Annotated in this window: 46 protein-coding genes and 4 pseudogenes (2 of these 50 running past the window's edge); 15 read left to right on the forward strand and 35 right to left on the reverse strand. The window is 72.4% G+C overall.

Annotated elements, in window-relative coordinates; translation table 11 throughout:
* The 3 genes from ACWD3O_RS27615 to ACWD3O_RS27625 all read right to left on the reverse strand — a co-directional run.
* Window positions 1-960 carry the 5' portion of a beta-ketoacyl-[acyl-carrier-protein] synthase family protein gene (locus ACWD3O_RS27615; protein ID WP_451417741.1) on the reverse strand. 306 nt of this gene lie to the left of the window's left edge, so only the first 960 of its 1,266 coding nucleotides appear in the window; it begins with the start codon at window positions 958-960; the stop codon falls past the left edge of the window.
* Window positions 961-979: 19 nt separating this feature from the next.
* Entirely contained in the window at window positions 980-1,828 is an 849-nt protein-coding gene (locus tag ACWD3O_RS27620; protein ID WP_451417742.1) for a thioesterase II family protein, read from the reverse strand.
* Between the two features lie 98 nt (window positions 1,829-1,926).
* Window positions 1,927-2,748 (reverse strand): AfsR/SARP family transcriptional regulator, encoded by an 822-nt coding sequence (locus ACWD3O_RS27625; RefSeq protein WP_451413774.1) that lies wholly within the window; start codon window positions 2,746-2,748, stop codon window positions 1,927-1,929.
* Between the two features lie 344 nt (window positions 2,749-3,092).
* Between ACWD3O_RS27625 and ACWD3O_RS27630 the strand changes: the two genes are divergently transcribed.
* On the forward strand, window positions 3,093-4,058 hold the full coding sequence (locus ACWD3O_RS27630) for an AfsR/SARP family transcriptional regulator (RefSeq protein ID WP_451417743.1): 966 nt from the start codon (window positions 3,093-3,095) through the stop codon (window positions 4,056-4,058).
* Window positions 4,059-4,131: 73 nt separating this feature from the next.
* On the opposite strand, the gene ACWD3O_RS27635 is transcribed toward ACWD3O_RS27630, so the two are convergent.
* Together ACWD3O_RS27635 and ACWD3O_RS27640 are read right to left on the reverse strand one after the other, a co-directional pair.
* Window positions 4,132-5,142, reverse strand: a complete 1,011-nt coding sequence (locus tag ACWD3O_RS27635) for a 3-oxoacyl-ACP synthase III family protein (RefSeq protein WP_451417744.1) — start codon at window positions 5,140-5,142, stop codon at window positions 4,132-4,134.
* The gene (locus ACWD3O_RS27640) at window positions 5,139-5,900 is read right to left on the reverse strand and encodes a thioesterase II family protein (RefSeq protein WP_451413771.1); all 762 of its coding nucleotides are present in this window, start codon (window positions 5,898-5,900) and stop codon (window positions 5,139-5,141) included. Before ACWD3O_RS27640 ends, ACWD3O_RS27635 begins: the two co-directional genes overlap by 4 nt.
* Before the next feature lie 274 nt (window positions 5,901-6,174).
* Between ACWD3O_RS27640 and ccrA the strand changes: the two genes are divergently transcribed.
* Window positions 6,175-7,527, forward strand: a complete 1,353-nt coding sequence (gene ccrA / locus ACWD3O_RS27645) for a crotonyl-CoA carboxylase/reductase (RefSeq protein WP_451413770.1) — start codon at window positions 6,175-6,177, stop codon at window positions 7,525-7,527.
* Window positions 7,524-9,290, forward strand: a complete 1,767-nt coding sequence (locus ACWD3O_RS27650; protein ID WP_451417745.1) for a 3-hydroxyacyl-CoA dehydrogenase family protein — start codon at window positions 7,524-7,526, stop codon at window positions 9,288-9,290. Before ccrA ends, ACWD3O_RS27650 begins: the two co-directional genes overlap by 4 nt.
* 189 nt (window positions 9,291-9,479) lie before the next feature.
* Here the strand turns inward: ACWD3O_RS27650 and ACWD3O_RS27655 are convergent.
* From ACWD3O_RS27655 to ACWD3O_RS27665, 3 genes and pseudogenes are all read right to left on the reverse strand, one after another.
* A pseudogene (locus ACWD3O_RS27655) lies at window positions 9,480-10,715 on the reverse strand (IS701 family transposase).
* 463 nt (window positions 10,716-11,178) lie between these two features.
* A complete protein-coding gene (locus ACWD3O_RS27660) occupies window positions 11,179-12,171 on the reverse strand; it encodes a CPBP family intramembrane glutamic endopeptidase (protein ID WP_451417746.1) in 993 nt (330 codons plus the stop codon).
* Between the two features lie 21 nt (window positions 12,172-12,192).
* Window positions 12,193-12,804: a hypothetical protein gene (locus tag ACWD3O_RS27665; RefSeq protein ID WP_451417747.1), complete on the reverse strand. Its 612-nt coding sequence runs from the start codon at window positions 12,802-12,804 to the stop codon at window positions 12,193-12,195.
* Window positions 12,805-12,953: 149 nt separating this feature from the next.
* On the opposite strand from ACWD3O_RS27665, the gene ACWD3O_RS27670 reads away from it, so the two are divergent.
* Complete coding sequence (locus tag ACWD3O_RS27670) at window positions 12,954-13,550, forward strand: TetR/AcrR family transcriptional regulator (protein WP_451417748.1); 597 nt, start codon at window positions 12,954-12,956, stop codon at window positions 13,548-13,550.
* Between the two features lie 105 nt (window positions 13,551-13,655).
* On the opposite strand, the pseudogene ACWD3O_RS27675 reads toward ACWD3O_RS27670, so the two are convergent.
* Window positions 13,656-14,427: pseudogene (locus ACWD3O_RS27675) on the reverse strand (IS5 family transposase).
* Between the two features lie 647 nt (window positions 14,428-15,074).
* Between ACWD3O_RS27675 and ACWD3O_RS27680 the strand changes: the two are divergent.
* On the forward strand, window positions 15,075-15,959 hold the full coding sequence (locus ACWD3O_RS27680; protein ID WP_451417749.1) for a universal stress protein: 885 nt from the start codon (window positions 15,075-15,077) through the stop codon (window positions 15,957-15,959).
* A gap of 64 nt (window positions 15,960-16,023) precedes the next feature.
* Here the strand turns inward: ACWD3O_RS27680 and ACWD3O_RS27685 are convergent, their stop codons facing one another.
* The 7 genes from ACWD3O_RS27685 to ACWD3O_RS27715 all read right to left on the reverse strand — a co-directional run bounded on the left by ACWD3O_RS27685 (window position 16,024) and on the right by ACWD3O_RS27715 (window position 24,742).
* Entirely contained in the window at window positions 16,024-16,284 is a 261-nt protein-coding gene (locus ACWD3O_RS27685) for a hypothetical protein (protein WP_451417750.1), read from the reverse strand.
* A 289-nt stretch (window positions 16,285-16,573) separates the two neighbouring features.
* A complete protein-coding gene (locus tag ACWD3O_RS27690) occupies window positions 16,574-17,116 on the reverse strand; it encodes a flavodoxin domain-containing protein (protein WP_451417751.1) in 543 nt (180 codons plus the stop codon).
* A gap of 23 nt (window positions 17,117-17,139) precedes the next feature.
* The gene (gene fdhF / locus ACWD3O_RS27695; RefSeq protein WP_451417752.1) at window positions 17,140-19,830 is read right to left on the reverse strand and encodes a formate dehydrogenase subunit alpha; all 2,691 of its coding nucleotides are present in this window, start codon (window positions 19,828-19,830) and stop codon (window positions 17,140-17,142) included.
* Window positions 19,827-21,515, reverse strand: a complete 1,689-nt coding sequence (locus ACWD3O_RS27700) for an NAD(P)H-dependent oxidoreductase subunit E (RefSeq protein WP_451417753.1) — start codon at window positions 21,513-21,515, stop codon at window positions 19,827-19,829. The genes fdhF and ACWD3O_RS27700 overlap by 4 nt, the downstream gene beginning before the upstream one ends.
* A 126-nt stretch (window positions 21,516-21,641) precedes the next feature.
* Window positions 21,642-22,244, reverse strand: a complete 603-nt coding sequence (locus ACWD3O_RS27705) for a CBS domain-containing protein (protein WP_451417754.1) — start codon at window positions 22,242-22,244, stop codon at window positions 21,642-21,644.
* Between the two features lie 80 nt (window positions 22,245-22,324).
* Entirely contained in the window at window positions 22,325-23,308 is a 984-nt protein-coding gene (locus ACWD3O_RS27710) for an Acg family FMN-binding oxidoreductase (protein WP_451417755.1), read from the reverse strand.
* A 24-nt stretch (window positions 23,309-23,332) separates the two neighbouring features.
* Window positions 23,333-24,742 (reverse strand): nicotinate phosphoribosyltransferase, encoded by a 1,410-nt coding sequence (locus ACWD3O_RS27715; protein WP_451417756.1) that lies wholly within the window; start codon window positions 24,740-24,742, stop codon window positions 23,333-23,335.
* A 337-nt stretch (window positions 24,743-25,079) separates the two neighbouring features.
* On the opposite strand from ACWD3O_RS27715, the gene ACWD3O_RS27720 reads away from it, so the two are divergent.
* Window positions 25,080-25,937, forward strand: coding sequence for a universal stress protein (locus ACWD3O_RS27720; protein ID WP_451417757.1), 858 nt, complete (start codon window positions 25,080-25,082; stop codon window positions 25,935-25,937).
* Between the two features lie 269 nt (window positions 25,938-26,206).
* Entirely contained in the window at window positions 26,207-26,881 is a 675-nt protein-coding gene (locus ACWD3O_RS27725; RefSeq protein WP_451417758.1) for a CBS domain-containing protein, read from the forward strand.
* Between the two features lie 333 nt (window positions 26,882-27,214).
* Here the strand turns inward: ACWD3O_RS27725 and ACWD3O_RS27730 are convergent, their stop codons facing one another.
* From ACWD3O_RS27730 to ACWD3O_RS27750, 5 genes are all read right to left on the reverse strand, one after another.
* The gene (locus tag ACWD3O_RS27730; protein ID WP_451417759.1) at window positions 27,215-27,658 is read right to left on the reverse strand and encodes an ATP-binding protein; all 444 of its coding nucleotides are present in this window, start codon (window positions 27,656-27,658) and stop codon (window positions 27,215-27,217) included.
* Between the two features lie 302 nt (window positions 27,659-27,960).
* Window positions 27,961-28,287, reverse strand: a complete 327-nt coding sequence (locus ACWD3O_RS27735; protein ID WP_451417760.1) for a hypothetical protein — start codon at window positions 28,285-28,287, stop codon at window positions 27,961-27,963.
* A 254-nt stretch (window positions 28,288-28,541) separates the two neighbouring features.
* Window positions 28,542-29,570 carry an alcohol dehydrogenase catalytic domain-containing protein gene (locus ACWD3O_RS27740; protein ID WP_451417761.1) on the reverse strand — a complete coding sequence of 343 codons (1,029 nt, stop codon included), beginning with the start codon at window positions 29,568-29,570 and terminating at the stop codon, window positions 28,542-28,544.
* A 223-nt stretch (window positions 29,571-29,793) separates the two neighbouring features.
* Window positions 29,794-31,347, reverse strand: a complete 1,554-nt coding sequence (locus ACWD3O_RS27745; RefSeq protein ID WP_451417762.1) for a bifunctional aminoglycoside phosphotransferase/ATP-binding protein — start codon at window positions 31,345-31,347, stop codon at window positions 29,794-29,796.
* Window positions 31,340-32,215 (reverse strand): universal stress protein, encoded by an 876-nt coding sequence (locus ACWD3O_RS27750; protein ID WP_451417763.1) that lies wholly within the window; start codon window positions 32,213-32,215, stop codon window positions 31,340-31,342. Before ACWD3O_RS27750 ends, ACWD3O_RS27745 begins: the two co-directional genes overlap by 8 nt.
* Before the next feature lie 271 nt (window positions 32,216-32,486).
* Here ACWD3O_RS27750 and ACWD3O_RS27755 point away from each other — a divergent pair, with 271 nt between their 5' ends.
* Window positions 32,487-33,293 carry a universal stress protein gene (locus ACWD3O_RS27755; protein WP_451417764.1) on the forward strand — a complete coding sequence of 269 codons (807 nt, stop codon included), beginning with the start codon at window positions 32,487-32,489 and terminating at the stop codon, window positions 33,291-33,293.
* A 221-nt stretch (window positions 33,294-33,514) separates the two neighbouring features.
* Window positions 33,515-34,447 (forward strand): DUF1918 domain-containing protein, encoded by a 933-nt coding sequence (locus ACWD3O_RS27760; RefSeq protein WP_451417785.1) that lies wholly within the window; start codon window positions 33,515-33,517, stop codon window positions 34,445-34,447.
* 216 nt (window positions 34,448-34,663) lie between these two features.
* On the opposite strand, the pseudogene ACWD3O_RS27765 reads toward ACWD3O_RS27760, so the two are convergent.
* Together ACWD3O_RS27765 and ACWD3O_RS27770 are read right to left on the reverse strand one after the other, a co-directional pair.
* A pseudogene (locus ACWD3O_RS27765) lies at window positions 34,664-34,954 on the reverse strand (transposase); the annotation flags it as partial.
* 33 nt (window positions 34,955-34,987) lie between these two features.
* A complete protein-coding gene (locus ACWD3O_RS27770; RefSeq protein ID WP_451417765.1) occupies window positions 34,988-35,665 on the reverse strand; it encodes a CBS domain-containing protein in 678 nt (225 codons plus the stop codon).
* A 166-nt stretch (window positions 35,666-35,831) separates the two neighbouring features.
* Here ACWD3O_RS27770 and ACWD3O_RS27775 point away from each other — a divergent pair, with 166 nt between their 5' ends.
* The 3 genes and pseudogenes from ACWD3O_RS27775 to ACWD3O_RS27785 form a co-directional block, all read left to right on the forward strand.
* Window positions 35,832-36,716, forward strand: coding sequence for a universal stress protein (locus ACWD3O_RS27775; RefSeq protein WP_451417766.1), 885 nt, complete (start codon window positions 35,832-35,834; stop codon window positions 36,714-36,716).
* A gap of 60 nt (window positions 36,717-36,776) precedes the next feature.
* Window positions 36,777-39,185: a glycoside hydrolase family 65 protein gene (locus ACWD3O_RS27780; protein ID WP_451417767.1), complete on the forward strand. Its 2,409-nt coding sequence runs from the start codon at window positions 36,777-36,779 to the stop codon at window positions 39,183-39,185.
* A gap of 122 nt (window positions 39,186-39,307) precedes the next feature.
* A pseudogene (locus ACWD3O_RS27785) lies at window positions 39,308-39,685 on the forward strand (IS701 family transposase); the annotation flags it as partial.
* 168 nt (window positions 39,686-39,853) lie between these two features.
* Here the strand turns inward: ACWD3O_RS27785 and ACWD3O_RS27790 are convergent.
* From ACWD3O_RS27790 to ACWD3O_RS27825, 8 genes are all read right to left on the reverse strand, one after another.
* Complete coding sequence (locus tag ACWD3O_RS27790) at window positions 39,854-42,208, reverse strand: AAA family ATPase (protein ID WP_451417768.1); 2,355 nt, start codon at window positions 42,206-42,208, stop codon at window positions 39,854-39,856.
* A complete protein-coding gene (locus ACWD3O_RS27795; protein ID WP_451417769.1) occupies window positions 42,183-42,848 on the reverse strand; it encodes a flavin reductase family protein in 666 nt (221 codons plus the stop codon). The genes ACWD3O_RS27790 and ACWD3O_RS27795 overlap by 26 nt, the downstream gene beginning before the upstream one ends.
* 115 nt (window positions 42,849-42,963) lie before the next feature.
* Window positions 42,964-43,779: a 4'-phosphopantetheinyl transferase family protein gene (locus tag ACWD3O_RS27800; protein WP_451417770.1), complete on the reverse strand. Its 816-nt coding sequence runs from the start codon at window positions 43,777-43,779 to the stop codon at window positions 42,964-42,966.
* Entirely contained in the window at window positions 43,776-45,716 is a 1,941-nt protein-coding gene (locus tag ACWD3O_RS27805; protein WP_451417771.1) for a beta-ketoacyl [acyl carrier protein] synthase domain-containing protein, read from the reverse strand. Before ACWD3O_RS27805 ends, ACWD3O_RS27800 begins: the two co-directional genes overlap by 4 nt.
* Window positions 45,717-45,738: 22 nt before the next feature.
* Window positions 45,739-46,452 carry an acyl carrier protein gene (locus ACWD3O_RS27810; protein WP_451413764.1) on the reverse strand — a complete coding sequence of 238 codons (714 nt, stop codon included), beginning with the start codon at window positions 46,450-46,452 and terminating at the stop codon, window positions 45,739-45,741.
* A gap of 160 nt (window positions 46,453-46,612) precedes the next feature.
* Entirely contained in the window at window positions 46,613-47,443 is an 831-nt protein-coding gene (locus ACWD3O_RS27815) for an AfsR/SARP family transcriptional regulator (protein WP_451417772.1), read from the reverse strand.
* 144 nt (window positions 47,444-47,587) lie between these two features.
* A complete protein-coding gene (locus tag ACWD3O_RS27820; protein WP_451417773.1) occupies window positions 47,588-48,196 on the reverse strand; it encodes a ScbR family autoregulator-binding transcription factor in 609 nt (202 codons plus the stop codon).
* A gap of 265 nt (window positions 48,197-48,461) precedes the next feature.
* Window positions 48,462-48,674 (reverse strand): acyl-CoA carboxylase epsilon subunit, encoded by a 213-nt coding sequence (locus ACWD3O_RS27825; RefSeq protein WP_451417774.1) that lies wholly within the window; start codon window positions 48,672-48,674, stop codon window positions 48,462-48,464.
* A 204-nt stretch (window positions 48,675-48,878) separates the two neighbouring features.
* Here ACWD3O_RS27825 and ACWD3O_RS27830 point away from each other — a divergent pair, with 204 nt between their 5' ends.
* Window positions 48,879-49,841, forward strand: a complete 963-nt coding sequence (locus ACWD3O_RS27830) for a ScbA/BarX family gamma-butyrolactone biosynthesis protein (protein ID WP_451417775.1) — start codon at window positions 48,879-48,881, stop codon at window positions 49,839-49,841.
* Between the two features lie 351 nt (window positions 49,842-50,192).
* Window positions 50,193-50,861: a ScbR family autoregulator-binding transcription factor gene (locus ACWD3O_RS27835; RefSeq protein ID WP_451417776.1), complete on the forward strand. Its 669-nt coding sequence runs from the start codon at window positions 50,193-50,195 to the stop codon at window positions 50,859-50,861.
* 85 nt (window positions 50,862-50,946) lie between these two features.
* Here the strand turns inward: ACWD3O_RS27835 and ACWD3O_RS27840 are convergent, their stop codons facing one another.
* From ACWD3O_RS27840 to ACWD3O_RS27855, 4 genes are all read right to left on the reverse strand, one after another.
* Entirely contained in the window at window positions 50,947-52,200 is a 1,254-nt protein-coding gene (locus ACWD3O_RS27840) for a ParB/RepB/Spo0J family partition protein (protein ID WP_451417777.1), read from the reverse strand.
* The gene (locus tag ACWD3O_RS27845) at window positions 52,197-53,471 is read right to left on the reverse strand and encodes an AAA family ATPase (protein ID WP_451413757.1); all 1,275 of its coding nucleotides are present in this window, start codon (window positions 53,469-53,471) and stop codon (window positions 52,197-52,199) included. The genes ACWD3O_RS27840 and ACWD3O_RS27845 overlap by 4 nt, the downstream gene beginning before the upstream one ends.
* A gap of 204 nt (window positions 53,472-53,675) precedes the next feature.
* Window positions 53,676-54,104, reverse strand: coding sequence for a hypothetical protein (locus tag ACWD3O_RS27850; protein WP_451417778.1), 429 nt, complete (start codon window positions 54,102-54,104; stop codon window positions 53,676-53,678).
* Between the two features lie 733 nt (window positions 54,105-54,837).
* The gene (locus ACWD3O_RS27855) at window positions 54,838-55,944 is read right to left on the reverse strand and encodes a bifunctional DNA primase/polymerase (RefSeq protein WP_451413751.1); all 1,107 of its coding nucleotides are present in this window, start codon (window positions 55,942-55,944) and stop codon (window positions 54,838-54,840) included.
* A 644-nt stretch (window positions 55,945-56,588) separates the two neighbouring features.
* Between ACWD3O_RS27855 and ACWD3O_RS27860 the strand changes: the two genes are divergently transcribed.
* Window positions 56,589-57,120 carry the 5' end (the start) of a DNA primase family protein gene (locus ACWD3O_RS27860; RefSeq protein ID WP_451413750.1) on the forward strand. The gene runs 989 nt beyond the window's last position, so 532 of the gene's 1,521 nt are visible here — the first part of the coding sequence; its start codon is at window positions 56,589-56,591; the stop codon falls past the right edge of the window.

The following is a 57,120-nucleotide window of genomic DNA, read 5'->3' on the forward strand; positions in this document are numbered from 1 at the left end:
GGCCGTCTCGTGCTTGTCGTTCTGCTTGGTGCCCGAGCCGTGGGCGTTGACGTAGTCGACGTCCCCGGCGTTCAGGCGTGCCTCGTCCAGCGCGACCCGGATGGCCTCGGCCATCTCCTCCCCGTCCAGGCGCAGCCCCGTCATGTGGTACGCGTTGGAGCGGCTGGCGAACCCGGCGATCTGCGCGTAGACGTGGGCGCCGCGGCGCAGCGCGTGCTCGTACTCCTCGAGGACGAACACCGCGCAGCCCTCGCCGAGGACGAAGCCGTTGCGGGTGCGGTCGAAGGGCCGGGACGCGGTGGCGGGGTCGTCGTTGCGCGCGGACGTGGCGCGGATCGCGTCGAAGGAGGCCAGGGTGATGGGGGTGACCGGCGCCTCCGAGGCCCCGGCGATCATCACGTCGGCGCTGCCCTCGCGGATCAGCTCCACGGCGTGCCCGAGGGCGTCCAGACCGGAGGTGCAGCCGGTGGAGATGACGGCCACCGGGCCCTGCGCGCCGGCGTCGCGGGCGACCTCGGCGGCCAGCGAGCTCGGAGCGAGGTAGTCGCCGAGGCGTTCCTCGGCGCGGGAGGCGTCCAGCAGCCAGTGGCTTCCGTGGTCGCTGACGTGCGCGTACGTCTCGTCGAGGCCGCTGCTGCAGCCGACGGCGGTACCGAGGGCCACCCCGGTGTGCTCGGGGGCGGCGTCCAGGTCGAGGCCGCTGTCGGCCACCGCCTCCCGGGCCGCGGTGAGGGCGAACTGGGCGGCCCGGTCCAGGCGGCGGACGTCGGCCGGGGCGAAACCGTGCAGGTGGGGGTCGAAGTCGACCTCGGCGGCGATCCGCGACCGGAACGCGGAGGCGTCGAAGAGGGTGATGGGGCGGGTGGCGGTGCGTCCCGCGGTCAGCAGGGACCAGTACGCCTTGGTGCCCACTCCCCCGGGGGCGACCACCCCGATCCCGGTGATGGCGACGCGTCTCATCGGCTGTCCTCCCTCGAGGTCATGGGCGGGCTCCCGCGGCCGACACGGCGAGTGCGGCCGGAGCGGCCTGGGCTGCCGACACGGCGAGTGCGGCCGGGGCGGCGGGGGCGGCGGGGGCGGCGGCGGGGACGGTGCCGGTGCGCCGCAGGACGCGGCAGGCCCGGCCGAGCAGCCGGGGCAGCGCGGGACCCCGGACGAAGAAGTGGTCGCCGGGCACCGTGCGGGTGACGACCGGTCCGGTCGTCCACCGCGTCCAGCCGGCCATCGCCGCGGGGGCGGCCAGCGGGTCGTCGGCGCCCGCGACGGCGAGCACCGGAACGGCGGGGAGCCCGGCCGGCGACGGCGTCAGGGCGGCGGCGCGCAGGTCGTCGGCGAGGAGCAGGTCGTCCCGCAGGACGGGCAGCACCATGCGGTGCCACAGGCCGCCGGGGCGCGCGTCGGGCGGCACGGCGCCGAAGGCCTCCAGGGCCCGTACCAGCTGCTCGTCGTCGTGGCGGGCGCCGTGGAGTTCGGCGGACAGCGCGGACAGGACGTCGGGCGGCGGGCAGGCGCCCACGGCCAGCAGCGCCGGGCCGGGCAGCCCGGCCTCGTGCAGCGCGCGGGTGAGGGTGAGGGCGACGAGCGCGCCCAGGCTGTGCCCGTACAGGACGTACGGGCCGGCCGGTGCCCGGAAGCCGTCCATCAGCTCGTCGAGGAGCGCTCGACGGTCGGTCAGGCGGGGCTCACGGCGCCGTCGGTCGCGCCCGGGCAGCAGGTGCGGCACGACCCGGACGCCGGGGCCCAGGTGCGCGGGCCAGGGGTGGAAGGACGAGGCACCGGCGCCCGCGTGGGCGAAGCAGTGCAGTGCCGGCGGCTGTTCCTCGGGCATGGCGAGGCCCTTCCTCCTGGGGGTCCCGGGCACTGCCAGGGTCGGTGGCCGGCCTCGACTCCCGCTCGGGCGCGGACCGCGCCGCCGACCGCACGCCCCTAGGCGGCGTACAGGTTGAAGGTGGAGGCGCGCCGGGGGCCGTTGTGCACGTCGAGCGCCGGGTCGACGGTGAGCATCGCCTGGTGCAGCCGCTGCAGCTGCGGGGAGGGCTCCACGCCCAGTTCCTCGATGAGCCGCGCGCGCAGTCTGCGGTAGATGTCCAGGGCGGTTGCCTGGCGGCCCGAGCGGTACAGCGCGACCATCGCCTGGGAGTGCAGCCCCTCGTGCTGGGGGTGCCGGGCGACCAGGTCGGTGAGCTCGGCGATGAGTTCGGTGTGGCGGCCCAGCCGCAGGTCGGCGTCGATGCGCCGCTCGACGGTGACCAGGCGGCTCTCCTCCAGCCGCATGACCTCGATCTCCAGGATCGGACCGACCCGGACGTCGACGAGCGCGGACCCCTGCCAGAGGGCGAGCGCGTCACGGAACAGGTCGGCGGCCCGCGCGTCGCAGCCCTCCTCGAAGGCCGCGCGGCCCGCCGTCACCAGCTCCTCGTAGCGGTGCACGTCGACGCCGGCGGGCGGCACCTGCAGCACGTAGCCGCCGTGCCGGGTCGCCAGCACCTCCTTGGCCGTGCCGGGCGCGTCCGGTCCCATCGCGGTGCCCAGGCGGCGGCGGAGCTGGAGGATGTACGTCTGGAGGGTGGTCATCGCGCTCTGCGGCATGTCGGTGCCCCAGATCTCCTCCATCAGCGTGGGCACCGGCATCACCCGGCCGGGATAGAAGGCGAGCAGGGCGAGGATCTGCCTCGGCTTGCCGGCGGTCGGAACGATCGAGATGCCGTTGACGTGGGCGCTCAACGGGCCCAGAACCTGTATCTCCACGCTGTCTCTCCCTGTTCCGGTCGGGTTGCCTCGTGGTCGCACGAACGTCGGGCACGCTAGCCCTCTCCGAGCCGGACCCTTCGTTTCTCCGCCGGTGCTCCAGCGACTTTCCATCGGCGGCCGTGCCGGCGCGAGGCCGCCTCGAGGACGGTTGCACGACCGCCGCAGCCCGGCTCGGGAAACGCCCCGCGGAACGGGACCGTTGTTACCGTCCGCAGCGGGGCGGGGCATGCCGCCCTCCAGGCAGGACCGACCGTCGAGGGAGCCGCCGTGCAGCCGTGCCCGTCCGTGTTCCACCGGACGTCCGTGGCGCCCGGCCCGCACGCGGCCGCGCCGGGACCGCGGTGACCGCCTCCGGCGCCGCGGGCGCCGAGGTCCGGCTGCTGGGACCGGTGGAGGTCGGCGACCGCGCGGGCCGGACCGCCGTCTCGCCGCCGGGGCCCAAGCAGCGCTCCCTGCTGTCCGCATTGGTGCTGCGCCACGGGCGGCCGCTGGGCGTGGACCAGCTCGTCGAGGAACTGTGGGGCGACCGCCCCCCGGTGAACGCCGCGAACGCCCTGCAGGCCCACGTGGCGCGGCTGCGGCGGGTACTGCCCCGCGCCCCGGGGACGCCGGCCGGCCGCGAGCTGATCACCACCGGACCGGGCGGCTACCTCCTGGTCCCCGACGGGGTCGGCACCGACGTGCAGCGGTTCCGGCGACTGTCCGCCGAGGGCCGGGCCGCCGTCGCGGGCGACCCCGAGGACGCCGTGCGGGTGCTGCGCGGCGCGTTGTCGCTCTGGCGGGGGCACGCCCTGCAGGACAGCCTGCGCGGTCCGGTCTGCGCGGGCGGCGCGGACCGGCTGGAGGAGGAGCGGCTGACGGCGCTGGAGTCGCTGTACGAGGCGAGTCTGCGGTGCGCCCGGCACGCCGAGATCACCGGCGAGCTGGAGAAACTGACGGCCGACCACCCGCTGCGCGAACGGTTCTACGACCTGCTGATGGTCGCCCTCCACCGCTGCGGCCGGCAGGGCGAGGCCCTCGGCGTGTACGAACGCGCCCGTCGGCGTCTGGTGCGGACGCTGGGCGTGGAGCCCGGACCGGCCCTGCGGGGACGGCTCGAGGCGATCCTGCGGCACGCCCCGCCGGGCCGGGGCCCCGCGGGACCGTGCGGGCCGTGCGACCCGTGCGGATCCGCGGTGCCCGACGCGCTCGCGGAGCTGCGGGCCGAGACGGCCCGCCTACGCCGGCGCGTCGACGAACTGACCCGCCACCAGCAACTCCTGACCCACCGGGCCGACACGGCGACCGCGTTCCCGGCGACCCGGTGACCAGCGGGCCCCGATGCAGGCCGGTGGCCGGTGGCGGGCGGGTTCGGCGTGGTCGCGGCGGGCGGGGGGCGGGTCAGCGGCCCCAGCGCAGCAGGGTCGTCGCGCAGCTCATGCCGCCGCCGAACCCGGCGAGCAGGACCAGCTGGTCGTCGTCGAGGGCACCGGCCCGGCGCGCCTCGTCCAGGGCCAGGGGGACGGACCCGGCGCCGGTGTTGCCGTGGCGCCGCACCGGCAGGTGGACGCGGGCCCGGGGCAGCCCGAGCCGGGCGGTCACGGCCTCCAGCATCTGCGCGTTCGCCTGGTGCGGCACGAAGTGGTCGACGTCCCGCGGGTCGACGCCGAACGCGTCGAGGGTGCCCGCGACGGCCTCCGGCAGCCGGTCCTCGACGTACTGCCGGACCTCGCGGCCCCGCATCCGGAACCAGTGCTCGCCGCCGGCCACGGTCTCCGGCGAAGCGGGCCGCCTGCTGCCGCCGGCGTGCACACCGATCAGGTCGTGGAGGTGCCCGTCCGAGCGCAGGGAGGCGCCGAGGAAACCGCGGCCCTCGCCCACCGGGCCGATCACCACCGCTCCCGCGCCGTCGCCGAACAGCGGTGCCGTCCTGCGGTCGCCCAGGTCGAGGATGCGGGAGTACACGTCGGCTCCCACGACCAGCGCCGGCCGGTGCTCGTCGGGGTGGGCCAGCAGCCGGGCACCGGTGTGCAGGGCGGTGACGAATCCGGCGCAGACCGCGTTCACGTCGAAGGCCGCGGCGTGGTGGGCGCCGAGGCGGTGCTGCAGGATCGCGGCGGTGGCCGGCTGGGGATGGTCGGGCGTCGAGGTCGCGACGACGATCCAGGCGAGCTCGCCGGCGTCCACCCCGGCGTCGGCCAGGGCCCGTCGCGCGGCGTGGACGGCCAGGTCGGAGGTCGCCTCGTGGTCGGCGGCGTAACGCCGCTCCAGGATGCCGGTCTTCTGCTGGATCCACTCGGCGCTCACCCCGGCCCGCGCCCCGGCCACCTCGTTGCCGACGACGTGTTCGGGCAGGTAGGAGCCGGTGCCGAGGACGCCCAGCCGTCCCAGGGGCGGCGCGTGGACGGTCATGCCGCGCCCGCCGGGGCGAGGAGCCGTTCCTCGATCGCGGCGACGACGTCCTCCTGCCGGTCGACGAGGAAGAAGTGGCCGCCCGGCAGGACGTTCATCCGGAACCCGCCGAGCGTGTGCTCCCGCCACAGGTCGACGTCGGCGACCTCCGCCTTGGGGTCCCGGTCGCCGGTGAAGGCGGTGACCGGGCACCGCAGCGCGGGACCCGGGCGGTAGCGGTAGCGCCGCACCGCCCCGTAGTCGGCGCGCAGCGCCGGGAGGATCATGCGCAGGGTCTCCTCGTCGTCGAGGAGCGAGGAGCCGGTGCCGTCGAGCGCGCGGATCTCCGCGACGACCTCCGCGTCGGTGCGGGGCCGCAGGTCGTCGGCGCGATCCAGGGAAGGGGCGCGCCGGCCGGAGACGAACAGCTCCGCCGGGGCCCGCCCCACGGCCTGCAGACGGCGGGCCGTCTCGAAGCCGACGATCGCCCCCATGCTGTGCCCGAACAGGGCGAGGGGGCGGTCGGTCCACGGCCCGAGGGCGTCGGTGATCCGGTCCGCGAGCGTCTCCAGGTCGGTGGCGGCCGGTTCGTGGTGCCGGTCCTGCCGGCCCGGGTACTGGACGGCGAGCACGTCCACCCGCCCCGCCAGGGCGCGGGCCAACGGGTAGTAGAAGCTGGCCGATCCACCGGCGTGCGGGAAGCAGACCAGGCGCAGGGCGGCGTCGGGGGCGGGCAGGAAGTTCCTCAGCCAGGGGGTCGCGCCGGGGTGTCCCGTCATGGGGTCTCTCCTTGGGTGTGGGCCGTACCGTCGCCGGGGCGAAGGCAGCGCGGCGTGGTCGGGCGGGGCCGCGGCGGGCGGGTGCGGTGGAGGCCCGGCGGGCCGCGGGCGCGCCTGTCCCCCAGGATGCTGCCGCCCCGCCGCGGGGCCTTCCCCTGAGATCCCCCTGGGTGCCCGGGAGCCCCGACCCAGGGGGTGGTCAGGGGTGAACGGGGGCCGGTGCGGTGGGCGACGCTCGTCGCACGTGCCGTCTTGAGACAACCGGGGAACTCACGTGGACGAGATCATCAGCGCTGTCGAGTCCGAGGACGCGTCGGCCCGGGACTTCGCGGCGCTGCCGCTGCCGGAGTCGTACCGGGGCGCCGTGGTACTGCGCGAGGACGTGGGGGCGTTCGAGGGAATGACCTCCGCGGAGAAGGATCCGCGCAAGACGCTGCACGTGCGGGACGTCGCGGTGCCGCTGCCGGCGGCGGGCGAGGCACTGGTGGCGGTGATGGCGTCGTCGGTGAACTACAACACCGTCTGGTCGTCGATCTTCGAGCCGCTGCCCACCTTCGGGTTCCTGGAGCGGTACGGGCGGCTGTCGCCGGACACCGCGCGCCACGACCTGCCGTACCACGTGCTCGGCTCGGACCTGGCCGGAGTGGTGCTCCGCACGGGGCCCGGCGTGAACCGCTGGCGCCCGGGCGACCGCGTGGTGGCGCACTGCCTCAGCGTCGAGCTGGAGTCCGCGGACGGCCACGGCGACACCATGCTCGATCCCGAACAGCGGATCTGGGGCTTCGAGACCAACTTCGGCGGCCTGGCGCAGCTCGCCCTCGTCAAGGCGAACCAGCTGATGCCCAAGGCCGAGCACCTGACGTGGGAGGAGGCCGCCTCCCCCGGGCTGGTGAACTCCACCGCCTACCGGCAACTGGTCTCCCGCAACGGCGCCGGCATGAAGCAGGGCGACAACGTGCTCGTCTGGGGCGCCAGCGGCGGCCTCGGCTCCTACGCCACCCAGCTGGCGCTGGCCGGCGGGGCGACGCCGATCTGCGTCGTCTCCAGCGAGCAGAAGGCCGACCTCTGCCGCGCGATGGGAGCGGAGGCGGTGATCGACCGGGCCGCCGAGGACTACCGCTTCTGGCGGGACGAGCGGACGCAGGACCCCCGGGAGTGGAAGCGGTTCGGCGCGCGCATCCGTGAACTGACCGGCGGCGAGGACGTCGACATCGTCTTCGAGCATCCCGGACGGGAGACCTTCGGGGCGTCGGTGTTCGTCACCCGCAAGGGCGGCACGATCGTCACCTGCGCCTCGACCTCCGGTTTCCGCCACGAGTACGACAACCGCTACCTGTGGATGTCGCTGAAGCGCATCGTCGGGTCGCACTTCGCCAACTACCGCGAGGCGTGGGAGGCCAACCGCCTCGTGGTGAAGGGCCGGATCCATCCCACCCTGTCCAGGGTCTACCCGCTGGAGGAGACCGGGCAGGCCGCCTACGACGTCCACCGCAACCTCCACCAGGGCAAGGTCGGTGTGCTGTGCCTGGCCCCGGGCGAGGGGCTGGGCGTGCGCGACCACGAACTGCGCGCCCGTCACCTGAGCGCCATCAACCGCTTCCGCGTCGGACAGGAGTCCTCGTCATGACCGCATCGCACCCGGACACCCGCGTGCCAGTGACCGGCGTCGTCGGTCTCGGCTCGGTCGGCGAGGGACTCCTGCGCCTGCTGGCCGCCCGTGGGCACCGGGTGGTGGCCGTCGACACCGACCCGGACGTCCTGGCCCGGGTCGAGCGGCGGCTGAAGGCCCTGCTCGCCGACGTGGAACAGCAGCCCGACGTGGTCCTCACCACCGACCACGCGCGGCTGGACACGGCCGACGTGGTCGTGGAGGCCGTGCCGGACACGGCCGGGGCCAAGGAGGACGCGCTGCGGCGGATCGCCGCCGTCCGCCCGCCGGGCACCCCCCTGGTCACCACCACGGCGTCGCTGTCCGTGGCGGGCCTCGCCGTCGGCACCGGGCGTCCCGCCGACGTGGCGGGAATCAGGCTGTTCGGCCCGCCGGAGCCCGGGGCCCCGGCGGAACCGGTGGTCACCGCCTTCACGTCCCCGGAGACGGCCGCGGCGCTGACGGCGCTGGTGAAGGCGTCCGGCCTGGCCCCCGTCGAGGTGGGGGCCGGTCCCGCCGCCGACGCCACCGCCCTGCTGCTCGGTCTGCTGAACCGCTCGGTGGCCATGCTGTCCGAGGGGCACGTCACGCACACCGACATCGACACGGCGATGCGGCTGGGCTGCGGGCTGCCGGCCGGTCCGCTGGAGACCCTGGACCGGTGGGGCCTGGACACGGCCCACGCCGCGCTGACCCGGCTGCACCGGCTCACCGGCGACCGCGGCTTCGCGCCGGCGCCACTGCTGGGCCGCATGGTCGCGGCCGGCGACGTCGGCCGCAAGGCGGGGCGGGGCTTCTACACCTGGGACGAGTCGGGCGTGCAGGTCACCGACGCAACCGACGCAACCGACAGGAGCGAACACGGACCGGCCGGTCCCGTCCGGCCCGTGGGCCGCGTCGGGGTGGTGGGGTCCGGCGCGATGGCGCGCGGCATCGCCGAGGTGACGGCCGCGGCCGGCCACCCGACCGTGCTGGTCGCCCGCGGCCCGGAGAAGGCCCGTGCGGCCGTGGAGGCCGTCGCCGGCTCGCTCACCCGCGGGGTGCGCCGGGGCAGGATCACCCCGGCGACGAGGGCGGAGACGCTCGAACGGCTGAGCGGCGCCCACGACGTCGCCGCACTGGCCGACTGCGACCTGGTGATCGAGGCGGTCGCCGAGGAACCCGGCGTGAAGCGGGCGGTGTTCGCCCGGCTGGGCGAGGTGTGCGCCGAGGGCACGGTGCTGGCGACCACGACGTCCAGTCTGTCGGTCGCCGCGTGCGCCGAGGCCTCCGGCAGGCCCGCGGACACGGTCGGTCTGCACTTCTTCAACCCGGCCCCGCTCATGCGGCTGGTGGAACTCGTCGTCACCGAGGAGGCCGACCCGGCGGTGGTGGCCAGGGCGCGCGCCTTCACCCGCGACCTGGGCAAGACGCCAGTGGAGTGCCCCGACCGCACCGGGTTCATCGTCAACACCCTGCTGTTCCCCTACCTCGGCGCGGCGCTCGCCCTGCTGGAGCGGGCCGGCGACGACGACGTCGTGGCACGCACCGACGCGGCCGTGCAGCGCGGCTTCGGTTTCCCGATGGGACCGTTCGCCCTGCTGGACACCATCGGTCTGGACGTCTCGCTGGCCATTCAGCGCCGCCTGGCGGAGTGCTTCGCCACGGAGGAGTTCGAGCCGTCCGGCGTGCTCGCCGGACTGGTGGACGCGGGCTTCCTCGGCCGCAAGAACGGACGCGGTCTCTGCACGACGGGCGGCTGACGGCGGACGGCTGACGGGCGGACGGCTGATGGGCGGACGGGCTGACGGGCTGACGGCTGGTGGTGCTTCGTTAGGTTCTGTGCTGTCTGCGGCGGCTTTGAGGGTTGGAGAGGGGGCGTCCGCAGGTGGTGCAGGCACCGGTCCAGCACCTCAGCAGGTCCTGAAGGGCGTCGAGGACCTGGTAGAGGGTCAGGCCGGTGTACGGACTTTTGGGTCGTGCCGCCTGAGTGTGAGGGATGCCTGGTCGGCGGTGACGAGGGTGACATGGTGGTGCCAGCCGCGTCAGGTGCGGCCCTCGAAGTGGTCCAGGCCCAGTCCGTGCTTGAGTTCGCGGTAGTCGTGCTCGATCCGCCAGCGCATCTTCGCCCATCGCACCAGGTCGGCGACCGGGGTCGAAGCGGGAAGGTTCGATATCCAGTAGTCCGTGGGGGCGTCCTGCCCGTCCGGCCACTCGGCCAGGAGGGTCTGGGTGGGCAGGACGCCGTCCCAGCGGTTGCGGCCACCGCCCGCTTCCTGGGCCGCGGCCAGGGACTGCTTGCCCGCCGGCCGCACCGTCAGGACCGCGAACCGGGAGGTCATCGCCCCTTTGCTGCCCTGCCGCCAGGTCACCTCGGCGAACCGGTCCGCGCCGGTCTCGGCCGCGAGGACGGACACGGCTCGCGGCGGGGTGCGGTAGCGGGGCAGTGTGGGCGGACCGAACCCGCCGTAGGCAGGCTGGTGCGGCGTGACGTTCGCCGGGTGGGCGACTTCCTTGCCGGTCAGCGCGAGGACATAGGACAGCCCTCGCTCCTTAGGCCGAGCCGGAACGGGGTGCTGACCCCGTAGCCGGCATCGGCGACCACCACCGGCGCCTTCATCTGCCAGTCCACGAGCGTGTCGAGCAGGCCGAGCGCGAGCCGCCACTTCTCCTGGTGGACGACGCCGTCGGGGACTCCGGCCCGGCGGCAGCGGTCCGGTTCGTCCGTCCACTCCCGCGGCAGATACAACTCCCAGTTCAGCGGGCAGGACGCGGTGTCCGTCGCCGCGTGGACGCTGACCGCGACCTGGCAGTTCGCCCGCTTGTCGACCGCCCCGCAGTACTGCCGGGCCACCCCGACCGACGCCCTGCCGCACTTGGGGAACGACACGTCGTCGACCACCCACACCTCAGGCGTGATCACCTCGGACAGCCGCTCGGCGATCCGCCGCCGCACCGGCAGCGGATCCCACGGCGACTGGTTCACGAACTGCTGCAAGGCCTGCATGTTCCCGTCCGGCAGACGCTCGGGCCATCGGCTGGACCGACTTCCGCCGACCGTCGAGCATCAGACCCCGCAGATAACACTCGCCCCACCGCCGCTGATCCCGCCGCGGCAACGACCCCAACACATCGGCAACGAACTCCGCCAACTCACCCCGGAGCCGTTCCACTTCCCCCAGCTTCACCCTGGGAGGCTGCCCACCACCAGCCGAGATCACTCAACGTAACGAAGCGCTACTAGCCGTCTCCAGCAGCTCGTCGCGGAGCTCCATCGCCTGCACTCGCACTATGGACAGGACCCGTCCCGGATTACCTTGTTCGTGCGCGAGAGCAATTTCCCTGCGGTCCATGGCCTGCCCGTACAGCGGGCCCCAGATGAGCCTGGCGACGCGCTCCAGGTGTTCGCCGTAGGCGGCCTGCGCGGCTCGGCTCGTTACTCAACCCGGCCATGGCCCTGCCGCGGTCGCTCGATGCGGGTCATGCCCGGCACGGTACCGGCGGCCTCTGACACCTGTGTCGGCCTTTGCCCATCTCGCTCTCGAGCCGGCTGCCACCCGCCGTACTGCCGACGGTAGCTGCCGCATGTGAGGCAAGCAGATCAACGTCACAGAATGGGCTCATTCGAAAGAGCGGTTCGTCTTTAGCTCATCAGCAGAAGGGCTTCTCTTCCGGGTACCGGCGTGTTGCGCAGGAGGTTGGTGGGCTCAGCACAGGCCCCGTCCTGCGCGTGCACCACCAGATGATCGCGGTGATGACGATGACGGCTAGGGCCGGGACGAGTTGGGTGGGCGAACCAACGCCGGAAGAGCGGTCGGAGATTTGCGCGCCCAGGTCGATGCGCAGCAGCGGTGCGCCGAGCAGGACGCCCGTGTTGAGAACGGCGTGGAGGACGATCGCGATCTCCAGACCGCCGGTGCGCCAAGTGATGATTGCCAGGCACGTCCACAGTACGAAGTACCAGAGGTTGATATAGAGGTCGGTGGAACCGTGCACGGCCGTGAACAGCACACTCGACACGAGTACCCCGGCGACGACGCCCGCTCCTGAACTGCGGGTCCAGCTGCCGACGACGCGGAAGACCAACCCGCGGACACCGTATTCCTCTCCCGTTGTCTGCAGTGGTGTGAGGAGGAGGGTGGCGACGTACATGGCGACGAGGTCGGAGTGTGACCAGGCAACCTCGGTGCTCGGGGCCAGCAGGCCGATCAGGTTCACCGCGGCCCAAAGGGGGCCGAACACGAGAAGGGCCTTACCGAACAGATCGAACCGGAACCGTGAGGTCACCGAGTGCAGTGAAGGGCCGGGCACCCCGTAGAGCCAGCGCTGGATCAGCATGCTCCAGGGGACGAGCAGGGCGAGCGAGATCATCGATCCGGCGTGGAAGATCGGGGTGTAGTCTCCGCCGCCGATGATGGGTGGGGTGTGGCCCATCCGCTGGTCGATGGGGGCGAGCGCCCTGCCGATGGCGGTGGGGAAGACGACCATGCCGGCCAGCAGCAGGAAGATCGCTAGCATGCCGCGTCCGATACGGCGTTTCCCGCCGGCCAGGACGCGGTGGTAGGCCACTCCGCCGGGTACGGCGCGCGCGTTGCGTGGCGGGGTGGGCGTGAGGAGCCAGCCGGGGGTGGTCATCGTGTCCATGTGTCCTTACTCCTTGAGGGATCAGCGGCCGGCCGCGTCGAGCAGGGGGGAGTACCGCAGCCGCAGAGCGCGCTCCATGCTTGCCGCGACGGCTGCGAATCCCAGGGCGATGTTCAGCCACAGCGGCAGCCGGACGGGTGATTCGAACGTCCCGACTCTCGCCGCGACCTGGGGGATGTGGGATAGGGGTTCGGCGAGCTGCAGCAGGTTCAGGCCCACGCCGATCAGGAGCAGCAGCACCGAGACGATGCCGATCCCCCTGCTCAGCGCCGGATGGTCGGCGCCGAAGCGGGCTCGCCGTCCCTCGGCCGTGGCGGGGTCGGGAGTGAGCTGATGCGGTCGTCCGGCCGTGGGGCGGTAGTGGCAGCGCCTGATCCCGAAGCTGCTCATCTCCACCTCGATGACGCCGCCTTCGACCGGGAAGAGCGCGGGCAGCTTCGACTGGGCCACGTGCCGTCCGTCCTGGAACAGGTGTGCTCGGATCTTGCTGTCGTCCAGCCGCGCCCAGTGCCGCACGTCGACGGCATAGGTTCGGGTGCGACCGTCGGCGGCGCCCGGTCGGAGCCAGAACAGCGACCTCAGCGGTAGCTGCCACCAGCGGAACGGCCGCAGTTCCCTTCCGTCCCCTGGCATCAGGCGCCTTAGCGCCATCCGTCGTCTCACTGACATGTGACCCCTGTTCGGTTGTCGGCCGTGACGCAACTAGTACACCGTACTAGCACGAAGCTAGCACACTGTACTAGTATTCTGGAAACGGCCGAGGGAGCAGGAGGAGAGCGGGCATGGGAACGCGCGAGAGGATCTTGCAGGCCGCAGCCGAGATGATCGCCGAAGACATGGCGGCGAAGCTGAGCGTCCGGGCGGTCGCGCAACGCGCGGGAGTGAGTGTCGGGTCGCTGCGGTTCCACTTCCCCACCCAGCGAGACCTGCAGGACAGCCTGCTCTCGCGCATCTACGACAACCTGATGCCCGACGACCCGATCCAGGACCGGACGCTCCCGGCCCGCGAACGGCTGCTGAACTGCCTGCGCCACGTTCTCGCGCCCCTCGGCGTCGGCCAGGACGCGCGAGCCGCCTGGGGCCGGATGTACAAGGACTTCATCGAGCCCGAGCCGACCGAACAGGTCCGCGCCGCCTACCTGGGCCACGAGAAGGAGGCCGAGCGCCGGGTAGAACACTGGCTGGCCGTGCTCACCGAGGAAGGCGCCCTGCCCCGGGAGGACCACGGTCAGAAGGTCAGATTCCTTCTCACAGTCCTCAACGGACTCTCGATCGAGCGCGCCCTGCCCACCCAGGCGTCCGTCCTCGCGGCAGAGACCGAGACCCTCCACGCGGCCGTTGACCACATCCTCGGAACCGATCACAGCGTCCGGGCGTGAGCGAGGCTTGAGCAGCAACCCTGCGGCGAGCGGCCGTCAGCGAGCTGGCGAGGCGGAGCTATCGCTACCGACCGGTCCGATGCAGGTCAGCAGTGGACGCTCGGCCTAAGAACTGTCTGACAAATGATCTTGGGTGAGTTCGCGGAGCCAGAGGATGAGGGCTGCGAGGTGGAGTCCGGCCCGGTAGCGGGCGGCGAGTTTGTCGAAGCGGGTCGCGATGGCCCGGAACTGCTTGAGCCGGTGCAAACAGCGTTCGACGACGTTGCGGGCGTTGTAGAGCTCACGATCGAAGGCCGGCGGCCTGCTGCCGACCTTCGACTTCACCGCACCCGGTTGCCCTTCTGATCGGCGCGCTCCGGGATCACCTCCCGGATGCCCCGGCGCCGCTCCGGGGCACTCGCACCGCATTCAGGACTGCCTCGAAGGCGGTGGAGTCGTTGACGTTGCCCGGCGTAACGAGGACGGCCAAGGGCAGGCCCCGGCCGTCGCAGGCGAGTTGGACCTTGGTGGTCAGCCCGCCGCGGGACCGGCCGAGCGCCTGACCAGCCTGCCTGTGTGCCGGATCTTCCAGTTCGTCCCCCGTCGGAGCCCCTTTTTGCTGGCGCACTCGGCGTGTTGATGGGCCCCGGTTGATCGTGGAGTCGACCGGAACCGTCCATTCCACGGCCCCGACGGAGTCGTCACGGACCTGGACCTCCTCGAGCAGGCGGGCCCAGGTCCCGTCCGCCTCCCAGCGGGCGATCCGTTCGTAGACCGTCTGCCACGGCCCGAAGTGTTCCGGCAGGTCACGCCACGGAGCACCGGTCCGCAACCGCCACAACACCCCGTTGATCACCTGCCGGTGATCCACGCCCGCCACGGGAGGCTCGGGGAACAGCGGGGGCTCGCCTACCTCGCCTCCACAAAGATCCCCTGGAAGACCTGACGCGCCCCCGGCCGGCCGACGGGCGATCACGTTCCAACGGGTCGGTGATGTGCTGGTCGCGGAGAGATTCACGCACGGGGGGTTCCTTCCCACTCGGGGCGCGCATGTCCGCGCCGCCGCAGTTGCCGACATGCTGGAAGGTCAGTTGCAGCTCCGCGTCCAGGACGGCCCCGCCGGGCATGTCGAGGGCCCGGAGAAGGCACTGCGTCCACCAGCACCGGGCCGGCGGACGGGAGCGTCGTCCCAGAGTCCATCTTGGGTCAGCTTCAAACGGATCGGGGTGTACTTGCGAGTCGTACGAACTCCGCCTTGTGGTCGGGCACCGGAGCCGGCGATCGGACCGACTCGCGTCCGGTGACCTTGCGGGTGGTGCTTCCGTCCTGCCGTACGGCAGATCAACTGGGTGCTTCCCGTACACCAGGATGAGGGAGTACACCCACATTCGCCCGAGAAGCCGTTCTTGTGGATGGTATAGCGGTGCCGGCAGTGGGCGCCGTCGCTACCGATCCGACACAGAGGTCTACAAGGTGCGGCCGGCACAGCCGTAGGTGAACCTGTTACGGATCACGCTGAATACCGGAGACCCCTGTGGAGCTGACATGAGCGATGCGGACCGAAGCCGGCCGATCGTTGTGGGTGTTGATCCCGACCCTTCAAGGCGCCTGGCCGTGGAATGGGCCGCCGACGAAGCCGCAAGACGGGGCCTGCCGCTGCGTCTCGTCCACGTCCAGGTGGCTCCGGTCAAGGGGTACCGGTCCGTACACACCCTGCCGTCGTGGCAGGAGTGGAACCGGGAACTGGACACCGCCGGCGACCGGGTGCTCACCGACGCGGTCGATTTCGTCCGCTCGCGGCAACCGGCACTCCAGATCTCCACCGCACGCCCCGAAGGCGAACCGGCGCGGGTCCTGGGCGAGGAGACGCGGGATGCAGCCATGGTCGTCTTGGGCTCCTGGCACCTGGGGAGACGGGAGGAGCTGTTCACGGCCGCCTCGGTGATCCTCCCCCTGACAGCCCACTCCTCCTGCCCCGTCGCGGTCGTGCCAGAACCCGAGCACCCCGCCCCGCACCCGTACCTGGTGGTCGCCGTCGACGGCAGTCCCCATTCGGCCGCCGCTGTGGACGTCGCCTTCGCAGAAGCCGCCTCACGCGGTGTGGCGCTGCGTGCCGTGTACGCCTGGCACGAGCCCCTCGCCGGAGTGCTGGACGAGAACGCCGCGGTGGAGGAGAGCCGGCGCGTCCTCGCAGAAACCCTGGCGGGCCGCGCGGAGTCCTACCCCCAGGTACGGATGGACCAGGCAGTCCTCTACGGCCATCCCGTCCAGGTCCTGACGGAGGCATCCGAGAACGCCACAGCGCTGATCGTGGGAACCCGTGGACGCGGCGGCTTCGGCGGCATGCTCCTCGGCTCGGTGAGCCAGGGGGTGCTGCGCCATGCCCACTGCCCCGTCATCGCCGTCCCCAATCCGAAAGCCGGCGGCTGACCGACCAGCGAGCCGCTGCTAGCGCACCAGCACGCGCAGCGGAGCGTGCGGCACGTCGTTCGTCTTATTCCCGCGCCGGCGGGCCCGGCCGGGCGGCCGTGACAGGCGGCGCGGGAGCGAGGGACGGCGCGTGAGACCCTGCGGGAGCCGCCGCGGCGGGAGCCTGCGCGGCGGCGTTCGGTGCGAGGGTGGTCGGGTCGGTGAGGGCGGGCCCGAAGTCCGGGACCGCCATCGCCTGTCCGGTCCCCTCGTCGACCGCGACGACCGCCGCCAGGGCGGCGATCGTCGCGGCCAGGGCGACGAGAAGGTGCGTCCGCTCACCCACGGCGTTCCGCTGCGCGGCGGACCAGGTGGACGCCGGTCAGGGTGACCGCGCCGGTGACGGCGGCCCCCTGCCGTCACCGACGCAGAGCACACCGCCTCGTGATGCCGCCTGAGGACCGCCGGCCCGCACGTCCCGCCGCCTGACACCTGCCGGTCGGTCGGTCGGTACGGAGGTCCGAGCCACCGGAACCGGTGAGTCCACCGCGGTGCGGTCCGCCCAGGCGGACCGCACCATGCGCAGGCAAGTCCTCGAGTGGGCTGCTGCTCCGCGGGACGTGAACCGCAGCGCGTCAGTCACCAGCGCTCTGCGTGAGGTCGTCGGCGATCCGCCGTGCCCAGTCGTCGACGGCTACCCAGTCCCGGTAGTCGCCGTACCGGAGTCCCATGGCCCGCAGGCGCAGCCGTCCGCCCGCGGGAAGGTGTTCCGGACGGATCACTCCGGAAAAAAGCCGGTGGTCCCGGGGACTCAGCTCCCGCAGCACCGGGCCCGCCACCGTCGGCTCCTCACGTCCGGCCAGGAGCTTCCACGGACCGCGCAGCGCTCCCGGCATGCCGACGCTGAAAGCCCACACCGGGTGCTCACGGAGCGCGTCCCGTTCACGGTGCAGGAGATCCATGGCCTCGGGCAGCCAGGCCATGTCGTGGACGGCGCTGCCCAGCACCACCGCGTCGTAGGGGCGGACATCGGTCACGTCACCGCAGGAGCGGACATCCGTCCGGGCGCTCCTGCGGCGGAGTTCGTCTGCGACCCGCTCGGCGATGCTTCGGGTGGACCCGTGCACCGTGGCATAGGTGATCAGAATGCGGGGCTGGGCGGTGTCCCCGATGGGCATGGCAGTTCCTCCTGAGCGGGCGGCTACCGGGCGGCCGTCACACGTACCGCCGTGACCTTGTACTCGGGGCAGGACGTGTCGGTGTCCGACCGGTCCGAGGTCAGGCGGTTGACGCCGCTGTCGGGGAAGTGCAGCGCGCAGAACACCTGGCCGGGAGCGGTGCCGCCACCGATCCTGGCCGTGAGACGGGCCTGGCCGTGGCGGCTCTCCACGGTGACCGCGGCGCCCTCCCGGACGCCGTACCTGAGGGCGTCGTCGGGGTGGAGGTCGATGTGGTCGGTCGCATCGAGCGTGAGGTTGGCGCCGCGGCGGGTCATGCTGCCGGAGTTGTAGTGCGCCCACCGCCGCCCGGTGACCAGGATCAGCGGATAGTCGTCGTCCGGCTGCTCGCCCGGTGGAAGGTAGGGCACGGCCGCGAGGTGGGCCCGCCCGTCCGGCGTGCGGAAGCGACTCCGGTAGAGCTTGGCCTCTCCGGGCTGTCCGGGGTCCGGACAGGGCCATGGCACGGCGCCCTCGCGGTCCAGTCTCTCGTGGGAGAGACCCGCGAAGAGCGGCGCGGTCCGGGCGCATTCGGCCAGTGCCTCGGCCGGTGTGGGGCACCCCAGGTCGGCTCCCATGGCCGAGGCGAGGGCGTGCACGACGTCGAAGTCGCTGCGTGTCCCGTCCGGCGGGGGCACGGCCGGCCGGACCCTCTGGTAGCGGCGGTCGAAGTTGACGAATGTGCCGTCCTTCTCCAGCCAGGAAGCGACCGGCAGGACGACGTCGGCCCGGCGGGCGGTCTCGGAGAGGAACAGTTCGCTGCAGACCACCAGCGGGCAGGTGTCCAGGGCCTGGGCCACCCGGTTGGTGTCGGGGTCGGTGGCGAGGACGTCCTCGCCGATCACCCACAAGGCCCGCAGGGTCCTCGCCCGCGCGGCGGCGAACATGTCCGGGATCCGCAGGCCCGGGCGCTGCGGTACGGGCGTACCCCACACGGTCTCCACCCGCGCTCGGGCGGCGGGGTCGGACACCTTGCCGTAGCCGGGCAGCAGGTCGGGCAGGGCGCCCATGTCGGAGGCTCCCTGCACGTTGTTCTGGCCGCGCAGCGGGTTGACGCCGAAGCCGCGGTCGGTGCCCACGGCGCCACGCAGGATCGCCAGGTTGGCCAGTGTCCGTACGCCGTCGGTGCCGTGCAGGTGCTCGGTGACGCCGAGGCCGTGCAGGATGGCGGGCCGTTGGGCTCGGCCGTACAGCCGGGCGGCGGCGACCAGGTCGGCGGAGGGCACTCCGGTCACGGCGGCGACCTGGTCGGGCGGGTAATCCTCCAGCAGAGCGGTCAGCTCCGCCAGGCCGGTCGCCCGTTCGGCCAGGAACGTGTCGTCCACCAGGCCTTCGGCCACCAGGACGTGGGCGAGGCCGTGGAAGAGGGCCACATTGGTGCCGGGCCGGGGTCGCAGGTGCACGTCGGCATGTTCGGCCAGGCCGACGGAGCGGGGATCGATGACGACCAACTTGGCACCGCCCAGTACCCGCCGAAGCAGCCGGGCCCCCACCACCGGATGCGCTTCGACGGGGTTGGCTCCGGCCACCAACAGGCAGTCGGAGCGCTCGACGTCGTCGAAGCTGTCCGTGCCCCCGGCCAGACCGAAAGAAGCGGTGAGGCCGGCGGCCGACGGCGAGTGGCACAGGCGGGAACAGTTGTCGACGTTGTTCGTGCCGATGACGATTCGCATGAACTTCTGGATCAGGTAGTTCTCCTCGTTGGTGGCACGGGCCGAGGAGATCGCCGCCACCGCGTCCGGTCCGCCGGTGGCGACGGCGGACCTGAGGCCCTCGGCGACATGGCGGAGCGCCTCGTCCCAGCCGACGGGTTCCAGGCGGCCGCCGCGGCGCAGCAGGGGCCGGGTGAGCCGTTCGGGGGAGAGGAGGTATCCGTGGGCGAAGCGGCCCTTGACGCATGCGTGCCCCTGGTTGATGGGGCCGTCCCGAGCCGGGAGGACCGCTGCCACTTCTCCCTCGGAGGTGATGACGTCCAGGGAACAGCCGACGCCGCAGTAGCCGCATGTCGTGCGGGTCGCAGTCGGCCGGCGCGCGGAGGTGAGGCCGCGGGCCGGACCGGGCTCGGTGATCGCGCCGGTGGGGCAGGTGTCCACGCAGCCGCCGCAGGCCACGCAGTCCGACTGGGCCCAAGGGCCGCCGGTGCCGGGGGCCACGACAGTGTCTCCGCCGCGTCCGGTCAACGTCAGGGCGAAGGTTCCCTGCACCTCGGAGCACATGCGCACGCACCGGCCGCACGCGATGCAGAGGTCACGGTCGAGATGGACGTAGGGGTGGCTGGTGTCCTCGCCCCGGCCGCCGGCGCCTCGCGCGGCACCCTGGCCGATCCCCATCGAGCGGCACAGATCGGCCAGCTCGCTCGAGCTTTCAGGAGCGAGGGCGCGGGGCGGCAGGGCAGAGACGACGAGTTCGACGGCGTCACGGCGCAGGTGCTGAAGGTCCTCGGTCGCCACTTCGACGCGCGCGCCGCTGGTGGCGGGGGTCACGCACGCTGCCACGACACGGTCGTCGGCCCGCACCAGGCAGGTGCGGCAGGAGCCGGCCGGGCTGAGCCGGTCGTCGGAGCAGAGAGCGGACACGTCGGTCCCGGCCGCCCGCACCGCCGCCAGCAGGGAGGTTCCGTCGGGCACCCCGACGCGCGTGCCGTCGACCTCGAGCCACAGCTGCTCGTCGCTCATGGTCTCCACCCTGCGAGCCGGTCGCCGTAGGCGAGGGCGAGGCTGTGCACGGCGGCGGGGATGCCCCGGCCGAAGGCGCACATACTCGCTTCCGTGAGTACCCGAGCGAGTCGTCCCCACTCCGGTCCGGGCGGGCTTCCGCCGGATGCGAGTTCCAGGCCGCGCCGGGAGCCGACGCGGCAGGGCGAGCAGGCACCGCAGCTTTCCGCGGCGGCGAACTCCCAGACGTGCCGCAGCAGCTCCTCCGGTCGCACCCGCCGGTCGAAGGCGACCAGTCCCGCATGGCCCAGAGCGGCGCCCCGGGCGGCGAGCGCGGCACCGGTCAGGGGGACGTCCAGCGCGTCCGGCGCGAGGAAGCCGCCCAGTGGTCCGCCGACCTGCAGAGCGGCCAGCTGGGCACCATCCTTCAGGCCGCCGCCCAGCTCTTCGACGATGCGCGCCACGGGGGTGCCCAGCTCCACCTCGTAGGCGCCCGGCCGGGCGAAGCGCTCCGACAGGCAGACGAGCTTCGTCCCCGTCTCCCCCGGCACCCCGCGCCTGGCGTAGGCCTCTCCGCCCCGGGCGACGATCCAGGGCACTGAGGCAAGGGTCTCGACGTTGTTCACGACCGTCGGCGCGTCCCACAGACCGCGCCGGGTCGGGTAAGGGGGTCGTGGCCGGGCGCAGCCCCGGTCCCCTTCCAGGCTCGCGATCAAGGCCGTCTCCTCGCCGGCGACGTACGAGCCGGCCCCCTCGACCACCTGGACGTCCAGGGAGAGGGGCGTTCCGTGGACGGACCGCCCCAGGTGCCCGTCCGCGTACGCCTCCTCCACCGCCCGGCGCATCCGGGCCAGCGCACGGGGGTACTCCGAGCGCACCAGGATGACGCCGCGTTCGGCTCCGCAGGCGAAGCAGGCCAGTGCCAGCCCTTCCAGGACGCGGTCCGCGGCCGATTCCATGAGCAGTCGGTCGGCGTAGGAGCCGGGATCGCCCTCGTCGCCGTTGGCCACCACCACGGTCCCCGGGGCCCGGCCCACCGCCTCCCACTTCGCCGCGACGCGGAATCCGGCGCCGCCCCTGCCGCGCAGACCCGAGACGGCCACCTCGCCGAGCACCTGGTCAGGTGTCCCGGCCGTCACGGTCCGGGGCCATACGCGCCAGGAGGGCTCGTCGCCCACAACACCGGGCAGAAGGACGGGATCGCCGGTCGTGTCGGCCGCAGGAATCTCGGGTGCCCGGGGCGACACGCGTCCGGAGAGCTGAGCGGCCAGATCCGAGCCGGTGCACGGTGTGGTGCCGTCCAGGGCCGCCGGACCGGCGTAGCAGTAACCCACGCAACGCACGGCCTGCAGCGAGGCCTCCCCGTCCTCCGACACGGCACCCGCGACGACGCCCAGTTCGCGTTCCGTCTCGTCGAGGTGCCGTCCGGCCCGGGCGGCGAAGCAGGCCGTCGCCGAGCAGACCCGCACATGCCGACGGCCTCGCGGAGCGGCGAGGTCCGCGTAGTAGGTCGCTGGTCCGAGCCCGGCGGCAGCCGGCAGACCGACATGAGCGGCCACAGCTGGTGCCCAGGACGCGGGCTCGTCGGCGGTGTCCGCCCTGGCCCCGGCCAGTGACTCCATCAGCAGATCTCCCGGCTTCCCGCGACGGTCGGCCAGGGCCCGGAACGCTTCGAAACGGCCTGCGGAGTGGCCCGTACGCACCATGGACCCATCGTGGAGGCGGCCTCCCAGGACCGCAATTCGCGCCATGCCCTCGCGGCGCGACCAGCACGTCGGACGCGAGCGGTGGCGCACCGGGTGCACGACCCGTGACACCAGGGACAGTTACCCTCAGCACAGGTCGAACTGGACGTCCACCACCCCTTCCACGGACCCGACCAGCCTGGCGACCAGTGGCAGGACGGACGTGTCCTCCACATGGCCGCTCAGCGTCACCACGCCGGACCGGACCCGCACGTGCAGCGCCGATGCGGGCTCGGGGACGAGTTCGGCCATCACCTCCCGGCGCACCGCCTCGACCAGCTCCTCGTCACGGCGCAGGAAGACCTTGAGCAGATCGCTCCTGCTGACGATCCCCAGCGGCCGGCCGACCTCGTCCGTGACCGGCAGCCGCTTGAGGTGTTCGCGGGCCATGATGCGCGCCGCCTCGGTTACCGGGGCATCGGGGCCGACACACACGGCGGGCGCCGTCATCAGCTCTTCGGCGCGCTGCCCGGCAGCCTTGACGGCCTGCTCCATCGCGTGCGGCGACTCCGACAGGCGCAGGACGCGGTCCCGCCGTGCTTCCTTCGACAGCAGGTCGGCCTCGGAGACGATCCCTACGACCCGATCGTCACGGACGACCGGTAGGGCTCCGACGCGGCGCCGTTGCATGCATTCGACGATCTGCACGAACGTGGCGTCCGGACCCACGGCGATGACGGGGTGCGTCATGAGGCGGGCGACAGAGGGATGGTGAACGCCCACAGTTCTCCCTTCGGCCACCGGTGACGGACTCACCGGACTTCACGGACTCACCGGACTTCGAGGATGTCGTCGACGGGGCGGCGTCGCGTCGCGGCTCCGGTCGGTCCGTACCCCAGGCGGAGGAGCATCTGGACAGCTCCGCGGCCCTGGAGGGGGTCGCGCAGCATCCAGCGGAGGGAGCGGCGTTCCAGCGGCTGTGTGGTCAGACCGGTGGCCACCTGGACCGTGGTGGCCGCGAGCAGGACGCGTTCCAGGGCTTGTCCGGCGACCACCCAGCGCGGAGGGTCGTCGTCGGCCGTGGAGAGGATGGCCAGTTGCGGATGGCGTTCGAACGGGACGGTGGCTCTCTCCCGGCCGATGCCGTGTCCGAAGTCGCGGGTGCGCCAGGCGGCGTCCCGGCTCTGCGGGCCGACGGCGGACCAGGGCACGCCGTCGGTGGCCAACTCCGGGGCGGTGCCGACGCGCAGCCAGCGGGCCTCGTCGGGGTCTCCCGCGTACGCCGCATGGGCTTCCGCCTCGGTGATCAGGTCGAGGAGGAAGCGGACGTGCCAGCCGCCGGGAAACTGCAGACGGGCGCCTTCGGCCTCGGCCTCGCGGGACAGGAGCTGCTTCAGCTCGTCGGGCAGGGGGTGGTCGTCGAAGGGGAACCGGCTGGTGTGGCGGCGCGGCAGCGCCGGGTACAGGCTTGCCAGGGCTCCTGCGGCCGCGGCGGCTCCAGCCGTGCCCGGTCGAATGCGGGCGACCAGCCGGGGGTCGTCGCTGTCGGGCAGCACGGAGGTGTGCAGGACGAGGCCGCTGTGGGCGGCCGCGACCCTCAGGTTGAACAGGGCGGCTCCGCAGCTGATGTACTGCGCCCGGTGGTCCGGGTCGGCATGCGGCATGTCGCGTTCGGGATCGGCGCGCAGGTCCAGCACCCCGGCTTCGCTGTGGTATACGAAGCGCCAGGGCTGTGCGTTGTGCATGGAAGGCGCGGTGGCCGCGTCACGGACGAGACCGCGGACCGTCGGAGGGGATACGTGCGACGTCGACATGGTGCTCTCCCTTCGTATCCAGCGTCACTCGGCCTCCCTGGGAACGCCAGGCCTGGCGGTTGACCCGCGTGCGGAGCGGAGGGCTTCTGCGTCCGCCGCGGCCGTCGAGGCTGCCGCATTCCGCTCCGTACGGGCGCGTACGCGGTCGGTCAGGTCGTCCAGCTTGTGCGAGGTCACCGCCCGGGGCTGCAAGGGCGAGTGGATACGCCGGGCCTCATCGGGAAGACCGGCGAGGTCAGCCGTGAATCTGGCGTGCAGATCGGCCAGGGATGGTCGGGGCCCGGTCCGCCGTCCGTCCGTCATCACCGTCTCGAGCAGTGACTCGCCATCCGGGGGCGGGGGCTCCTCGGCCAGACCGATCACGTCGGCGAAACCGGGGCGCCTGAAGACCTGCTTGGCGCCCGGAGCGGTGACCTTGCGCTGCGACAGCTTCATCACCGGCCGGCCGTCGTACTCCACCAGCTTGTAGGCGGAGTCCAGGTACGGGGCGTCGGCCGAGACGCCGACCTTCGTTCCCACCGCGAACACGTCGACGGGGGCGCCGCCGCGCACCAGCTCGTCCACGGCGTACTCGTCGAGGCCGCCACTGGCGACGACGCGGACCTCGGACAGGCCCGCCTCGTCGAGCAGGGACCTCGCACGCCGCGCCAGTGCTCCCAGGTCGCCGCTGTCCAGGCGGACCGCCGAGCCCGCAGCGCGGTCCAGATCCCGCAGGACCCGGGCGGCGACGGTGACGCCGCGCTCGGTGTCGTAGGTGTCCACCAACAGGGTGAGCGGGCCGGGATGGCAGCGGGCGAAGGCACGGAACGCCTCCTCCTCCGTCGGGAAAGCCTCCACGAACGAGTGGGCCATCGTGCCCACGGCCGGTATCCCCTCGGAGACCGCAGCCTCCACGTTGCTGGTCCCCGCGAAGCCCACCACGGCGCCAAGGCGTGCGGCCTGGTGGCCCGCCTGCGGACCGTGGGTGCGCCGCAGGGAGAAGTCCACGACGGGGTGGTCGGCCGCGGCGAGCACGCAGCGGGCGGCCTTCGAGGCGATCGCGGTCTGATGGTTGACCTGGTTGAGCAGGCAGGTCTCGACCAGTTGCGCCTGAGCGGCGGGCGCGGTCACCTCAAGGAGGGGCTCGCCCGCGAGGACGATCCGCCCCTCCGGCACCGCGCGGACCTCCCCGGTGAACGTCAAGCCGTGAAGCGGTTCGACGTCGCGCCGCGGCCTGTTCAGCGCGTCGGCGAAGACGTCCACCTCCTCGTCCCCGATCCGGTAGTCCGACAGCAGATCCAGCACGGACTCCACACCGGCGGCCACCAGGAATCCCCGCTCCTCCGGCAGATCACGCACGAAGAGACTGAACGTGGCGGGGCCGCTCATCTCCTCGTGCCGGTAGCACAGGGTCATGGTGATCTCGTAGAGATCGACGCTCGTCACCTCGGACATGGGCACCTCTTCTAGCGGAAACGTCAGGACGCCCTCAGCCGGCACGAAGCCGAGGGACGCTGCGGGAGACCCTGTTTCGGGTGGCAATCGCTCGGCCAAGGACATCCGCCGGTATCCGAGTCCCCCCTTTCGATGAAAGGCATCGGGCCGACGGCCCGGTTGCGGAGCCGGCCGTTCGTGGAACGCTTGTGGTGAGGTGCCCGAACGGCGGTATGCAGAGCCTGCAAAGCGTCCCGGCGTGAACGGGTACGCCAGCCCTCGGCCGCGCTGTCCGATGCCCACACTCGGCTCCGGCCTCTGCTCGGCGGCGCGTCCGGGCACCGCATCAGGAGAGATTATGAACAGTCCGGAACGTCCTGAGATCGTCGTCGGGATCGACCCGGCCAGGAACTGGCGCCTGCCCGTCTTCTGGGCGGTGGACGAAGCGGAACGGCGCCGATCGGCCCTGCGGCTCGTGGTCGCCGTACCGCCTCCACGGGACAGCCAGCACGTCGACGACACCCCTCGCTTCCAGACCCAGGCCATCGCGGCCAAGAACGCCCTGGCCTCCGCCGCCGACCGGGTGCGCGAGCAGGGGCGCGGGATCCAGGTCACCACCGCCCTCCTCGAAGGGGAGCCGGCCCGCGTCATGGCAGGCTTGTCCCACGAGGCACCGATGGTCGTTCTGGGGTCCCGCCACCTCAGCAGGCCCGAGGAGTTCCTGAGCGCCGGCTCACTCGTCGTCCCCGTCACCGCACAGGCCCGCTGCCCGGTCGTCGTCGTGGGCGACATGGAGCACAGCACCCAGGCCACGCCCTACCTGGTGGCGGGGGTCGACGGCAGCGAGCCGTCACGGGCCGCCCTCGCCTTCGCCCTGGAGGAGGCACACCTGAGGGGCTGCGAACTGCGGACCGTGGCCGCCTGGGAACCACCCATCTTCACCCGCCGCCCCGAACGCGCGGCGCTCCAGATCGAGCGCCGACGGCTCCGAGAGGTCACCTCCGCCCCGGCGGCACGCCACCCGGACGTGCCCGTGACCCACGAGGTCACCGTCGGCTCCCCCGTGGAAGTACTCGCCGAGGCGGCCGAACACGCGCTCGCGGTGATCGTCGGCCGCCGGGGCCACGGCGGCTACACCGGCATGCGCGTCGGTTCGGTCGTGCACGGACTCCTGCACCGGGCCCACTGCCCGGTCATCACCGTTCCCCGGGACTGAGGCCCGCGGTCCGCGGTCCCCGCGAGTGGACCGGGCAGCCCCGGCAAGGGTGTGGCTCGGCGACCGTCCCCTCCCGGCCCGGCCGTGCGCCTCCCTACAGCCGAGGTCGGCTCGCACGACAGTCGCCCTTTCCGCAGAATGATCCGTGTGCCCCACATGGAGTGCCCGGCACACCGCCGCACGGGATGGCCGGCCCGTACCCGCAGGAACGGGCCGGGCCGGCCTGACACGGGTGGTCACGCTCCGAACGCCCGGAGGAGAGGAGGGACATGCAGCACAGGACAGTCGCGGAACGCATGACCCGGGACGTCGTCAAAGCACGGCGTGACCTGCCTTTCAAGGAGATCGTCAGGCTCCTGGCGGAGAACGACGTCACCGCAGTGCCGGTGGTGGACGACCTGGACCGGCCCATCGGCGTGGTGTCCGAGGCGGACCTGCTGCGCAAGAGCACCGATCAGGCCGACGTCTCGGGCGGGGTACCCGTTCCGCATCTGGAGGCATGGGAGCGGGCCAAGGCCGAGGGGTCCCGCGCAGAGGAATTGATGTCGGCTCCCGCCGTGTGCGCGCGTCCGGAGTGGAGCGTCGTGGAGGCCGCCCGCCTCATGGAGACCCAGCACGTCAAGCGACTGCCCGTCGTGGACGAGACGGACCGGCTCCTGGGCATCGTCAGCCGCGGCGACCTGCTGCGGGTCTTCCTGCGCCACGACGACGCCATCCGCGACGAGATCACCGAGGACGTGCTGCGACACACGCTGGGGTTCGCTCCCTCCGCGGTGAGGGTCGAGGTGCATGAGGGGCGGGTCGACCTCAGGGGTTCGGTCGAGTACAGGAGTTTGATCCCCGTCGTCGAGCGACTGTGCCGAAGCGTCGACGGCGTGGTCTCGGTGGCGGAGCACCTCACGTACCGGACCGACGACATCGGACGGCCCCCCGCCGCCACATGAGACGAACCACCCGGACGCGCAAGGGCTGCACCTGCCGGAAAGACACGGAAACCGGCGGGTCATGCAGAACCAGCCGCGGATGTGGGCGGCCAACGGCACCCGTGGCAGCGGGTGTGCACCGCGCTGATGGCCCAGGCCCGCGAAGAGGCCGACCTCCACTGGGTGGTCGAACGCGTGCTGACCGACCACGGCTCCTGCTACAGGTCGATGCTGTTCATCGAGAACCTCACCTCGGCCGGTATCGCCCACACCTCCGAGAACGAGCGGACCGAATGGCCCACCGGTTGCGGCGCGGCCGGACCCGCAGCAGACCGCCGGCCTTCGACAGTGAGCTCAACAAGGCCCGCCTCTTGGAGGGGATATGGGGGTGCGGTGCAGCACCGCCGTCACACGCTTGCCGTCGGTCGTGGTGTGCGCGGTCAGGGAGACGCTCAGGTGTTGGACTATCTCCAGTCCGTGGCCCCCGACCCGTGTCCCGTCCGCTGCCGAAACCACGGGCTGCCGGCGCGAGGTGTCATCGACAGACACCTCCAGCGTCTCCGGGTCGAATCCTGCCGCGATGTGGAGCTGGAAGCGGCTGTCGGTGTATTTCACCGCGTTGGTCACCAGCTCGGACACGACGATGAGGAGCTGTTCCTCGTCCTCGGGTGACAGCTCCGCGCCGGTACCGCGCAGAGAGTGCGCGTACTCCCGTGCGAGGCTGCGACAGCCGGGGATGCTGGAGGAGTCGCAGGGCCACCATGCACTGTGGACACCGGGATGCTGAGAGGGGGGCACGGGACAACCATTCGGGAGGGTGGGAGGACATCACTCCTCCCGGATCGCCGACCAGACTTCCCGGCACACCAGCGCATCCCCGTGCGTTGCCTGGAGCGTACCCCCGATCACACCGCGCAACAGCACGCAATGCCGGATCGACCGTCGTCCGCACAAGGACCACCGCCATGCAGGGTGAGTCTTGTCAGACAGACCGTGGGACGCCGACCGACTTCCCGGTACACCGCGCGCCAACTCTTGCCGCGTTCTCTCCACCGTATCCACCGGTGGGCAAGCTGTCCGTCTCGCACACCGCCGCAAGATCACTTGGGCGTCAGGTTCTGATCAGCCCTGGCGGAACACGCACCACATGGCGACCAAGGTTTCCGTCGACGGGGAGGCCAGGGCGCGGCCAGAGGCGCCCAGGGCACCGGTGCGGCCGCATGAACGAACGGGCCGCCACGGATCGCGGCCGCCTGCATCACCGCGCGCGCATCCAGTCCTGCCGGGCCGCTGCGCGCGACCACCAGTAGCGAGCAGCCGTACGCGACGGCCACCTCGAGCAGGCCCTTCGCCTCACAGAGACGCCCGTCACGGTTGGCGGGGCGATGGTAGGCGGCAGGCCGGTAGGCGATCTCGGCGCGGGCCACGTGCGGCAGCGCCCGCCCCGCAGTCCGGCCAGGCTGGAGCGCGCCTGAGACCAGGTGAACGTGACGCGAACCCGCTCGTAGTCCGCGAGGCGAGGCGAGGCGAGGCGGGACGGGCGGCGCAGTGTCGTCCTTGGAGATGGTTTGCCAGTGCACGGGCGCTCCTTCCTACGCCTCTCTGTCCAGGGTCGCCCAGCTTCGGCCGGGACGCAGTGCGAGCCGGGCGAGCCCGTCGCCCCTGGCGGAACCCGGGTGCTCTACTCCCGGCGCAGCAGGACCTTGAGGCCGCCGGTGTCGATTCCGTGGGAGAACACCTCGTAGGCCTCCTCCATCCGGTCGAGCCCGAAGGTATGGGTCACCAGTTCGGAGATGTGCAGGCGGCCGGATGCCACCAGGTCGAGCAGCCAGGGTGTCGAGGAGGTGTCGACCTGGCCGGTGCTGATGGTCATGTTCTTGCGCGACAGCGCCTCCAGATGGAGCGTGGCCGGTCTGCCGGGTGTGCTGACGTTGGCGATGTGCCCGCCCGTGCGCACGATCCGCGTGCACAGGACGAAGCTTTCCGGGTCTCCGGCGGCTTCGACGGCCACGTCGGCCCCGGGCCCCTCGGCCAGGTCGGCGATCAGCCGGCCGGGGAGCTCCGCGGCGTCGGCCCCCAGGCGGGTGGCGGCTTCGAGCCGGGAGGGGGAGCGGTCCACGGCTATGACCCTGCGCGGCGAGCAGATCCGCGCGGTGATGACCGTGGCGAGCCCGATGGGACCGGCCCCCACCACCGCGACGGTGTCTCCGGGGCCCACGTGTCCGTTCCGGACACCGACCTCGTAGGCGGTGGGGAGGACTTCGGCGAGCAGGACGGCCTCTTCGAGCGTCACGGTGCCGTACAACCGTCGGGTGGAGTGGTCGGCGAAGGGTACGCGTACCAGTTCGGCCTGAGTCCCGTTGATCAGATTCCCGAGGATCCATCCGCCGCCGCCGTGGCACTGTCCGTAGGTGCCGTGGCGGCAGAACTCGCAGTGCCCGCAGGCCGACACCGACGAGACGATCACCTGATCACCTGGTGTGACGGAGTGAACATCGCGGCCCACTTCCACCACCTCGCCGACGGCCTCGTGGCCGAGGACGGTCCCTGGCGCGACCTCGGGCACGTCTCCGTGCAGGATGTGCAGGTCGGTGCCGCAGATCGTCGTGGCGTCCACCCGCACGACCGCGTCCCTCGGGTCCTCGATCGCCGGATCCGTGACCGTGTCCCAGGAAGCCTCTCCGGGGCCGTGGTAGACGAGTGCTCGCATGGGGTCACCCACTCCCTGGGCTGCCTTGACTCTGCTTCCCCTTCAACCGTCGCCCTCAGGGCACGTTCGGGCAACTGGGCCCTGCAGGGTTTCGGCATCGCCGAAAAGAGTGGATCCGTGGATGCCTGCCGTACGGCTCGAGCCGTGTCGACGCTCCCGCACCGCCCATGCTCGGCTTGGTCTCCCTGCTGGGACAACGGTTGGAGTCCCAGGTCGGCCGTCTTCAGTCCGGCTCCATGTAGGGGCGGCGGAAGAGCGGTGCCCGGTCGTCGGCCTGCGGTCGGACGGCCGCCACTGCCTGGGCCACCGCCGCTTCCAGGGGACCACTCGTGTCGACCCTGACTGCCTCGGGCCACGACGTCTGTGTGGCAGCCATGGCAGAGACCACGTCGAGGTCGGCGTCCGACGCCCCGGGTGCGCGGGTCGCGAGGCGGTCGGCTGATACGTCACCCGGGACGTGGCAGTGCAGGGCGACGAGTTCGGCGTGGGCGTGTTCGGCCAGGCGCAGAGCGGCTTCGCGCTGTCCCGCGTCGTGCCAGGTGGCGTCCAGGACGACGGATTCCCCCTGGGACAACAGGGCCGATGCTCGGTCGAGCAGAGCGGCGTACGTCCTGCCGGTCCGTTCGGGTGTGTAAAGGCCCTCGCCGTAGGCCGCCGCGGCCGGCTGTTCCACAGGGATGCCCGCCAGTTCCTTGCGCAGGCGGTCGCTGCTGAGCAGGGAGAGGCCCAAGCGGTCGGCGAGCGCGCCCGCGAGTGTGGACTTGCCGCTGCCCGGGAGTCCGCCGACGAGGACCAGCCCGACGGCCGAGGCACGCAGGTGGCGCAGGGCGGTCGTGATCAGCCGGCATGCCGTCGCCTCCGCGCCCGGAGTGCCCTGACGCGCCTGGACCAGAGAGACCTTGACCCGGACGAAGGCGCGGTAGGCCACGTAGTGGTGCCGGAGGGAGGGTGGTGCCGGGTCGCCGGAGTAGGCGCTGTACTCGGAAAGGAAGAACGCCGCGGCCTCGGAAGCGCCGAGCCGCTCCAGGTCCATGGCGAGGAAGGCGGCGTCGTCCAAGCCGTCGACCTGGCGGAGCCGGTCGTCGAACTCCAGGCAGTCCAGGACGCGTGGGCCGTCGTCGAGACAGAAGATGTCGTCGGCCAGCAGGTCTCCGTGGCCGTCGACCACCCGCCCCTGCTCGATTCGTCCGTCGAACAGCGGTTCGCGTCCGGCGAGATAGCGGCGCACCAGGCGCTCGATCTCCTCCACCCCGTCGGGCGCGGTACCGCTGTCGGACAAGGCGCGCACCTGGGCGAAGCTCGCTTCCCAGCGTGAGGACAGCGCGTCACGCGTCCCCTGCTCGTCCACCTCCCGGCTGCGAGGTGCGTTCGCGTGGTGGGTGGCGAGCAGCCGGGCGACGGCGCGAAGGGCGCCCTCGACGGCCGCCCCCTCCTGTACGAGGCGGGAGAGGCGACGCTCCGCGGGCATACGGCGCATCACCACGACGGGCTCGGGCGCGTCGGTGTCCGGGCCGAGGAATTCGCCGACGCCGAGATAGACGTCCGGAGCGAAACGACGATTGAGGGCGACTTCCCGCTCACAGGCGGCCCGCCTGGCAGTCACCGTGGTGTAGTCGAGAAATGTCAGGTCGACCGGCTTCTTCGCTTTGTAGACCCGGTCCCCCACGAAGAACACCACCGCGCTGTGGGTCTCGCACGCCTCCGCGCGCGCGAGGGACGGAGGCACGCCGGCACCCGTTCGGCGCGCCGAGGCCCTGCGCCGGCTCGGCTCAGTCATGGGGCACGACTGCGACGGGACAACGGGCGTGGTGCGCGGCGGCCTGCGTGACGGGTCCCAGGCGTGGTGTCAGGGGTGGGTGGTGCCTGCGCCGGCCGACGATCAGCAGGCCGGCGTTCACAGCAGCTCCGACGACTGTCCTGGCGGGACTGTCCAGGCGGATCATGTCGGCCACCGCGACGCCGGGAAACTTCTCACGCCAGGGGCGGAGCGCCTGATCCAGGCTCTTCTGCGCCTCCTGCCTTTGCTCCTGCGTCACTGTCCGGTCGAGACCCCAGGAGGCGTACGCGTGGACCGGCAGGCTGCGGCCATGGGCCACGCGGACGGGGACGCCCCGCGCCTCGGCGGTGGTGAAGGCGAAAGCGAGCAGTTCGTCGCACGAACCGTGCAACTTCAGAGCCACCACCACCTCTCCCGGCGCGCCAGCCTCGGACACATGGCCTTCTTCCCGCCGGTCGGCGCGGACCAGGATCACGGGCCGTTCGGCGCATGACACGACAGACATGCTGACATCACCGAAGAAGTAGCTCTCGGCGGAAGTGACACCCCGCGACCCGAGCACGAGCATCTTGGATTCGGACGCCGCCCGGAGCAGCGCGTCGCGGGGGTCCTCGGCGACCAGATCGCTGACAACGGTCAGGCCGGGGCTGCCCTTCTGCAGTTCCGCCTGGGCACTGCGCACCAGCAGCTTCGCCGAGTGATTGTGCTCGACCTCCGCGGGGATGCGGGTCGGTTCGGGCGCCAGCTGGGGCCAGGCGTGCAGCAGCCGCAGGGGGAGGTCGCGTCGCACGGCTTCACCGGCAGCCCAGCGAGCGGCAGCCAGGCTCTCGGGTGAGCCGTCGAGGCCGACGGTGAGGAAGCCTTCCATGGCGACTGCCTCCATCTCGTAAGAAGCTGGAAGGGCGGTGGGCGTTGCTCCTGCGGGCTGCCGCCACCCGGTGCGTCCGCAGCCGTCACGCCGGTGGCGGAACGCACTCGATACGACGCACGGGCGTCGGCGTAGGCCGACGGAACACTGTGCTCCTCCATCGAGGACTACCTCAGATCTCTTCGCCGCGCACGTTGTCCCCGGTGAGACGGCGGTCGTGCGGTCCGGAAGACCGAAACAAGGGAGGTGGGGAGCGGTGACAGTTCCCCTGATGGTCGGTATCGACGGATCCGAGTCAAGCCTCGAGGCGGTGGACTGGGCAGCGGACGAGGCGCTCCGGCACGCGGTGCCCCTCCGGCTCGTCCACGTGGCCGCCGCGGACCCCGAGGCGCCCGAGCTGGTCTCCGTCGCCTCGGAGCGAGCCAGGAAGGGCGCGCCGACCGTGCGGCTGTCCGCCGAGGTGGTCCCCGGCGACGCCGCGTCCGCCCTGATCGGCAAGGGCCGCAACGCCTTCGCCCTGGTGCTGGGGTCGAGGGGTCTCGGAGACCTCGCCGGAATGCTCCTGGGCTCGGTCAGCCTGTCCGTGGCCGCTCATGCGGACTGCCCGGTCGTCGTGGTGCGCGGTGGGGCCGAGCACCGCACCGACCGGTTCGGGAGGGTCGTCGTCGGAGTCGAGGACGGGGAGGGCAGTGGTACCGCGGTGCAGTTTGCGTTCCGCGAGGCCCGTGCGCGGTGCTGCCGGCTGGTGGCGGTGCACGCCGGGAGGAGCATTCCCCGCGAGACCCCGAGGTCCTCGCTTCTGTCCGAGTACGCCTCTCAAGCAGTGCGACGCCCACCGGCCCAGGTCCTGACCGATGCGCTGAGTGACCCTGCGCGGCAGTATCAGGACGTGCTCGCGAGCGCTGAGGTGGTCGAGAGTTCGGCGCGACGGGCACTCCTCGATGCCGCCTCCGGCGCCGACCTGCTCGTCGTCGGGGCCCGGAGGCGACATGGTCACACCGGTTTGCAGCTTGGCCTGGTGAACCACGCGGCGCTGCATCACGCGCCTTGCCCGATCGCGCTGGTCCCGCAGATATGAAGGCGGCAGCACCACCAGGGTCGGCCTCGGTGGCCTTCGGGGCGCCGGCGCCGCGGCGGGCAGGGCATCGCACGCTGACCGCCTCGCAAATTGCCTTCCCTTCGGACGGTTCCGCCCGGGCCGTTCGGCTACCCGGGCGACAAGGTTGGCCGTCCCGTGCAGCGGCACCCCGCCCACGGGGCGTGAGAAAGAAAGACAGCACTCCGGAAATGGCGGCGATCATGCGAGCTCACCTCGGCGATCAACTCGTGGTCGACAGTCCTGCCACCGGTGCCACCAGGCGCGACGGCGAGATCATCGGACTCCACCACGAGGACGGAACGCCTCCCTACGACGTGCGCTGGTCCGACACGGACGAAGTGACCCTCGTCTTTCCCGGCCCCGACGCACACATCCGGCATCTGGAGCACGGCCCCAGGAGCGCACACGAGCCATCCCGGCCCCGTGCGGAACAGCCGGGCGCGCGCGCAACCCCCGAGGAGGACCACGGAGCACCTCCTGGCAGGGCGTCCAATTACAGTGACATCGGCCGGCGCATCGCCACCGAGCGAACGCGCCAAGGACTGACCAGGGAGGAGACGGCCCGCCGCGCGGGTATGGCGACGGAGTATCTCGCGTACCTCGAAGAACAGTCGGCCGACCCGACCACGGCCAGTCTCATCAAGCTGGCCCACGTGCTGGGCACCACCATCGTCGCTCTACGCGGCGGCGGCACCGATCGCCCGCCCGGTCGAGGCCGGGCGCTCCTGCGCCCACATCTGATGGAGCTCGACCCCGAGGCATGCCTCGCCCGGCTCTCCACCCACGGAGTGGGACGCGTCGCCGTGTCGGCACCGCAGGGTCCGGCGGTGGTTCCGGTGAACTACGACGTCGTCGACGAGGTGATCGTGTTCCGGACCGCCCCGGGCTCGATCCCGGCGGCGGCCGTGGGACCGGAGGTCGCCTTCGAGGTCGACCATGTGGACGAGGCCACGAGCCAGGGCTGGAGCGTTCTCGTCGTCGGCCCCGCGCACGTGGTGACCGAGCCCGACCAGGTGCGGAAGCTTGCCGATCTCACCCACACCGAGCCGTGGGCGGGGGGCCGTCGTGGGATGTGGGTGGCGATCCGGCCCACGCGCATCACAGGGCGCCTCATCGCTGCGGCCGAAGGGTGAGGGGGAAGAGGAAGGCGCCTGAGGTTCGTGATGTAGTCGGCCCGTGGCATGAGCGAGCATGCGTGACGCTCTCCGCAGGTGGACGGATCGGTCTGGCCGGAGCGGCGGCTGCGTTCGGAGTCGCCTTCGGCATGACCCGCTACGCCTTCGGTCTGACGCTGCCCGACATCCGGAAGGACCTGGTGCACTGCGAGCTGGTCCTCAGTCTCATCGCGACGAGACCGTCCATTCCACGGCCCCGACGGAGTCGTCGCGGACCTGGACCTCCTCGAGCATGCGAGCCCGGGTTCCGTCCGCCTCCCAGCGGGCGAACCGTGCGCAGACCGCCTGCCACAGCCCATGGCGCTCCGGCAGGTGACACCGCGGAGTACCCGTCCGCAACCGCCACAACAGCCCGTTGGTCACCTGCCGGTGATCCCGCCACGGCCGTCCCTGCCCGTCGAAACCCGGTAACAGCGGCGCTATCCGCTCCCACGACACATCCGTCAGCTCACCATGACCCACCACAAGATCAATTATCAGACAGGTCTTAGTCAGGCGCTACCGGTCACCGTCACGGTCGACCGGAGTAATGGGCTCACCTGTGAGATGCGGCTCGACGTCCACCACGCCCTCGATGGCGCGGATGAGCCGCACGGCGACGGAGATGAGCGACGTGTCGTCGATGTGACCGCTCAGCGTGACGACGCCCTCATGGACGTCCACATGGATCGCGTGACTGACGGCCGGGAAGAGGTAGGACACCACGGTGCGCCGGACCTCCTCCTCGATGTCTTCGTCCGGACGCAGGAAGACCTTCAGCAGATCGGCGCGGCTGACGATGCCCTGAAGCATGTCCAGGTCGTCGACCACCGGCAGTCGCTTGACGTGCCGGACGGCCATGACCCTTGCGGCCTGGGCCAAAGTGGTGTCGGACCGGACCGTGACCGCGGGGGTGCTCATGAGCTCGCCGGCTGTCACCGCCCCCGCCTTGACGAGGTCGGACAAACGCTGCCGCTGCTGGAAGAGGTTCGGTTCGCTGTCCCGGAACTCCTCCTTACGCAGCAGGTCCGCCTCGGAGACGACGCCGACGACGCGCCCTTCCCCCTCCAGCACCGGCATGGCACTGACCTTCCACTGCTCCATGGTCTGCACGATCTCCTTGAACGGAGCGTCGCGTCCCACAGCTACGACCGTCTGCGTCATCACATCGCTCACGATGTGCGGGGTCTCGGACATTTCAGACCTCCCACTTACACTCCACCACCATCATCGCAAATCGACCCGATGCAACCCAGCCGCGTCTACTCCCGGAGTCCGGCTTTGTGTCGCGACTGATCCGGGGCGGTGCGACGGTGGAATCAGGCAGTTCTCCCGGTGACCGGGCAGGAAGGCGGTAACGGCCATGACCATGGAGGAACTCCCACTGGTCGTGGGTGTCGACGGATCGGCTTCCAGCTTGCGCGCCGTGGACTGGGCGGTGGACGAGGCGGCACGCCTCGGGCTGCCCTTGCGGCTCGTCCACGGCTCCCTGTGGGAGCGCTATGAGGGAAGCAGTCCGTCCTTCAGTACCGACCGCCCGGACGACGAGGGCATGCCTGAACGCATCATCGCGGCCGGCACGGAACGCGCCCGGTCGCGCAACCAGAAGGTCGAGGTGTCGGGCGACGTCCTGCCCGACGATGCCGAGACCGTACTGCTGAACGCGGCGCACGAAGCCTCAGCCGTGATCACGGGCTCCCGCGGCCGCGGCCAGGTGGCCGGGCTGCTGCTGGGATCGGTCGGCCTCACGGTAGCCGCCCACGCGGTGTGCCCTGTCATCGTGATACGAGGGAAAGAGCGGAACCAACAGGGCTCCCCAGGTCGGGTGGTGCTGGGAGTCGGCGACTCCACCGAAGGCTCCGCCGCCCTGAGGTTCGCCCTCCGCGAGGCGGAGACACGCGGCAGTGTCCTGCATGCCGTGCGGGCCTGGCGGCGTCCCGCCCACAAGCACGTGAACCGTCCACTCATGGTGGACGACTCCGCCGTCGCTCACGAGCAACGAGCGTCCCTTCTCGTCACCGACGCGCTGAATGGCGTGGTGCGTGAGCACCCAGAGGTGGACGTGCTTCGCCAAGCACGTGAAGGCCCCGCCCACAAGGTCCTTCTGGACATGTCGGCCGACGCCGACCTGCTGGTCGTGGGCGCGACCAGGCGGCACGGTCAGTCCGGTCTGCAGATCGGCAGGGTCGCCCATGCCCTGCTGCACCACGCCGAGTGCCCGGTGGCCGTCGTCCCGCAACGGGCCTGAACACCGGCGTGTGTCACATGCCCGCACACATCTCGTGGGGCAAGGAAGCGAGGCCGACCGATGTCGGAGTGGACCTGGGAATGGGGTGCCTACCACCCCGCCTCCGAACAGCTGCGCGAAGCTTTGTGCACGCTCGGCAACGGATACTTCGCCACTCGCGGCGCGGTGCCCGAGAGCAGGGCCGGGCTCGTGCACTACCCGGCAACCTACGCCGCCGGCGTCTACAACCGTCTCGAGTCCACCGTCGCGGGGCGTCAGGTGGTGAACGAGGACTTGGTGAATCTTCCCAACTGGCTGCTTCTGCGCTTCCGCCTCCGGTCCGCCGACGGATTGGTGGGCCCCTGGTTCTCTCCCGACAGACGGCAGCTGTTCGACCACCGGCACATCCTGGACCTGCGCCGCGCCACGCTGACGCGCACGTTCCGTTACCGGGACGACAGGGCAGGCCTGGTGGGCGTGGAGCAAAGCCGTTTGCTGAGCATGGCGGATCCCCATCTGGCCGCGCTGCGGTGCGTCCTCACGACCGAGGAGTGGTCGGGCGAGGTCGAGATCGAGTCCGTCCTCGACGGCGACGTGACCAACGGCAACGTCCACCGCTACCGGGCCCTCAACGGGCACCACCTGACCCGGGTGGGAACAGGGGAGGCGGGCACCGACACCACGTGGCTGCGTTGCAGGACGAGCAACTCCGACACCGGAATCGGCATGGCGGCGCGTACGGTCGTCGTGGGGCAGGCGCCCGCGTCGTCCGAGCTTCGTCCGTCCCGCCACCGTGTGGTGCACCGACTGGTGGTCCCGATCGCTCCGGGCCGACCCGCCGTGGTGGAAAAGACCGTGGCCCTGCACACCTCACGCGACCGGGCGATAGCCGACCCGCTCGGTGCGGCGCTCGACCGGGTGGGCAGAGCCGGGGACTTCGCGGCGCTCCTGCGCGTCCACACCGCGGCCTGGGCGCAGCTTTGGCACCGGGCGGACATCCAGGTGCCTGGAGAGGCGGGCCGTGTCCTGCGTCTGCACCTCTTCCACCTGCTGCAGACCCTGTCGCCGCACACCGCGGAACTGGACGTGGGCGTGCCGGCCCGCGGGCTGCACGGTGAGGCGTACCGGGGCCACGTCTTCTGGGACGAGCTGTTCGTACTGCCGTACATGAACCTGCACTTCCCGGAGGTCTCGCGGGCGTTGCTGGACTACCGTCACCGGCGTCTGCCGCAGGCATGCCGTGCGGCGGGCGCAGTGGGCCGGACCGGGGCCATGTACCCGTGGCAGTCCGGCAGCGACGGGCGTGAGGAGAGCCAGCAACTGCACCTCAACCCCCGTTCGGGCCGTTGGCTGCCGGACAACTCCCGTCTCCAGCACCACGTGGGCTCCGCGATCGCCTACAACGTGTGGCAGTACTGCGAGGCCGCCGGGGACACCGAGTACCTGCATACCAAGGGCGCGGAGATCCTGTTGCAGATCGCCCGCTTCTGGGCGGGCACCGCGGAGTTCGATCCCGAGCTGGGCCGCTACCGCATCAGGGGTGTGGTCGGCCCGGACGAGTACCACGACAGCTACCCGGATGCCGAGCAGCCGGGCGTGGACGACAACGCGTACACCAACGTCAGCGCCGCCTGGGTTCTCAGCCGTGCCCTCGATCTCGTACGGCGACTGCCCGCCTGGCGCCGGGCTGAGCTGTTCGAGCGCATCCAGCTGGACGACGTCGAACTCCCGGTGTGGGAGGAGGTCTCCCGGCGACTCCATGTGCCTTTCCACCAGGGTGTCATCAGCCAGTTCGACGGCTACGGCGATCTCGCGGAGCTGGACTGGGACGCGTACCGGGCGCGCTATGACAGCATTCGGCGTCTGGACCGGATCCTCGAGGCCGAGGGCGACACCGTCAACCGCTACCAGGCCTCCAAGCAGGCCGATGTGCTGATGCTCGGTTATCTCTTCCAGCCCGCCGAGCTGCGAGGGCTCTTCCGCCGGCTCGGGTACGACGTGGACGACGAGGTCTGGCGCAGGTCCGTCGACCACTACCTCAGGCGCACCAGCCACGGCTCCACTCTAAGCGGGCTGGTGCACGCCTGGGTTCTCGCACGCTCCCGGCGGGCGGAGGCGTGGACGTACTGTCAGGAAGCCCTGCGGCAGGACATCGCCGACGTCCAGGGCGGCACCACCGGCGAAGGCATCCACCTCGGCGCCATGGCCGGAACGCTGGACCTGGTGCAGCGCGGCCTGACCGGGCTGGAGACCCGGGAGGACGCCCTGCGGCTGGACCCCGTACCGCTTCCGGCGCTGTCGGAATACGGGTTCTCACTGCGCTACCGCAGCCACTGGGGCATCGGCGTGCGGCTGCGCAGCGGGCAGTTGGGGATCGGCGTGCCCGATTCGGAGGAGTTCCCCATCCGTGTGGCCCTGCCCGACCGGGCCGTCACCGTCGCGCCTGGGGAGACCTGCACACTCCTGCTGCCGGAGGGGCCGGAGGGGTGAGGGATGCGGCGCGCCACGCTCTCCGGACTGGGGGTTGTCAGGTGCGCCGGTGCCAGGAGGACGCTCATGATCGTTCTGCGGCCGCCGGGTGGTGGCGCTACCGTGCCGCCTCGCCCAGCGCTCGCAAAGGCGCGCACGGCCAGCGGATGTTCGACTGGGCGAGGATGGAGGTCCGTCCCCGGCACCGGCCCGACCGCCGGCACTGGGTCATCGCCTGCCGCAGCATCAGCAGACCCGACGAGATCTCCTACTTCATCGCCTACTGTCCCGCCGGGACCACGCTGGACGAGCTCATCCGGGTCGCGGGGAGCCGGTGGGCGATCGAGGAATGCTTCCAGACCGCGAAGCAGGAGTGCGGCCTGGACGACTACCAGGTCCGCCGCTATCCCGGCTGGCACCGCCACATCACCCTCGCCATGGCCGCCCACGCCGCCCTGACCGTCCTGCGGGCCCACGCACTCGACACCGGGAAAGCAGAAACGGATCCTCCCAGCTCATAGCCCTGAGCCTTGCCAAGATACGCCGCCTCATCCACCGGCTCGCCCAACGCCACTTCGCCCCCGTCGAACAGGTCCTGCACTGGTCGACCTGGCGCCGACGACGCCAACACCAGGCCGCACCTGCCACTACAAACGACGAGGCCACAGCCCATAAGCACCGTTGGAGTACTAGGAGGCGCCCGCGGTGGCGGCCGGCCGGGCTCCCGCGCCCAGCAGGGTGGCCAGGTCCGCCCGGGACGTGACGGACAGTTTGCGGTACACGTTGGTCAGGTGCTGCTCGACCGTGCTGGGCGTGACGTACAGCCGGGCCGCGATGGCCCGGTTGGTGCAGCCGGCGGCGGCCAGGGCGGAGACCCGGCGTTCCGCGGGGGTGAGCAGGGCGGCCGGATCGGTGTCCGCGCCGTCCGCGGCCAGCTCCCGCCGCGCCCGCGCGGCCCCGGGACGCCAGTCGGCGGCTCCGTCGGGGGGCGTGTTCCAGAGGGCCAGCAGGTCGCGGCAGGCGTGGAAGTCGCCGAGGGCGGCCCGGTGGCTGCCCGTGGCCGACAGGTGGTGACCCCGGGCCATCAGGTAGTACAGCCCGGCCCAGGAGGTGAACATGTGCTCCGGCACCGGCACCCGCAGCAGACGCGCGGCCTCGTCGTGGGCTCCGAGGGCGGTCGCCGCTCGGACGGCCGCCGACAGGGGGACGCCCACCGCGGCGCCCCAGGCGGCGGGGCCCAACAGGGCCAGCGCACGCCCCGCCGACCGGGCCGCGGTGTCGTAGGAGCCCGTCCGGGCGTGGACGACGGCGGTCACGGCGGCCAGCACCGCCTGCCGGGCCGGGGTGGTGCGGGCGGGATCGGCGCCAGTGGTCTGCGCGCACCACCGGTCGGCGTTCCCGGTGCGGCCGGCGTGCAGGAGCGTGGCCAGCAGCGCCGCCACGGACGGCGCGGGCGCGTGCGCGTGCAGCGCCGAGGTCAGCACCTGCTCGGTCACCGCCTCGAGGTCGGGCACGGCGAGGGCGGGGCCGCCGCCCGGACGCGCGCCCGCCAGGGCGGCCTGCAGTTCCTGCGCGTGCGGGGTGCGGCCGAGCGCCGCGGCCGCGCGGGCGGCCGCGTCGGCCCGCCCGTGCCACAGCAGCAGACCGGCCGCCGTCACGATGTGGGCGGGGTCCCCCTTCTTCCTCGGCGCGGCGAGGTGGTGCTCGAGGGCCGGCAGGTGCCGCAGCACCGCGGCGGGGTCCGTCTCCCATTCGGCGCGCGCCAGTTCCCGCACGTACGCGGGCGACGGGGTGTCGCCGGGGTCGCGGTGGGCGGCGCGCAGGAACTGCGCGGCGTGATGGGGCCGGTGGGTGCGCAGGGCGTGGGACGCCGCCTCGGTGAGCACCGGACGAGCCCAGACGGGTGCGGGACCGGCGATGTCCTGCGCGGCCGCCAGCAGGTGGGCGGCCACGGCCGCGGGCGGGGCACCGTGATGATGCAGGACGTCCGCGGCGCGGGCGTGGAGCCGGGCGTCCTCCTCGGCGGTGAGCTCCTGCAGCACCGCGGCGCGTACTCCCGCGTGGCGCAGCCGCCCGGCGTCGAGCAGCCCCGTCGCGTCCAGCAGTTCCAGGGCGAGCGCCACGTTGTGCTCGGAGTCGGACAGGAAGCGGGCGAGGAGGGTGAGGGTGGCGTCGCCCGCCAGCAGGGCCAGGGCGCGCGCGGTGCGGTGCGCGGCCGGCCCGGCGGCCCGCAGGCAGCCGCGGACGGCCTGGCGGAAGGCGGCGCCGGCGACCGGCCGGGCGGGGCGGACGGGGCCGCAGCCGCGGTGGTCGTCGAGGAGGGCGTGCAGCAGCCGCGGGTTGCCGCCGGTGAAACCGTGCCAGGGGCGGGCGAGCCGCCGGGCGGCCGCCGGTTCCACGACTCCGGCCCCGGCGGAGGTGAGGAAGTCCGCCACCGCGTCCTCGGGAAGGGGCTCCAGGCGCACGGCCGTGGTGCTGCGCGGATGCCGGAGCAGTTCCGCCAGCGGCACCGACGGCTCGGCGGGCCGCTGCCCGGCCAGGACCAGCAGCGCACCGGTGGCGGGCAGGCGACCGCACAGGTACAGCAGGCAGCGGACGGACGGTTCGTCGGCGTGGTGGACGTCGTCGACCAGGAGGACGACGGGCCCGGCGGCGGCCCGGGCGCGCAGCGCGTCGTGGAGCGCCGCGGGGCCGTGCGGCGCGGTGGGCGACGGTCCGGCGGGCGGCGCGGTGGTCGGAGGTCCGGCGGTCGGGGGCGCGGTGGGCGGGGGTCCGGCGGTCGGGGGCCCGGCGGGGGCGAGGCCCGCGCCGCTCAGGAGCTGGCCCACGACACCGTGCGGCAGGTCGGTCTCGGCAGGGGTCGCCAGGGCGCTGAGCACCGTCGCGCCGGCCGCCGCGGCCCGGTCCGCGAAGGCGTGCAGCAGGGCGCTCTTGCCGGTGCCGGGGCTGCCGGTGACGAGGGCGGCGGCCGCCCGTCCCTGCCCGGCGCCGGTCAGCAGTCGCTCCAGCGAGCCGAGTTCACCGCCCCGCCGTATCAGCTCCACGGGCGTCTCCCAGGTCGTCGGCGGTGTCCTCCTGGAGAGTGTGACGAGTGGTGTGGAAGGCGCGCTGGTACCAGACCAGAGCCTGGCTCGACCCGCAGGTGAGGGACGCGACGGGGGTCGCGAGGAGCAGGTCGTGGTCGCCGGCGGGGAGCACGTCGGCGAGGACGCAGCGCAGGGCGAGCGGCGCGTCCGGCAGGTAGAGGGGTCCGCCGCCCGGCCAGGCGCGGAACTCGCCGCCGGCGAACCGGTCGGCGTGGGGCCCGGCGAACCGGCGGGCCAGCCGGTCGTGGTGCTGGGCCAGGACGTTGACGGTGAACTCGTCGGTCTCCAGCAGGGGTTGGTGGCTGCGGGAGCCCCGCGTGACGCCGAGGAGGATCAGCGGCGGCGTGAGCGACACGGAGGTGACGGAGCTCGCGGTGAAGCCTGTGGGCCGGCCGTCGGGCCCGAGGGCGGTGACGATGGTGACGGGGGCGGCGAGCAGCGCCATGGCGTCCCTGAACTCCCGTGCGCCGATGGGGGTACCGGAGGCGGGAGCTCCTGCGGGGGCACCCGAGGGAGCACCCGTGGGAGCCACGGCGGGGCCCGCGGCGGGCGGAGCGCCCGCGCGGGCCGGGGAGGTGGGCGCGAGGGTCAGGGGCACGGGCGTCTCCTGGGGGCGGCGGGGAGGTCCGCCCCCATCGTGGGTCCTCGGCCGTGCGGCGGAGAACCCCAGACCCCGGGGCCGCATCCCTTGCCGGTGCCCCTGGGGTCGCCCCCTACCCGGGCAGCGGTCGGGGCAGCGCCACCGACCTGGGGACGGCGCGTCCCCAGGGGAAGCCGTGGTGCAACTGCAGCACGGGCGGAGTGTCGGGGTCGGCGAGGACCGCGACGGCCGCCAGCACGTCGGGCGCCGGCTCCAGTTCGACGAAGCGCCAGTGGCGCTCGGTGTCGTTGTCCGGCGGGATGAAGCCGGTCACCCCACGGTCGTCGGCGAGGGTGAAGGAGAACGAGTCGAAGGGCAGGCCGAGGCCGAGCCCGCGGGCCTTGGAGTAGGCCTCCTTCAGGGTCCACAGGCGCAGCACCCGCCGGTCGCGGGGGCGGCCGGGCGGCGCCTGGGCGATCCAGCGCCGCTCGCTCTCGGCGAAGGTCTCCACGATCGCGTCGAAACCCTGGTCGCCCCGGTCGAGGCGTTCGACGTCCACGCCGATACGGTGCCGCCGCACCACGCCGAGCAGGTTGTGCCCGTGGGTGTGGGAGAGGTTGAAGTCGAGCTCCCGGCCGCCGCGCGGCAGTCCGCCGGGAGGCTTCTGCAGGAACGGCCGCCCGCGGGGCGACCGCCAGATGACGGCGTCCGCCTCGGGTGTTCCGCTCTCCACGGCCAGGACCCGTCGGACGAGCGCGTGGGCGACGAGGTACTGCCGCCGGTCCCGTTCGAACAGGAAGCCGTTGGCCGTCTCCTGCTCCTGTTCGTCGAGCCAGTGCGCGGCGAGGGTGGCGGCCACGCCCGGGGCGAGCTGGTCGTTGGGGCAGAACCACAGCTTCACCGGCTCCGGCGAAATGGCCTGCCCGGCGTGCGGGTCGAGGACGGTCACGTCGGCCGCTCCGTCCGGCCGCCGGCGGGGGCGGCGGACGCGGTGGGCACGTCCAGCCAGTACGGCCTGCGCAGGAAGACGGACGGCGGGGGCGACCAGGGCGTGCCCGGGGCGCGCGGACCGTCCTCCAGGGCCGCCCAGTCGACGTCGAGGCCGGACAGCCACAGCCGCAGGAGCTGGTCGAGGCGTCCGCCGCGCCACAGGGCGGCCAGGTAGTCGCGGGTCTCCGGCACGGCGCCCAGGCCGAGCGGATCGGCGTCGCCGCCCCGCAGGTCGGCGTGGTGGGCGCCCGACGGGGGCGTCCCGGTCTCCGCGAAGTCGCGCAGCGCACGGGCCAGCCCCGGCACGTCGTCGGCCACGAACGCGAGACGGCACGGCAGGGCGGCGCGCCCCACCCGCAGGGCGCGTGCCACCGCGGCGAGGGCGGGCTCGGTGGCGCCTTCGCCCTTGCCCTTGCCCTCGCCCTCGCCCTCGGACAGTCGCTCGGCGATCCGGGCCGCGTCGGCCCGCAGGTGCGCGGGCGTGGCGGCCGACAGGACGACCGGTTCGCCCCGGCCCGCGGTCCACGGCACGGGACCCGACGCCGGCTCCGGCCGCGCGGGCAGGTGTTCCTCGACGACGGCGCGTGAGGTCGGGCAGCCGGGGGCGGACACCTCGACCACGGCGGCGCGGGCCACCTCCTGGCCCCGGTCGTCCCGCGGCCGCGGCCACGGCGCGGCCGCCTCGCCGCTGCCGTGCGGCGGCAGCAGCAGGCCGTGGCGCAGCTGGAGCACCGCGGCGGTCAGGGCCGCGAGACCGGTGGCGGCGCCCGCGTCGCCGATGCGGGCGGTGGTCGTCCCCCGGGTCTCGTGCAGGACCGCGGGCGGGGCTCCGGCGGGATCCGGGAGCGCGCCGGGGAAGCCGGTCGCGGTGGCGCGGACCACGGCGTGCACCTGGTCGCCGTCGGCGAGGGCCGCCTCCAGCGGCTTGACCACGAGGGCCCCGACGCCCTCCCCCGCCAGGTCACGGCCCCGGGACGGGTGGAGCAGGAGTTCGACGCCGCCGACGAGCGCGGCGGCGCACTCGCCGCGCCGCAGGGCTCCGGCGGCCAGGTGCAGGGCGGTGAGGGCCGAGGACTCGGCCGTGTCGACGGCCTGGGCGGGCCCGGTCAGGCCGAGCAGCGTCACCAGCCGTCCGGTCAGGCCGTAGTGGCCCGTGCTGGGGCTCGGGCAGCGGCCGCGGGCCCACGCCTCGGCGCCCAGCAGGGCGTAGTCGAAGGTGGTCGCGCCGACGAAGACGCCCAGCGCCCGGGGCTGCCCGTGCGGGCCGGTCAGGGCGTCGAGGCGGCACCCGGCGTAGCCGGCGTCCTCCAGTGCCTCCCAGGCGACCTCGAGGAAGAGGCGTTCCTGAGGGTCGATCAGCGCCGCGTCCTCGGGGGCGACGGCGAAGAACTCGGTGTCGAACCCGTCGACGTCGTCCAGGAAGTGACCGCGCGCCCGGGCGTCGAGCACCGGGGGGCCGGGACGCCGGGACGGGGCGGGTGACGAGGTGTCCCGGCCGGAGCGCAGGTTCTCCCAGTGCGCGTCCAGGTCGGGGGCCTGCGGATAGCGCCCGGCGAGGCCGATCACCGCGAAGCGGTCGCCCACCGGGCGGGCCGTCCGCGCCGGGTACGCGGCGTCCTCCGGCGCGGGGGCGGCCGTGCCGCCCGGAGCGCGGAGGGCGTCCGGGACGGGGGCGGTGTCCGGCACAAGGAAGGCGTCCGGCGTGCGGAGGGTGTTTGGCACGGGGAAGGCGTCCGGCGTGCGGAGGGTGTCCGGCGCGGGGAGGCCGTCGGGTGTGCGGAGCCCTTCCGGCTGCTGCGGGAGGGCGGTCGGTGCGCCCCGGCTCAGCAGGCGCGCGGCCTGGGCGCGGTCGAGCGTGCCCGTCTTGAACCGGGTGAGGATCTCTCGGTCGTCCATCGTCCTTGGTCTTTCCGCCGGTTCAGCCGGCCCGCGACAGCAGGACGAGGGCCTCGTCGATGGTGATCCGGTTGTCGGCCACCGCGTCCAGCAGCGCCTCGACCCCCGAGGGCCGGGCGGCCGGGTCCGCCGCGGTGGTCAGGTCGGTGACGTGCGCGGCGACCGCCGCCAGGCTGGGGTGGTCGTAGAGCATCACGGGGCGCTCGTCCAGGCCGTAGATCTCGTTGACCGTGGCGACGAACTCCGCGCCGAGGATGGAGTCGACGCCCAGCTGCGCGAACGGCGCGGCGGTGTCGAGGTCCCAGGGGTCGCAGCACAGGATCCGGGCCAGTTCCTCACGGAGCGCCTCCAGCACCGGGCCCGTGACGCTTCCCGTCGTCCGCGGAGCCGGCTGTCCGGGGGCGGTGCGGGCGGCGGGCCGGGTGCCCGGGTGGGACGGCGCGGGCAGGGCGGCAGCGGAGGCGCCCTCCCGGGCCAGGTGCCGGGCGAAGGCCAGCGGCGTGGGGTGGTCCAGCAGGATGTCGGGCCTCACCGTCGTGCCGTACCGGGAGTTGACGGTGGCGACGAACTCGACGGTGAGCAGGGAGTCGAGCCCGAGCGAGCGGAACGTCTGGTCGGGGTCGATCTTCTCGGCCTTGAGCCGGAGCACGGTGGCGAGCACGCCGACGAGGTCGGTCACCAGGTCGGGGAACGGCTCCGCCTGCTCGGGCCAGGCTGTCGGGACGTGGTGCTGCATGGACGGCTCCAGAGGCGAGACGGGCGGGCACGTCGGGGCGGGCGGAACGGGTGCGGGCGGGCCGGGTGCGGGTGCGCCGGGTGCCGGGGGCCGGGTGCCGGTGGGCGACGCCGTGGGCCGGTGCGCCGGGGCCGGTGCGCGGTCGCCGGCGGCGCGGCTCCTAGCCGGCCCGGCTGAGCCGCTCGCGGCCGGCGGTGGCGCCGACGGGCGTGGGCTCGGGGCCCGACATGAGGATCGAACGCTGCATCCGGCGCAGCGCGGCGGACGGCTCGAGACCCAGCTCCCGCACCAGCGCGTTGCGCAGCCGCTGGTAGACCTCCAGTGCCTCGCTGCGCCGGCCGGAGCGGTGCAGGGCGAGCATGAACTGGCCGTGCAGGTTCTCGTGGGTGCGGTAGCGGTTGACCAGGACGGTGAGCTCGCCCAGGAGCTCGCGGTGGCGGCCCAGTCTCAGATCAGCCTCGATGCGCTGGTCGAGCGCGCACAGCCGGGTCTCCTCCAGCCGCCGCGTCTCCATCTCCAGCTGCGGCCCGGTGGTGACGTCGGCGAGCGCGCCGCCGGTCCACCGGGACAGGGCCTCGCGCAGGTGGCGTGCGGCCCCGGCGTAGTCCTCGGCGTCCATGGCCCGATACCCGAGGCCCGCCAGCCGCTCGAACTCGCGGACGTCGCTGGTGCCGCCGGCCGTGTCGAGGAGGTAGCCGCCGGGCAGGGTGACCAGCACGTCCTTGGCGGTGAGCCGGCCCGGCCTGCAGGGGGCCTGCTCGAGCGCGGCCGAGATCAGCTCCCGGATCTGGAGCACGTACGTCTGCAGCGTGGTGCGGGCGCTGCGCGGCGGCCGCTCCCCCCAGAGTTCCTCGATCAGCGTCCCGACCGGCACGACGTGGTCCGCCCGCAGCGAGAGCAGCGCGAGGAGCTGGCGCGGCTTGGGAGCCGTCGGAGTCACCGAGACGCCGTTCTCCCTGACGTTCAGCGCTCCCAGAACGTCGATGTCCATGCCGTCTCCCCTGTTTCTTGCGCGAGTTGGTACCTGCCCCTGCCGCTTCTGACGGGAACAACTAAAAAACAGCTCGGTCGGTTTGTCAATATGAAACCGACCAAGCTGTTTGTTTATGGAGGTGGGCGCGCTGTGCGGGCGTGCTCACCCGCCGCCGGTGGCGTCGACCGACGCGTGACGGGCCGTCAGGCGCGGCAGGAGCAGCCGCCAGAACCCCGTGACCCGCTCCTTCGACCACCAGGTCCGGTCATGGCTCCCCAGCACCTCGAGGCCCACCGTCGCGGCCACCACCGCCGCGGCGGCGTCGGAGGCCGCCACGCCCGCGCTGAGCCATCCGTCCCGTTCCGCGCGTCGCACGGTCTCCTCGACCCAGCGCTGCCACTCCCGCCGGGGGCAGACCCCCTCGTGGCGGCCGAGGTCGTCGCACAGCCCGAAGCCGGCCCGTGCGACGGCGTCCTCGGCGATCCGGCCGACCAAGCCGTGCGTGGCCCTGACCAGGGCGGACAGTGCTGTGGTCTCGCGCTCGAGCGCCTCCTGGACGACGTGGCGCAGCGCGGCCAGCGCCTCCTCCTCCACGGCCCGGGCCAGGGCCATCTTGTTCTCGAAGTGGAAGTGCAGGGCGCCGTTGCTGACCCCCGCCGCACGGCTGATCGCCGTCAGCGAGGCGGCCGTGAACCCTTCGTCGGCGAACGCCTGCGCCCCGGCGCGGATCAGCGCCCGCCGGGTGCGCAGCGCCCGCTCCTGCTTGACCATCAGTCGTCTCCTGGCGGGTGCGCTGGTCCTCGGCGGCACGCGGGGCACCCGGCGCCGCCCCTGCCGCGTCTGTCGTCGACGGGCCGGCCGTGTCCGGGGGGTACGGCCCCGTGGCGACTCACCCTCGGCGGGCGTGGCGGCCCGCGCCGCAAAGATTAACAAACCGCATATGCGGTTTCTAGTGATCGTCTGCCGCTCTCCCCGCCTCCCGGAGGCATGCCCGGGGGGTGGTGGGGTTGCGGCGGGACGGAGGGGCGGGCGGCGGTCAGCGCCAGCTGCCCGGGGCGCTGTACGGCGCGGCGGGTTCACGCTGCCGGCACCACCGCGGGGTGCGGGGTGCGAGAGGGGCGACTTCGGTCCCCGCCGCCTTCCGTCCGGCCAGCGCGTGCAACACGACGGCCAGTGCGGCCAGTTCGTCCTGGTCCGGTCGGCCCCGGTCGACGCGCCATGCCAGGGGGGTGACCTGCGGTTGGTCCACGTCCGCTCTCCTCTCGCCCTCGGTCAGGGTGGGCCGCCGCGCCACAGGGAGGCCGGAGCACCGCTCGAGCGGCGTCACCCGTTCCGCTGGAGGACGGACCCGGCCGTCCTAAGAGGAAGGTCTGATTCCCCTAGAAATAAAACCGACTGGTCTCTATCTTTTGAGTTCCTGCACACCGCGTCTTTCGACTCGTCAGGGGGAGCGATGACCGTGAGCACCATCCAGCCCGGCAACACTCTGATCCGCCGGCCCGCCCCGCAGGCCGCGCCCAGGACGCTGACCAGCACCGTTCCCAGGGAACTGGTGCACCGCGCAGCAGTCGCCGAGGTCATGCTCACTGGCTGGGAGCGCCTGGACGACACCAATTTCCGGATGACCGCCCAGTGGCCGAGGGGTCACAGCTTCTTCACGCCGACGGAAGGCGGACACCACGACCCGCTGATCGCCGCCGAAACGATCCGTCAGGTCGGTTCCCTGCTCGCGCACGCCGAGTTCGGCGTCCCCTTCGGCCACCAGTTCCTGATGGAGGACCTCGCGCTGACGGTGCACCCCGAGCACCTGCTCATCGGCCCGGCGCCCGCCGAACTGGAACTGGAGGTGACCTGCGCGGCTGTCAGACGAGGAAGACGGTTGAGCGCGCTGCGCTACACGACGACCGTGCTGCGGGGCGGCCGGCGCGCAGCCTCCGGCCGGTTCTCCTTCACGTGCGTCGCTCCGGCCGTCTACCGGCGACTGCGTCCTGAGCGCGTCCTCGACCCCGGGTACCGCCCCCTCGCCCTGACCGCTCCGGTGGCACCGCAGAGCGTGGGCCGCCTCTCCCCGTCCGACGTGGTCCTCTCCCCCACCGCTGCCCCGAACCTCTGGCAGTTGCGGGTCGACACCCGCCACCCGGTCCTCTTCGACCACCAGCTCGACCACGTTCCCGGCATGCTGCTGCTCGAGGCTGCCCGCCAGGGGGCGACCGCGGCCCTGGGAGCCCGCTCGCTCCTGCCCCTCACCATGGCCTGCGACTTCAAGAAGTACGTCGAACTCGACCTGCCGTGCGTGATCGAGGCCGAGCCGGAGTCCGTGGGCGGGCCCGACGCCCCCGCCGTCGTCCGGATCGTCGGCCGTCAGCAGGACGAAACCGTGTTCACCTGCGTCGTGACGGCCCTGCCCGCGACCTGATCCCGACGGCAGCGTCGCGGGCGGAGTGCGTCTCCGCCCGCGCAGCGCACCTTCCGGCAGCGCACCTCCGACGGCGCGGCGCCCGCGCGGGTGAGAACGCTCGGCACGCCCGCCCGCACTCGCCCACCGTGGTCTTCCCCACCCCCGAACGGCCGGCCCAGGAGCCGGCCTCAGACATTTCTCGACGCCTCTTCAGCCCGGCCGTGCACATGTCTCCGGCAAACACCAGGTAAAACGGGCACCTGCCCCGGATCCTCCGCCCTCTAAGATACAGACTGGGCGGTTTTTTTGCGTCCCGGGCGGGCGTCCTGTCCGCCCACGGCACCAGCAGCAGGAAGCAGGGATGAAGGGATGACGCAGGAACGGGCCATCCGTACCCGCAGGAGGATCGTCGCGGCTGCGGCGCAGGTCTTCGAGGAGCGTGGCTACCAGGCCGCGACCATCGCGGAGATCCTCAGCACCGCCGACGTGACCAAGGGCGCTCTGTACTTCCACTTCGGGTCGAAGGAGCAACTCGCCCAGGCGGTCCTCCACGCACAGGACCAGCAGTTCGCGGTTCCGGAGCGTGCCTGCAAGCTGCAGGAACTCAGCGACGTCGTCCTCCTGCACGCCTACCGCCTGCAGACCGACCCCATGGTCCGCGCGGGCGTGCGTCTGAGTCTGGACCAGCAGGCCGAGGGACTGGACCGCAGCGGCCCCTTCCGGCGCTGGAGCGAAATCTGCCGGACGCTGCTGGAAGCAGGCAAGGCCCAGGGGGAACTCCTCCCCCATGTCGAGCCCTTCCTCACCGCCGACGTCATCGTCGGGACCTTCGCCGGCATCCAGTCGATGTCGCAGGTCATGAGCGACCATCAGGATCTGCAGAGCAGGACGTCCGACCTTCTGCGTCACCTCCTGCCCTCCATCTCCGTGCCCTCGGTCCTCGGCTCCCTGGACCTCTCCCCGGAGCGCGGGGCAGCGGTGTACGAGGAGATCAGGTACGCCGACACCGGCGCCACCGTCGTCTTGGCGGCCGGCTGACCCGCTCCCCCTCCCCCGGCCCGGCCGCCATGCCCGGCGGCCGGGCCGCAGCCCCGGGCCTGACCGGGCACGCGTCGCAGCCGGGTCAGGCCGTGGGGTCGGCGGCCGTCTCCAGGACCTCGGTGTACTGCCGCCGGTCGTCCTCCTTCAGGTCGTCGAGGAGGAACCGGACGAGCCGTGCCCGGTGGTGAGGCTCCATGCGCCGGCGCAGGTGTCCCGCGACGTAGAAGGGGTCGTCGTAGGGCAGCCGCCTCAGCTGTTCCTGTTCCTCCTGCTCCCCCGCCCGCTCCTGGTCGTCCGCCTCGGACGGGCCGGAGCGCGGCTCGGGGATGCCCTCGGCCTGCTCCGGGGCGGCGACGGCGTCCGCCGGGGCGGCGACCGCGTCCTCCCGGCCGACGACCGCCTCCTCCGGGGAATCGGTGTCCTCGGCCCGCGACACGGTGGAAGCTATTACCGGGTAATGACTCTCGACGCCGTCCTGCCGCGGTGACCCGCCAGGCGCGTCCCCGACGGGCGTACCCGGAGCCTCCGTCGCCGTGGCACCCGATTCCGCCGCCACCGGAGCCGCGGCAGGGGCGGCACTGGTGGCGGGGGCGACGGTGCTGCCGGTGTCGCCGGTGGCGGGCCTCTCCCCCACCGCCCTGCGCTTCAGTTCCTCCAGGGCCGCGGCCTGTTCCCCCTGGGGCCGGTTGCCGACGGCCCGCAGGAACTTGATGGGTTCCTGCCCGATCTTCGCCCGCAGTTCGGGCGTCAGGTTGAGGAGGGCCAGACGCTGGGAGATCCAGCCCTGCGACTTGTGGAGCCGCTTGGCCAGGGCCGCCTGTGAGCCGTGGATGTGCAGCAGCCGCTGCAGGGCCCGCGCCTCGTCGAGCTCCGGCAGGGCCTTGCGGTGGATGTTCGCGACGAGCGCGGACTCGAGGATCTCCTCTGAGTCGGCGCCCTGCTCGTCGTCCACCCACACCTTGAGGTGGGTGAGCCCGCATTCGCGGGCGGCGGCCAGACGGCTGCTGCCGTCGACGACGACATGCGTGGCGTTGGGCTCGAGGTCGGTCGCCTTGCCGGGGTTGGCCTTGATGTAGGCGTCACGGTTCATGACCGTGATGGCCTGCTTCTGCCCGTGTTCCTTGAGGCTTCCGGCGAGTTCGGCGAGGTCGCCCAGGCTGGAGCGGGGGTTGTCCGGGTTGGGGCTGATCCGGTCGACGGGCAGCTGGGTGGGAGGAGCGATCCCGGCCGTGGGGACACCGGTGGCGGCGGCGACCGCCTGGCGGCGGGCGCTGACCGGGGCGGCCGCGCTGCTGCCGAACCGCCCGGCCCCGAGCGCCTTGGCCTTGTTGCTCATGCCACCTCCCGTGCCAGCGCACGCATGCTGACGGACTGGTCGCAGCTGGGGGCGTAGGAGAGCAGGGGGCGCTTCACACGGACCGCTTCCTTCTGTTCTTTACGGTCCCCGATGAGGCCGACGACCCGCGGGTCCTTTATGTCGACCCATCCCTGGAGCGACGACGTGGCGATGAAGCCGCGGCGGCCGTCGTAGAGGTTGACGACGATGCCGAGGTAGTCGATGTCGAGGGCGAGGTCGCTGCGGAGGTCCTCGATCTGGGTGGTGAGCAGGTCGTAGGCGTCGGCGGAGCTGTCCTCGGCCTGAACGACGATCAGCGCACCGGACCGGCCGGCCTCCTCGCCCTCGCGCCGGCGGCCGTAGTAGACGGCCGCGTCCATGCTGAGGCCGAGGCTGGGCGGGCAGTCGACGAGGATGACGTCGTAGTCGTCCTCGATGGGCAGCAACGCCCGCTCGAGCGCCGCCTCGCGGGCACGCACGCTGGACAGGCGGACGTCGAGCAGGAAGGCGTCGTTGCAGGCGGGCAGCAGGTGGAGCCGGTCGCCGAAGGTCTCCGGCTCGATGGGGACGATCAGGTCCCGCAGGTCACCCTGAGGGTTGCCGCCCATGTGGTTGGTGAGGCTGTCGCCGTCCATCGGCAGGGGAGAGCCGCCGAGCTGATTGGTGAGGTGGCACTGGGGGTCGAAGTCCACCAGCAGCACGCGCAGTCCGGGACCGGGAAGGTTCTCGATCTCCAGCGGATCGGGGGCAGGGCGGCCGCCGTCGGCCTCCTGCTCCTCGCTCTGCCCGGCGGCGCGCAGCGCCTTCAGCAACTGCTTGGCGACGCGGACGGGGTGCAGCCGGTCGGCGGACTCCGCGAGGGCCTCGCCGAGTCCGGCGGTGATGGCGGTCTTGCCGACGCCGCCCTTCTGGTTGCAGACGATGATCCGTCGCGTGACGGCGGGCCGTTCGATCTCCGGCGCCGGGTTCGCGTCGAGCCACAACTGCACGGACTGGGCGAGACCCTGAGCGAGGGAGACGCCGCGCTGGGCGGCGATCTGCCGGAACTCGTCCCACTGCCCGGGCGGCAGGAAGGTGGCGAACGAGTCGGCGCCCGCGGTGGGGATGGAGTCGGGGGAGGAAGCGAGCCGGCACCAGCGGGTGATGCCCTGCTCGACGGCCTTCTGGATCTCGATGCCGTGCTGGGCGGCTCGGACCTTGAGGTTCTGCCGGAGCCATCCCGGCAGCTTGGAGACGACCTTTTCGCGGTCGGACGTGGCTGGCGAACTCATGGGGGATACCTTACTAACGCTTCCGGGGGGTGTGTGGCACCGACGCGTTGGGTTGGTCAGTTTTCACCCGTGAGGGTGTGTCAGCAGGGCCTCGGCCCCGGTCGGGGGATGACGTGGCCCCGACGATTACCGGGTAATGACGCAGCGCCCGTTATTACCCGGTAATGACGGCCCGGCCGGGCGCGAGGAGCGGAATCCATCGGCTCAAGAGCCGGCCACCCGGTCGGACTCCCGGATCAGCCGGACGGGCGCCACCCACACATAGACGAGCTGCGCCAGCAGACCGAACTGGAGTACCTCACCCGTGCCAGCGCCGATGTACAGGAACCCGCACATGAGCATCGGAACCGTCAGGATCGCCCGGAACCGAGCGTCGTTCATCCGCTGATGAGCAAGCCCGGCGACGACCATCAGGAGCACAGAAGGCACGCCCGTGATCGTGATCGATATCCGGGCCGCCTCGAGTTCCGACGGCGAGGTCAGAGGGACCCCGAGACTCTCGATGATCCCCACCCACGCCATCGCGCCGATGAACGGATACAGGACGACACAGAGAAGGACGCGAAGCAGCACCTTCCCGATCCTGAGCCTCCCCCGAGCCTCCCTGCCCGGCACGGCTGTCGCACTGCTCAACACCTCGCCACTCCCTCGGCCGGGAGAAGGCCCCGACGGAAAACGGGCCTCCGACGAGCCCACATGATCCACGCCTGGGGGCGACGTTCGGTTCCCGTCCGCCCGTCAGGAACTTCCTACTCGTCCCTCGCGCCCCCTGAAGCGGCACGGGACTGTCGCCCGAACGAGCCCTCCCACTCCTGGAATCACCAACAACCATCAAGCCCTGCACGAGAGGACAGCGGGGGCGGGGGAGAGGCCCCGGCTATTACCCGGTAATGACGCGCACCGTGGTGCGCCCGTCGAGGGCGGGCACACCGGGGGCCGGGGGAGAGGTACTGGCTCGGCCACTTCATTACCGGGTAATAGCCGACCCGCCTCGCACCGCCTCCGTCTCCACCGGATGGCACCCCCCGTCTCCTCAAGCCCCCGCCGCGAGGCCGCTCGACTATTACCCGGTAATGGTCGCTCCCCCTGACCCGGCGGCGGCCGTACGCGGCACCCCGGTTATTACCCGGTAATGACCACTGCCGTGCTGCTGGCTCGTGCCGCCGCCGGGACCCGGGCGCCCAAGCCAGCGGTGAGCACTCCATGCCGGGGCACGAAGGTCTCAGGCAAGAGGATCGGCCTTGCGGCCTACGACCTGGCATGCAACACGCGGATGCCACTCACCCGACGAGGCGTTCAACGGTTGCGGTTGGTCACTTGACCCGCCGCCCGGTTATTACCCGGTAATGGAGGAGAAGGGGACGACTCACCCGTTGAGGTACAGGGGGCGCCGGGCTCCCGCGGCCAGGCCGTTGCGGATGATCTGGGCCGCCCGCCGTCCTTGCCCCGGCCGGGCCAGCTCCGCGGTGCGCAGGAGCGCCTCCTCCGCTGCCTCCTGCGGGACGTGGCCGCCGGCTACCAGGCCGCCCACCGTGAACGCCGCGCGGTTCAGCTTGTCCGTGAAACCGGCGCCCTCGGGGACCGCGCCGCACGCCGCGACCTCGGCGAGGCAGTGCGCCAGCAGTCGCCCCGCCCGGTCACGGCCGCCGCCCGCCTCCACCACGGCCTGCCGCGCCCGGGGCGGCACCGGGCGCGGAGCAGGCGGCGGGGGAGTGGGGGCGTGGCCGGTGCGGGCCAACTCGGCGGCCAGCCAGGCGGGAAGCGGCGCGGGACGGCGAGCCTCGCCGATGGCGGTGTATGTGCCCGCGCGCGTGGTCGTGCCCGGTGCGACGATGTACCCGCCGTGGGCGCGGACGTCGACCTGCCAGGCCAGGGCACGTCCCGCGGTCGAGCCGGTGGAGCACTGCCAGCGGCGGCCGTCGGGGACCTGGTACCAGACGTGCATCCCGCCCGACGGGGTTCTCACCCGCAGCGTCGCCGTGTCCTCGGCCGGGCTCTCCCGGCCCGCCAGCGCGGCGAGGACCGCGAGCGTGTGGAAGCCGGTGCGCACGCCGGCCAGGTCCACGCGGTCGCTGATCTCGATCCCCGGCAGGACCCGGTCCCGGGGCGGCAGCTCCCGGCCCGGGTGGGCGTCGATGTCGATGACGACGAGCTCCGCGGGGCCGCAGGCGACACCCACTCCGAAGCGAGGGTTGACGGACCACCACTGCCCTATCCGTTCGAGGTCGAGCGTCGCCGCGTGGAAGCCGTGGCACCAGCGACCGGCCGCCGAGCAGGAGCAGTCGTCGAAGGTGTGGCCCGCCCCACGGCAGGCCTCGCAGTTCGCCGCCGGGGTCTTCTGGCCCGGCGCGAGCGGGAGGACCGGCCAGCCCTGGTCGGCGCACCAGCGGGCGAGGGCGACAGGTGCGGGCGCGGGGCTCCGGGAGGCCGCGGCGCTTGAGTCGCTGTCGGAAGAGTGCAGCTCATCAGGCATGCGGGTTCTCCTTGCAGCGACCGAAGCGACCGAAGCGACCTAACCACCGAACGGGCGCACACGGTAGTGCGGCGCCCTGCCGCACGTGAACACGGAGGGAAGAAAAAGAAAGCGGAAACCGACGGCACTCCCGGTTCGCGGCCCGGGCAGCGACCGACCGACCGTCGGTCGCTGCCGCCGCTGCGGGAAAAAACGCAGTTCACAGACGCGTGTCAGGCGATCAGCGACCGAAGCGACCGAAGGTTCCTATCTATGACGCACAGGCGCACGCAGGAGAGCGTCGTATACTCCCAAGCCGAGTCGCTTCGGTCGCTGATGTTCGAGCACACCCCCTCCGACCTGCGCATTCGCGGCGCGTCGACGGAGCTACCGAAGTTCGTCGGCAGCTACGGACGCCAACTTTCCGCGGCGTTGACAAACCGGACGGTTTTTTTCAGAGCTCTACGCCCCGTGATCGAAACTCGCTAGTGTGTGTGCATCAGTGGGTCGCTTCGGTCGCTGTTGGGAGAACACATGGCCGATGGGCCGCAGTTCCGGCGCATGGACTCACGGGGGTCCGGGCGTGGTCCGCTGGCCCTGCTCCGGGTGCGGCCGCGGTCCCTGCTCGTGACGCAGTGCCCAGCGCTGTGCTTCGGGGGGTATGTGTGACCATCGACCCCGGCGAGGGGCTTTTCGACCCCCGTGCCGTGGCCGCCCAGATCGTGGCGTACGCCAACAACGCCCACGCTCAGGGCCAAGGGCCGCAGGAGGCTGCGGATCCCGGCCCGCGACCTGAACACGCGACGGCGGCGGGACTGCTACCCGACACCCTCAGCGATCGCGGCAACGCCAAACTGTTCGTCAAGCTCTACGCCAACGACTACCGGCACGTCCCCGGCCTCGGCTGGTACCGGTGGGACTCCACGCGCTGGCAGATCGACGAGGAGGACACGGTGATGTGGGCCGCCGGCGACCTGGCCGAGAACATCGCCACCAACGACCCCCGCGGGGTGTACACCACGCAGGCCCTGCAGCAGCACCGGCGCCGGGCGTTGAGCACCTCCGGCATGAACTCCATGCTCGTCCAGGCGAGATCGGCCCCCGGCATGGTCCTCAACGCGGCCCTGCTGGACGCGGACCCGTACGCCCTGTGCACGCCGGGCGGCATCGTCGACATGCGCACGGGGCGGGTGCGGC

It is taken from the genome of Streptomyces sp. NPDC002640 (assembly GCF_053592575.1).

Excerpts from the sequence above, each read along its gene's own strand:
- ACWD3O_RS27620 (WP_451417742.1), bottom strand. The coding sequence starts at position 1,828 with ATGCCCGAGGAACAGCCGCCGGCACTGCACTGCTTCGCCCACGCGGGC.
- ACWD3O_RS27635 (WP_451417744.1), bottom strand. The coding sequence starts at position 5,142 with ATGACCGTCCACGCGCCGCCCCTGGGACGGCTGGGCGTCCTCGGCACC.
- ACWD3O_RS27640 (WP_451413771.1), bottom strand. The coding sequence starts at position 5,900 with ATGACGGGACACCCCGGCGCGACCCCCTGGCTGAGGAACTTCCTGCCC.
- ACWD3O_RS27650 (WP_451417745.1), top strand. The coding sequence starts at position 7,524 with ATGACCGCATCGCACCCGGACACCCGCGTGCCAGTGACCGGCGTCGTC.
- ACWD3O_RS27660 (WP_451417746.1), bottom strand. The coding sequence starts at position 12,171 with ATGGACACGATGACCACCCCCGGCTGGCTCCTCACGCCCACCCCGCCA.
- ACWD3O_RS27665 (WP_451417747.1), bottom strand. The coding sequence starts at position 12,804 with ATGCCAGGGGACGGAAGGGAACTGCGGCCGTTCCGCTGGTGGCAGCTA.
- ACWD3O_RS27670 (WP_451417748.1), top strand. The coding sequence starts at position 12,954 with ATGGGAACGCGCGAGAGGATCTTGCAGGCCGCAGCCGAGATGATCGCC.
- ACWD3O_RS27680 (WP_451417749.1), top strand. The coding sequence starts at position 15,075 with ATGAGCGATGCGGACCGAAGCCGGCCGATCGTTGTGGGTGTTGATCCC.
- ACWD3O_RS27690 (WP_451417751.1), bottom strand. The coding sequence starts at position 17,116 with ATGCCCATCGGGGACACCGCCCAGCCCCGCATTCTGATCACCTATGCC.
- fdhF (WP_451417752.1), bottom strand. The coding sequence starts at position 19,830 with ATGAGCGACGAGCAGCTGTGGCTCGAGGTCGACGGCACGCGCGTCGGG.
- ACWD3O_RS27700 (WP_451417753.1), bottom strand. The coding sequence starts at position 21,515 with ATGGTGCGTACGGGCCACTCCGCAGGCCGTTTCGAAGCGTTCCGGGCC.
- ACWD3O_RS27705 (WP_451417754.1), bottom strand. The coding sequence starts at position 22,244 with ATGACGCACCCCGTCATCGCCGTGGGTCCGGACGCCACGTTCGTGCAG.
- ACWD3O_RS27710 (WP_451417755.1), bottom strand. The coding sequence starts at position 23,308 with ATGTCGACGTCGCACGTATCCCCTCCGACGGTCCGCGGTCTCGTCCGT.
- ACWD3O_RS27715 (WP_451417756.1), bottom strand. The coding sequence starts at position 24,742 with ATGTCCGAGGTGACGAGCGTCGATCTCTACGAGATCACCATGACCCTG.
- ACWD3O_RS27720 (WP_451417757.1), top strand. The coding sequence starts at position 25,080 with ATGAACAGTCCGGAACGTCCTGAGATCGTCGTCGGGATCGACCCGGCC.
- ACWD3O_RS27725 (WP_451417758.1), top strand. The coding sequence starts at position 26,207 with ATGCAGCACAGGACAGTCGCGGAACGCATGACCCGGGACGTCGTCAAA.
- ACWD3O_RS27740 (WP_451417761.1), bottom strand. The coding sequence starts at position 29,570 with ATGCGAGCACTCGTCTACCACGGCCCCGGAGAGGCTTCCTGGGACACG.
- ACWD3O_RS27745 (WP_451417762.1), bottom strand. The coding sequence starts at position 31,347 with ATGACTGAGCCGAGCCGGCGCAGGGCCTCGGCGCGCCGAACGGGTGCC.
- ACWD3O_RS27750 (WP_451417763.1), bottom strand. The coding sequence starts at position 32,215 with ATGGAAGGCTTCCTCACCGTCGGCCTCGACGGCTCACCCGAGAGCCTG.
- ACWD3O_RS27755 (WP_451417764.1), top strand. The coding sequence starts at position 32,487 with ATGGTCGGTATCGACGGATCCGAGTCAAGCCTCGAGGCGGTGGACTGG.
- ACWD3O_RS27760 (WP_451417785.1), top strand. The coding sequence starts at position 33,515 with ATGCGAGCTCACCTCGGCGATCAACTCGTGGTCGACAGTCCTGCCACC.
- ACWD3O_RS27770 (WP_451417765.1), bottom strand. The coding sequence starts at position 35,665 with ATGTCCGAGACCCCGCACATCGTGAGCGATGTGATGACGCAGACGGTC.
- ACWD3O_RS27775 (WP_451417766.1), top strand. The coding sequence starts at position 35,832 with ATGACCATGGAGGAACTCCCACTGGTCGTGGGTGTCGACGGATCGGCT.
- ACWD3O_RS27780 (WP_451417767.1), top strand. The coding sequence starts at position 36,777 with ATGTCGGAGTGGACCTGGGAATGGGGTGCCTACCACCCCGCCTCCGAA.
- ACWD3O_RS27805 (WP_451417771.1), bottom strand. The coding sequence starts at position 45,716 with ATGGACGACCGAGAGATCCTCACCCGGTTCAAGACGGGCACGCTCGAC.
- ACWD3O_RS27810 (WP_451413764.1), bottom strand. The coding sequence starts at position 46,452 with ATGCAGCACCACGTCCCGACAGCCTGGCCCGAGCAGGCGGAGCCGTTC.
- ACWD3O_RS27815 (WP_451417772.1), bottom strand. The coding sequence starts at position 47,443 with ATGGACATCGACGTTCTGGGAGCGCTGAACGTCAGGGAGAACGGCGTC.
- ACWD3O_RS27820 (WP_451417773.1), bottom strand. The coding sequence starts at position 48,196 with ATGGTCAAGCAGGAGCGGGCGCTGCGCACCCGGCGGGCGCTGATCCGC.
- ACWD3O_RS27830 (WP_451417775.1), top strand. The coding sequence starts at position 48,879 with ATGACCGTGAGCACCATCCAGCCCGGCAACACTCTGATCCGCCGGCCC.
- ACWD3O_RS27835 (WP_451417776.1), top strand. The coding sequence starts at position 50,193 with ATGACGCAGGAACGGGCCATCCGTACCCGCAGGAGGATCGTCGCGGCT.
- ACWD3O_RS27840 (WP_451417777.1), bottom strand. The coding sequence starts at position 52,200 with ATGAGCAACAAGGCCAAGGCGCTCGGGGCCGGGCGGTTCGGCAGCAGC.
- ACWD3O_RS27845 (WP_451413757.1), bottom strand. The coding sequence starts at position 53,471 with ATGAGTTCGCCAGCCACGTCCGACCGCGAAAAGGTCGTCTCCAAGCTG.
- ACWD3O_RS27855 (WP_451413751.1), bottom strand. The coding sequence starts at position 55,944 with ATGCCTGATGAGCTGCACTCTTCCGACAGCGACTCAAGCGCCGCGGCC.